The sequence below is a fragment of the Rathayibacter sp. AY1F9 genome (assembly GCF_002932155.1).
Taxonomy (GTDB): Bacteria; Actinomycetota; Actinomycetes; order Actinomycetales; family Microbacteriaceae; genus Rathayibacter.
In genome coordinates this window covers 1-52,267 of record NZ_PSVA01000002.1, presented here as the reverse complement: position 1 = coordinate 52,267, position 52,267 = coordinate 1, and the positions used below count along the sequence as shown (strand labels likewise).

Here is a 52,267-nt window from a genome sequence, read left to right as displayed (position 1 = left end):
GCGCGCGGCGATGTAGGCCACTCCGAACGCGGAGGGCCACAGCGTTCCCGACTCGTCCTTCAGCAGCAGAAGCGAAACGGGCACTACGACCGCAGCTGCGCCGGCCGCGATCCACGGTCGCCGGACACCGATGGCGATGACCAGAGCGATGAGAAGGATGACGGCGCCTCTCGTCGGTCCGTCCGGCCCTACGAGACGGCCGGCTTCGGCGGACCACCAGAAGCCGACGAACGCGACAGCGACAGCGACGTCGACCGCACGCAGCGAGATCCGGCGGAGAAGACCTGACATGCCACGACGCTAACGGGCCGCCTCGTCGCCGAGCGCGGACCGATGCATCTTTCGTCCGAACGGACGAGAGGACGTGACTGTCCAGCTGAGGACTCAACGCGCAGCCGCGCCTTCACTGGAGACACGACGCACCTGAGACCAACCCGCAGCCGCGTCCTCGTCAACACCGACTTCCGAAAGGTCAGAATCATGAGGCTCCACCGATTCCCCGTGGTCGCGCTGCTCGCGGCCGTTCCCCTCGCCCTGACCGGTTGCTCCCAGAGCGCCAGCAGCGCAGCGCTCACCCCCGATCCGTCCGCCCACGCCTACCTCGACACGGAGTCCGGAGAGATCATCCTGCCGCTGACCGAGTACGACTTCTACGGCCCCGCATCCACGCTCGCTCTCGCAAACCACGCCACCGACATCGCCTTCGCGAAGTGCATGAACGAGAAGGGCTTCGCCTACTCCGCGGCGTCCGTCGAGGACGACACCGCATCGCGGTTCGGCGATCGCAGCTACGGGATCTGGAACGAATCGCGGGCGCGTCTCTACGGATACGGCGCGGCGCCGTCGGCCATCAACGCGGCGTTCGAAGCAGACCGGGCGGCGGGAGGCGATGCATGGGAAGCGGCCTACGAGGAATGCACGATGCAACCGGATCCCGAAATCGCGAGCTTCACCCCCGACAATGCGGAGCTCACCGAGTCGCTCGTTCCTCAGATCCAGACCCTGGCGTACAACGCAGCCTCCGCTGACCCGGCCTGGCAGCAAGCCCGCGAGGCGTGGTGGCAGTGCCTGCGAGAGGAAGGACTGGAGCCCCGTACCGGATCGGGCGAGTGGAGCTCGGTCGAGGCCAACGAGCTCGCGTCGAGAATGGGCGGAACGTTGGCAGACAAAGCGGAGGAGATCCGCATCGCGACCATCGAAGCGCGCTGCAACACCGCGACGGGCCTGACTCAGACGCTGGGCGACCTCGAGGCGTCGTACCAGGCGCCACTGATCGCCGCGAGCCAGGACGCCCTGGACGAACTGAAGGCGAAGAACCAGGACCGTCTCGCCGCGATCCATGCCTACATCGCCCGCAACAGCTGAGCGGCAGAGCAGCCGGGTCGCCCCGGGCGGGTCGACCCGGCTCAGCGCCCGGTGAGTGATCCCCTTGCGGGACGATGACGCACCTAGGGTGCTCGTGTGAGCATCGAGCACGAAGTCGCCCCTCCAAGCGAGTCCGAGCCAGCGATTGAGACAGAGGTCTGGATCGTCCAGCACGACGAGTCGCCACATAACACCGTGCTCGGCGTTTTCGGCTCACCCGCAGACGCGGACCTCTTCGCTGATGAAGTGAAGGACAGCTACCGCAACGGCGTCCTCATTGGGAGGTTCCCGATCGGGTATCGCTCCACCGGCAACGTCTCGAGGTACAGCTCGCTGAAGTGAGCTGCCCTACACACGGTTCACGACGACCACTGAAGGATCCCCCCACGGAACGCGGTTCTACCTTGCGTTGCGCAACCGCAGACGATCACCGGTGACGCCGACCGCGACGGTGACTGCGGCGGCGACCAAGCCCCATCCCAGCCCGAGCGTGAATGTTCCCCTGCTCGGGTCAGCCCAGTTCTCGATCTCCGGGCGTCTGGCGAAAGCAGCAGCGTTGAGCTGGGTTGCCGCGAAGGCGACAACAAGAGTCACCAGCGCAAACACCACCAGCGCAGCCAGAGCCCACACCAGGAGCTGCCGACGTCGACTCCGCGCGCTCCCTCTAAAAGTCATGTGCTGAGCGTACGAACTGAACCGCCGCGGCGCACTAGCCGCAGTGCAAAACTTTAACGATCAACCGGCCATCCTCCGTCTCGCACCGAAGGAGCAAAGCGTCCGGTGGTCGATCCCCATGCGGGACGGTGTTCCCGTCGAACAGAACGCTGGTACGAGAACTACGGGGTCCTCGTGCTGCAGAGGGTCAGAGTCCGAACCCATCGAGCACTTGGTCGGCGTAGAAACCCGACCGGATGACGGCTGCACCTAGATCGTGGAGCAGGTCGTCGAGGGCAGTATCGGAGAGGTCATAGAAGCCGGCGCTCGGACGTCGGGCGATCAGCTTTCGCGGCGCGACGATGACAGACCAGCAGTCGTCGTCACGAGAGATGATCGCGTACTCACCGCTGTAGGGTCCCTTCGTGACCACGGCTGCATGCGGCCGGTCCCGTTCGAGGCGACGAGCGGGAACGTTGATCGAGTACTCGCGAGAGCGCGAGTCGGTCACGGCTCGGGGCGCCGACTCGGTGCTCCAGAAGTTGTAGACGATGCCGATGGCTGCACCCGCCAGGACGAGCAGGGCCCACTGAAAGTTGCCGTTCAGAAGTGCAAGCACGAGCATGACGAGACAGCAGGCGATCGCGAACACGAACTGCACGTTCGAGATCCGCAGACGGCGCTTCGTTGGGGTCACCCTGACGATCATCCTCCCGACAACGCAGGAAGGATGACATCGCCGCCGGCCCAAAAGGCGCCATCGCGACTCGAGCCCAGCGTTCCGGTGAGCGATGGTCGACCGGGCGGCCGGTAGGGGTCGTTCGCACGTGCTCGTCCGCGCGGTCGACTTGAGGAACAGGGTGGTTAATACCGGCGGATGGACACGTTCTCGCCAAGGCTCGTCCAGTCGATGCCAGTGGCGTCGTCTGGACCGGCGCCATCGGTGTGAATCTGGACGGCCCATGCTCCGTTCAGCGACAGCTCATCCCCGCAGCCGCTTCCGTCTTCGTTGTCGCCGTCTCCGTCCACGATGACGCACCGGCCTCCGGTCATGGTCTGCGACCCGATCCAGACGTCCAGCCCTTCAGCTGACCCGACGTAACGGATCGAGGCGGGGTCGTAACCGTCTCCTACGGTGCCGACGTCGGGAAGAGCGTCCCGCTCGTCCTGCGCCCGCTCGAAATCGGTGTACGCCTCGGTGTCGGGGCCGGAACACCCGGCCATGAGCGTCATCGTGAGCGCCGTCACTGCCGCTCCGGCCACCCACCTCAGGCGCGTCGTCGATCCCACCGCATCCCCCCGTGCCTCGTCAGCACACCGTATCGCGCCGCGAAGGAGACGAGCGCTGGCGCTGTAATGATGGGTCTTCTTCGGCGTCCTGTGCCTCTACTGTGGAGAAATGAGGCCCCGTCCGATCCACACAGCAGCTGGTCTTGTTCTTGTGGCGGCTCTCGCCGGCTGCACACCGGTACCCGGTGAAGATCCTCGCATCACGCAGTGGCGCGAAGAGCGCCAAGCGGACGTGGCAACGGATCGCGACGTCGTAGCGGTCCTCTCGCTGAACGTCGAGGCCGACGATGACGGCGGCCGCGTCGAAGTCACCCTCGAGAGGCCGGCGCTGCCGACCGCGATCACCTTCGACTGCCTCGGCGAAGGAGTGATCGACCTCGAAATCGGATCGCTTTCCACGGCTGGGGGACCGGCGACGAGAACGACGACCACCCTCGACGCGATCGACTGCGCCGACGGCCCACACGAGATCGATCCCACGTCGCTTGGCGAGAAGCCGATATCGAGTGTCAACGCCACCGCATCGAACGCGGACAACGACACCGCCTGGTTCCTCACAGTGCGCGGAGACCGCGACCCCTCCTGACATCGGCGGGACTTCTCGACGCGCTCGGTCGGTGTCGTCCTCACGCGTGTGTCGGCACTGCTGTCCCGTATGGAGATCCCTTTACGGGACGGCTTCCCGCAGCGTCGACCTCACCCGCACATAGCCTGAGCAGATGAATGGCGTGGTCGATCTGCTCACACCCCGCCTCCGCCTGCGTCGCCTCACCCGGGACGACGAAGCGTCGGTCATGGCGTACCGGGGCGACGCCCACGCCTCTCGGTTCCTCGGCCACCCGTCGCTCTCGGACGGGCAGTACGCTTCCTGGTTCGAGGAGCGGGACAGCGAGTGGGAGCTGCGCGAACCGGGTCATCGCCGCTTCTACGGAATCGAGGTCCGAGCATCGGCGGCCCTCGTCGGCGATGCCGTCCTGATCCGTTCGGCGGACGGGGAGCAGGGCGAGATCGGCATGTTCCTCCACCCCAACACGGCCGGCTTGGGCTACTCGCTCGAGGCGGGCGCCGCCCTGCTCGACGTCGGGTTCGGATCGCTCGGTCTGCACCGCATCATCGGACGTGCCGCAGCTCACAACCGCGGCTCCGTGCGCGCGATGGAGAAGATGGGCCTGCGGCGAGAGGCCCTGTTCCTGCAAAGTGAGAAACGCGGCGAGACCTGGATCAACTCAGCGGTCTACGCGATCCTCGCGGAGGAGTGGGAGCGGAAGCGGCACCACTCGAAACCGACCGGCTGACCATCCCCTAACGGAACAGTCAACTGCTCCGGGCGAGCCTCGATGACCACGAGCAGCCGACCGTGCGTCCGTTCGAGCTGAAGGGCGGTCAACTTTCCTCCGTCGTCTCAGCTCATCAGACGAGCCGAACCTGGTCGGCATGGAGGACACTTCGAGCATGTGGTTAGAGGGCGCGGCGCTTGAACGCCGGTTACGCGAGATGGATGACCCTGCGGCTCCCGAGCGGCCGATCGATTTCGACGGACCACGACTGGCCGCAAAGGTGGACGCGCTTGCAGCGCTCCTCGAGAAGAGCTTTCCCGGCGCGGTGTCGGTAGACGATTCGTGGAGTTGGCAGGACTCCGCAACGTTTACTCAGATGACAGTGAACGGTGCAGCCACACGCACGACGGCAGACCTCGTCGTCGCCATCAGCCAGCACGGGGACCTCTGCTTCATCGCCCTCGAGAGGCCGGGAGCGTACTCGCGAGAGGAGTTCGACGCGCTGGTCGAACCGGAGGACCTGCAACCGATAACCGCAGCTCTCGAAGCCTTAGACTTCGCGGTCGCTGCCGAGGAATCCCTCTGGGGCCAGTACGACGGGCCGATCGTGATGAGCAATCCGAGCTGGCAAGAACGTTACTTCGGATACCCGCTGTGAGCGCATCCAACCTGAAAGCGGGACCGATCCCTAACGGAACGCTCTCGGTCGCGAGTCGGTTGCTCCTCGTGGTGAGAGCCGTGTCATGCCTACTGTTTTCCCGTGGGAAAACTCAAGGGAACGAGCGCGGCAGTCGAGGCCGTTCCTCGTCGCGCTGAGGGGTGGAGGCGCCGTGGTTGAACGTCTGGACAGTTGGGATCCGAGTGGACTCTCGCCGGACCGGCAGACACCACCCCGCCAACGACGGTTGGTGAGCCTGTCGATCGCGCTGGGAGCTCTAGCCGTCGTGGCGGCCGCGGTTCTGTGGGTGGGTGATCTGCTGTTCGGAGTGCATGGCCCTTCCCACTACGTCAGCATCACCAACGACACCGGAGCCTCACTCACCTGGTCCTGCTCCTGGTCCGATCTTCACCTCGCCGCCGGGGAGACAGGCCAGCTGCGAATCCTCGACCAGCCCGACCAGGACTACGGCTGCGTCCCACAAGCAGCAACCCCCTTCGTAGCGGCGGCGCACAACAACGACATCTGCCCGTCACTGACCTCTATGACCAAGGGAAGGCAGTTCACGGCAACCGACTTCGCGAAGACCTACCGCTGCCCGTAGCTGGATACGCGACCGGTGAACGATCCCCATACGGAACGATCGCTGCTGCGGCCACGACAGCTCATCCGGGGGCGAGCAACCATCATGGTCCTGTGACTGGATTCACGAAGCAATCATCACTCAGACGGGCGTACAGGTCGATGATGCAGCGCCCGCTGCCCGAGGTTGACGGTGACCAATGGTCGGAGGTTCGGGAGACGCTGCTTCGAGTCCTGACTGAGGAAGACCTGATGGGTCTCGGGCCTGGGACGGAGGCAGGGGCACCCTCCGATGAATACTTTCCTGAGGCCGTCGATCTCACTCGGATTTTCTTCATCGACCACATCATCACTCCGAAACATCTCGAGGTCTGCTGGTACCACTGGTTCGGCGTCTTACTCAGCTCCGACCTGACAATCCGCCTCGCTCGACGCGCAACCGCGGAGGCTCTCGCGAGAATCCGGTGAGCGGCTCTCGGGTCGCCCTGCTCTCCGCTGACCCATCCCCTACCGACATCCCTTAATCTCCCGGCGGGAGTTCCGGTAGGGAATCCCCTTACGGAACGGTTCAGTGGCGCACGGGTCGCGTGTGCAGGGGACCTTGAACATCTCAATGCTCACGGTCGTCTGCACGAGTGGCGCGGTAGCGCGAAGAGTCGTGCAGGCGACCGCGAGGAACGACAGCGCATCCTGCTTCGCCGAAGTGGCTCGGTGAACGACCCCCATCCGGGGGATGCCGCGGCCGAGCGCGGCAGGTTAAGCGACGGCTCCTCTCAGTCGGCAGACTGTGCTGGTGTCCTCTAGGAAGAAGATCCGAGCACTGCTGACCACAGCGCAACGTGACCAGACGCATGTCACGGTCCGATTCGCATTCGGGAACCGATGGTCGATCGACGGGTTCGTCGTCGGTGTGGGTCGGAAGTGGGCGCTCCTCGCGGAGACGATGACCGGCGGCTTCTTCGACGGGTACGCCGCCGTCCGTCTCGCGGAGATCGAGCGGGCGCGACCGAGTCGGTCCTGGGAAGCACGATTCTCGCGCACCCAACCGGAGTGGCCCCCTCACCCGCCCGCCGATCGCCCCGCGATCGATCTGGCCACCACCTCGGGGCTGCTGGCCACCTTCCTCGACCCGGACACCCTGGTCAGCATCGAACGCCGCAAGAAGTACAGCGCGATGTGGGTGGGCGTCCCCTACGCACTCACTCGCAACTGGCTCTCCCTCTGGGAAGTTGACGCGAAAGCGATCTGGCACGAACGGCCGCTCGGCTACCGACCCCGAACCATCGCCCTCGTCCGGACCGGCGACCACTACCTCAGAGCACTCTCGGCCGTCGTCGGCGATCGACCTCCCCAGGACCTGCCGTACGACTGGGCCGCACGCTCGAAGCACGCACGACGCCAGCAGTGACGACAGGCCGACGATGGCCGGTCAACCATCCGCTTACGGGACGCGCCAACAGGGCAGCGCTTCGCGCCGGAACGACTACGGCGTTCCACGACTCGAGAGGATTCGAGGCGTGAAAATCAGCATCGACGGTGAGCACTACCTACTTTTGCGGAAGGCTTTATGGGCCGAGACTGCGGACGTCATCGGCATCTACGGCTGCGCGGAGCGAGCCCGGGAAGCAGCACAGGGAAAAGCGGGCGCCCTGCCCAGTCCTGATCGGTGGGTTCTCGAGACGTGGAGCGGAGGTCAACGGCGCAGCAGCGTTCAGCTCGACTGAGGCTCGCGTAGCGTGCTCGAGGCGACGCGAGCCAGCCGACAAAAGTCTTCTCTGGCCGCGACGCACGGCGTGACCGAGCGCTACGCCCGCCGGCCCAGTGGCCGCTCATCCATTCCCAGATGGGGCATTCTGGGGTACGTCTCGATCTGCTCCACTGTCTAGACGACGTACGGCGGCGCGGTGCCCGGGGGAACGGGCGCGACCTCTCCTGTTCTCCGGTCGACCAGAGGCGTCCCGACAGGCCACGGCGCACCCCGGATGCGGTAGCCGGCGGACCTCTCCCGGTTCCACCGCGACAATCCGCGAGCGATCAGGATCCAGGAGATCAGGAGGCCCACGAAGAAGCCTGCGAGAAGCAGGATCGCGGGCACGAAGATGATCGGTCTCGTGCGCACCTCCAGAGGTATCCAGCTGGCGATGGCGAAGAAGGCGAGGAAGGATGCGACCCCACTTCCGAAGGCGACGAACCCGTGGATGATGAAGCTGAACGAGTCGCGGCCGGGAAGCAGTTGCACCGAGGTGGGTCTGACATCGGGGATGTCGTCTGCGAAACCCGCCGCCTCGCCGAGCGCGCGAAGCCTGCCTGCGAGGACGTCGATGCTCTCTTGAGGCATCTTCTGTGGACCGACACCGCCCGGGCGCAGAGGTATCTCGGCCGTGAGCGCTCGTTCTCCGATCCTGGCCCTGATACGGAGCCCCCGGTTGTTCGATGCAGGGCTCGGTCCGCTGATCCCGACGATGTCTTCCCATGGGAGCGCTGCTGCCGGACGATCGGCCTTACGGCCGTCCCAGAACTCAAGGCCGACCCTCGTCGCGAGAATAACAGGGAGTTGAGCACGACCGTAGTCGGGGTACGCCGGCACGATGACTCGAGCTTCCGCGGCGGCGTTCCTGTCCACCGGGTAGATCACGATCGCGTCTGCGCTGCTCCGCTCATACTCAGCCGATGCCACGCAGCGAGTGTACGACCCGTCCCCGGTCACCCATTCCTGTCAGGGAGGCCCTTCGCGCTCAGGCACCGCATTAGGGCGGCTGGGCGCATCTCGCCGGACGAGTGACCCCGATCGATCACGCCTCGATGTCCATCCTGAACCTATCCCGCATCCCGCGGGCACAGACCGCCAGTGTGCAGATGGAACACGATGTGTTGGGCCTCCCAGCTCGACATGAGCACGGCGTTGACCACGTTGACAAAATTGTGCGAGTGCGTCGGCGACGACCGGTCAGCCATCCCCTATCGGTACGCAGTTCCCGTGGCTCGGAGTTCGGGATCTCGTCACGCTCTCCAACGAGTAGGTGTGGGAAGGTCTCATTCATGAGCAGTGACGAGGAGCGGCGAAACGACCCAGTACAGATTCGCGTGTTCACCATCGCCGCGTGCGTTTACCTCGCCGCTGCCATCGCGTTCACGGTCCTCGAGTTCACGACGGACCTCAACGGCGCGAGTGGCGCGATTTCCTGCCTGACGTTGTTCGTCGTGAATGCCGGAATCGTTCTCGTGCGACGGCGACAGCGGCGTCGCGACGGCGCATGAGACCGCGCTCCTGATGGAGCGCCGCAGCTCCGGAGTCGGGGTCGTCGCATAGGTGGCCACACCGAGGCGGTGGATCGCTTGGTCACCGATCCCCCTACGGGACAGCGCCTCGCCCGGCTCCCGCTAGAGCGAGCGCGACCTCGTGCGCTCTGGTAAGCAGTGGGTGTGATATTCACCCAGGTCCAACTCATCACCGGAGGTGGTGTCTTCATCACACTCTGCGGCATCGGCGTCGTGACGACGGGCCAGGCGGTCGGCTGGTTGATCGCCGCAGCCGGTGCTGTGATCGCCGCATCGGGTGCCATCCTCTGGCGCCGCGAACGTCGTTTCTGACGTCCGGTCGCACGGATCACAGCGATTCGCTGAGAGATCCCCATGCGGGACGCGCCAATAGCGAGGACCAGCCGACTGCGGTCTGGCTAGGGTGTGGCCATGACCGACTACTTGCCGAAGGTCTGGATCTGCGTCGTCTACGCATGCTGTTGCGCGTTCCTGGCTCTCGCGTTCCTCGCCAGTGCCGTTTTCGGGCGGTGGCTGTCGCTTGCCTGGGCCGCCCTCGCGATTGGAGGAGTCGTATTCTTCGTGCGACGAGCGCAGCGCCTGCACAGGACGAACAGACAGCAGTGAGTACCGCACAACGCACTGGTCCGTTCCTCTTCCTCGGGGAGTTCGCTCAGGCAGGCGGCTGGTTAGTCGCTGTGATCGCCGCTTTGGATGCCGTCGTCTGGCGTCGCGAGCTCCGTGCCTGACGCCCTGTCGGCCGGGACGCAGCAGCTCACTGAGGGAAGCCCCATACGGGTACCTAGCCGCACAACACGGGGAGGCGTGGCTTGTTTCGTAGGCTGAGCGCATGAGGTCAGCACTTCGGAGCGCAGCCGGCGGCGCCGTCATGCTGATGGCCCTCGCCGGAGGTCTGGTATCGCTCGGTTCCGGGTGGATCATTGATGGACGTGAGCCTCCAGCCGTTCAGTGCGAGAGCGGCCCGTACCCGCGAACAGGCGGACCGTTCCACGAAACGACCCGTATCACCGGATCGGTGACGATCTTGCCCCTCGGAGTGGATTGCACCTACGACGTCGACGGAGACGAGGTCGGCCCGCAGACTGTCCGGCACCCGAACATGCCCGCCACTGCAGGTTTCCTGGGCAGTGCGCTCACTTTCGCTGCTGGAGCAGCGCTCCTCATCGTCCGGACCGGTCGGACAGAACCCGTCTCTGCCGACTGATGCGCCCGACCACGGCGACTCGCTCAGCCATCCCCCGCCGGGACGAACTATGAGGCGCCGGTCGGCACGGTCAGTACGGCGCCCATCACAGTGACTGCTGCGAGCAGGGCACCGACCGGGACGGCCCAACGAGGCCGGTAGGCGCCAATGATGAGGGTGCAGAAGGTGAAGAGCGCGCCCACTCCGACGAGTACGAACCAGCAGGCGAGCGGCCATGCCGGTTCGGCGAGGCAGTCGATGGGCGGGTCGTTCACCTCAAGGAACGTGCTGCGGTAGTTGCCCGTGCAGTCGAGGAAGATCAGCCAGTTCGTCACCGTGCCGAGCCCGGCGAGGACGACGGTGACGATGGCGCCGATGACACCGGTGAAGGCGAGGAGCGTCGCGATCGTGTCGGACGCCGTCGTGTTGACCTGGCGGCTCATGTCCGGTCCCCACCGTCGATCGTTCTGGATGAAGGAGGCTCCGGGTGAACGGGTGCACGGACGAGCCATGCAGTGATGGCCGACTGAATGAGGGCTCCTGCCGCGAGGAGGAAGAATCCCCACCCCTCGAGAATCCCGATCGCCATGATCAGCACGCCGACGCCAGTCGACGCGCAAGCGCCGATCACGCCCATGACCACTGAGGTGGTCAACGAACTGCGTCTGGCGTTGAGGACGAGCTGCGCGTCACGGCGCCGGTCAGGATCGCGAAGTCGGATCGCCGGGACCGCGACGACAGCGAGCAGCAACACGAGAGAGAACCAAGGGAACAGCTCCCACGGAAACGCGTCACGAAGCAGCAGAGCGCGCGAAGTCACAAGCAGAGCCTAAGGAAGCAGGGGAACAACGGCCCACGACGGATCGGGCCTTGACGACGAACCAGGACGTCCACCGGGCAACCGGTCCGCGCCTCTCCTACGGGGCCTTTCCTGCGAGGAGAGCTGAACGGCAGGATCAGCGCATGGTCAACACCCTCACTCGAGTCCTCGTCGGCGGTGCAACTGCAGTGGTCGTTCTGGGCGCGGCGGCGGCCATCGTCGCCTTCGTCAGCACCTCGGATGACCCTTACTACCCGCGAGAGGGTCTCAACACGGAGTACGCCGCAACGCTGGTGCAGGACCTCGCCACCACCAACCCGCGGGCCGAGCTCATGGCACACTTCCCCGCGTCGAACCAAGACTCCGTGACCGAGCTGATCTCAGAGTGCGCGCCGGCCGCCCAAGCCGGCGGCCGCCCCACGGTCTACTCGGACGTCGTTCCCGCCAACGCGAGGGTGATCCTCGACGCTCCCGGACTCCCCCGATGCGACATGTACCTCTCCTGGTCCGAGAGCCAAGGCGAAGCGTGGGCGGTCCACCTCACGGACCCCTCACCGCAGGACCCGCTCGCGACACTCAGCACCACGCCGGGAACCTGAGACCGTCCGCTGTGAAGGAGCGATGCGCCGCTGAGACGCGCGCCAGGAAGCTGTTACTTCGTGCCAGACCAATCACAGGGTTCTTCGACCGACGACGATTCGAAGCGTGAGGGTCAACATCGACGGAGAGCACTACCTCCTTCTGCGGAGCTCCTTCTGGGCCGAGACGTCGGACGTCATCGGCATCTACGACTCTGCCGAGCGGGCCCGAAAAGCAGCACGGGACATGGCCGGCGCGCCTCCCAGACCCGATCGGTGGGTTCTCGAGACGTAGAGCGGTGGCGAGCTGCGCAGCAGCGTCCGGCTCGGATGACGTTCGGGCGGTGCGCTGGTGGCTCTACTGTGGCAGTGCGCTCGAGAAGTGGGGACTTCGCTGACACCGCACGCGACAGACCGGCAGGGGGCCGCCGGTGTCGCCCTGCTCTCGGCCGCGATGCACAGCGCGGCCGAGAGCAGCACCCGCCGGCTCAGCAGCCCGCTGAACGATCCTCCTACGGGGCGAGGCGGTCGCGGGGTGGAACACTCTGCGGTAGCTTCACGACCGGGGGTGGTCATGGTGGAAGTGCTCAAGGGCGTGAGCCTGCTCGCGTCGGGTGTCGTGATCGCCTTCCTCTGCTCGGTGTCGGGGTTTCAGGCCGGCGTTCGTGCGGACCTGGATCAGACCGGGGGCCAACTCAGCCCGGTCCTGCTCGTGGGCTTTCTGATCGGACTCGTCGTGTCAGCCGTCGGCGCGATCGTGCTCTACCGGTGCTACGAGCGTGCCCGCGGCGTTCGCTAGCTGCTAGCCGGAATCCGCAACCGCGGCGTCACGCGCTGTGGACACGCGGCCTGTGGCGGGTGTAGTCGAGAAACGGAGACTTCGCTGACGCCTCACGCGACAGACCGACGGGGGCCGCCGGTGCCGCCCTGCTCTGGGCCGCGACGCACAGCGCGGGCGAGAGCAGCACCCGCCCGCTCACCGGCCACTGGATGACCCCTGTACGGAACGACGAACGGGCGGGCGCCCCCTAAAATCAGCGCTCGTGCGGTTTCGCCCGAATATCCAGCTCCGTTTCGGCATACTCTTGCCCGCAGCTCTCATCTGCGTGCCGGCAGCGACAGTATGGAAGCCCGGCCTCGCGCTGGACGAGCAGCTGGTCTTCATCGTCATCTTCGCGGTCGTCATATCGCTCGCTGCGCGGTGGGTTGTTTTCAGCGGCGTCAGCCTGCGAGAGAACGACCTCACCGTCCATGGGGTCTGGTGGTCCCGACGCGTCCCTCGCGACCAGACCATCCAAGTGCGCCAAAAAGCCGGCTTGATGGTCCTGCACTGGCGCGACCGTCACGGCCGCATCCGGCACACACCGATGATCGCCTTCACGTCCGCATCCAACGATCCCCCATGGGCCGCAAGTCACAACACTCACGTAGCTCGAGCGGTCAACGACTGGATTGCCGGCGGAGACGGGCGCGGCGCGGGTCGCAGAGTCAAGGACAACTAGAACCTTGCGTGCCGGTGAACGATCCCCATACGGAACGGCTGCCGAATGATTCAGTCACTGGCGATACTCCGGGACGCAGAGTATGTTTCGGGCATGGAAGAGATACGCGAACCACGGGTGTGGATCATGACGGTGCTAGCCACTGGACGAGCGCACGGCTACGGCATCGTGGCGGCGGTGCGCGAGCTCTCCGACGGCGCGATGACGATGAAAATCCCGACTCTCTACGCCGCGTTGGAGCGTCTCGAGCGTCAAGGGCTCGTCGCCGCGGACGGCGATGAAGAGGTCAACGGGCGTCGGCGCCGTTACTTCCGGCTCACCGACGCCGGCGCCGCCCGCCTCGCAGCGGACGCCGAGCGCCTGGCGCAACTCGAACGCGCCGCATCCAGTGCTACTCGCCACCTCGGCCGGATCGCGCCAGCATGAGCAGGTCTCCGCTCGACAACTACCGGCGGGCTCTGCGCTGGTACCCGGCAGCATGGCGGCGAAGCCGAGGAGACGCCGTGATCGGCGCGTACCTCGATCGCGACGAGGCGACCGGAGCGGACGGCCCATCCCGTAAGGACCGGCTCGACTTGGCGTGCGCGGGAGCTATGGAGACCGTTCTCGGGACACTTCGTCGGTCGAGGCTGGCGACGACAGTCATTGGCGTGATTCTGCTCCTCACCGCAGCCTTCCTGGGATCGGTGACTCTCGGAGTGGGCGGACGGATTATGACCGTCGTCACCGGCGGGTTCGTCGACCTCGTGGGTCGCTCGTATGAGGCACCGGTGTTGATCACCGCTGGGCTCGTCGCCCTCGCTTGGCTGCTCATGGCGATCGTCGCTCTCCACCGCGGCCGTCGGTGGCTTTCGCTTGTCATCGCCGTCGGCGGCGCAGCATCCGCATGGACGACATATGAGCTGGCCTGGTCAGGTCTCGCCGCACCGGTCGACGGGCGAACGCCGGTGATGTTGATCCTCCTTAGTGCCGTCGCTCTGGCGGCACCACTCGCCGCCGCCATCGCCGCTGTGCGCGCCGCAATTCTCGAGCCGGCCGCGCAGTGGACTATCGGCGCCACTGCCGCAGCACCCGTCACCGGCGCCTGGATCCTCGCGTCACTCGGCCTGCCGACGAGCGTCACTCAAGCCCTCGTCCTCATCGGCAGCGCACTCGCATTACCGGTGTCCCTCGCGATCACCGGCGGGAGCATCGCCTTCCTCAGTGTCGGCGTTCAGCGACGCACACAGACCGACGATTCGAACCGGAGGACTCCACTTCTGCCGTCGGCCTGAATGCGTCCGAAGGACCATCCCCATACGGGACGTTCTCGGACGGCTCCGCGACGCGGTGGTCGTCGCTGCTAGCGTCCTCACACGACCGAGAGCAGTGCTGCGGTTGATCAACCGGCGGGAGCTCGAATGCAGTTCAGCGTGATCCTCTTGTTCGTCATCGCCTGCGTCCCGCTGGTGCTCGCGCCGGGACCATCCGTCGCGTTCATCCTCACGACGACCCTCAGCAGCGGACGTCGCGTCGCCATGAGCGCGGTCGGCGGCGTCGAACTCGGGTACGTCGCTCACGTCGTGGCCGCCGCTGCCGGGATCTCCGCGATTCTCGCCGCGAGCGCTGCGGCGTTCACCGCGGTGAAGATCGCGGGTGCCTGCTACCTCGTCTGGCTCGGCATCCACGCCTGGCGATCACGAGACCTGCGTCTGCTCGGAGAGCTCGGCGGGGCCGGCGGAGCGACCCCCGCCTCCTCGGCGTTCCGGCGCGGACTCGTCATCGGCGTCCTCAACCCCAAGACCGCCGTCTTCTTCCTCTCCTTCCTCCCCCAGTTCGTCCGACCGGAGGCCGGCCCGACGTGGATGCAGATGACCGTCCTCGGCCTGCTGTTCATCATCCTCGCCGCCGTGCCCGACACGCTCTGGGCCCTCGGCGGAGGAGCGATCGCCCGACTGCTCCCCCGCACCCGTGTCCGCACCACCGAGCGCATCTCCGGGACCGTGTTCTTCGGTCTCGCCGGCTACTCCCTCACCGCCCGCCACTCCTGACGCCGACCCCGTACCGCCAGCCCATCCCCATACGGGCCGAACGCCACCGGACTGCTACTTCGCGCCGGATCAACTGTGGGGTTCCACGAACGGCGAGGATCCGTGGCGTGAGGATCAGCAGCGACGGTGAGCACTACCTCCTTCTGCGGAGCGCCTTCTGGGCCGAGACGTCGGACGTCATCGGGGCCTAAGACTGCGCGGAGCGGGCCCGGGAAGCGGCACGGGACATGGCGGACGCACCGCCCGGACCTGATCGGTGGGTTCTTGAGACGTGGAGTGGTGGCGAGCTGCGCAGTAGCGTCCAGTTCGACTGACGCTCGGGCAACGTGCCGGGGCTCTACTGTGGCGGTGCGGTCGAGAAGTGGGGACTTCGCTGACGCCGCACGCGACAGACCGGCGGGGGGCCGCCGGTGTCGCCCTGCTCTCGGCCGCGACGCACAGCGCGGCCGAGAGCAGCACCCGCCGGCTCGACGGCCGGCTGCGCGAGAGTCAACCGGACGCTCTCAGCCGTCTAGGCGAGCCAGCTTCCGCGCGTACTTGGTCATCGGAGGGCCACCGAGAGGATGGGGCGTGGGGTCCCCTTGGGATTCGAAGCCGGATGCCGCATAAAGCCCTTCAGCTCGCGCGTTTCCGGCTCGGACGCGCAGCTCCAGGACGAAGTAGCCGAGTTGGGTCGCGGCCAGGATCGCGTCGTCGAGCAGCATCCGACCGAGCCCGTTTCCCGTCTCGCTCGGCGCGACGGCGAGCAGTTCGAGCATTGCACTAGGTCGACCAAGACCATGGCCCGCGTCGACGGTGAGAGCAAACCCGACTGGATCTGAGCCGACGACGGAAAAACGCACGAGAGGCCGGTCGAACTTCTCTCGAGCCCTCTCAGCAACCGCGGAGTCCTGACTGCGCCCGTCCCGTGCTGTGAGTGCCTCTAGCCAGAGATCGATGCAGGGCTCGCGCTCATCAGGCGTACCAGCTCGGATCTTCATGCGCTGAGACTATCGAAGGCAGTCATTGCGACAGCACCAGCATCCCGACAGCCGACGGTCTGCCGATGCTTTCCAGCATTAGCCGTATAACTACTGCGGGACCCCGGCTGCCTCGGCCTCTCCCTTGGACAGCTTCACCCGGCGCACGCTTCTTCCGCGCCTCGTTTCAGTGCTCGTATCGACCCTGATGCCCTCGGTTCGGCCGTCTCGTTGGGGGGTCCTTACTGGGACGCTGCCTGTTCTCTCGCAGCTGCGCGGCGAGCGGCGTCCGCCTGATGGCGATAGAGCGACGCGCGACTCCACCCGACGAGACGAGCAGCATCCTCAGCAGTGCGCCCACGCGCTCGCGCATCCGCGGCAATCGCGAGCTTGTCCGCGACCACCGCAGGATCCGACAGAGGACGGCCGAAGCGCGTTCCGCTCGCGCGTGCGGCGGCGATGCCGGCGTTGACTCGCTCGACGATGAGCTCCCGCTCGTACTCCGCGAGCGTGGCGAGCATGTTCAGCATCAGCCGGCCCGTCGACGTCGACGGGTCGATGCCGTCCGAGATTGACCGCACCTGCACGCCTCGCTCCCGCAACAGGTTCACCGTGTTGAGTACGTCGATCAGTGAGCGGCCGAGGCGGTCTACTCGCCAGACGACGACGGTATCTCCGTCCTCGGCGTACTCGAGCAGCTTCCTCATCCCGCGGCGCTCGATGGCGGTCTTGCTGCCGGATGTCACGTCCGCGAAAACGTCGCGCTTCTGCACGCCAGCCGCGACGAGCGCGTCGAGTTGCAACTGCGCGTCCTGACTCGACGTACTCACACGTGTATATCCGAGAAGCCTCACGAGCACATTCTGACTCGGAAAGCCCCTCTTGGCACCCTCCTGAGACGAACTACTGCGAGACAAGTTACTGAGACGGCGGGACCTCCGCCGTACCGGCCGAAGCCAACCTTGGAACGGCCGCTTACGAACTGTCTCAAAAAGCTACTGATTTTTGAGGCTAAATTTTGCCGGCTCGACGAATCGACTCAGTAAGACCGATTACACCCAACGGCCAGGCTGGTATCCGGCCTCATGCAACAACTACTTCGTAATTGCTTTTCGGCCAGGGGCCCGCATCAGCACAATGCTGATGCGGAACCCTGGCCTCTCCGAGAGAAAATACGAACTACCGCGAAATAGCGTCAGTCTCACTCACGGCGAAAGCCACTTCTTCACTCGAATTGTAGACGACGTTGTGAGATTCCCCGGTCGAGTGATCCGTGATCAAGATTTCTGCTTCTCCGCGGCTAGCCTGTGCGTCGGTGAATACGGCCGAGTACGTCGCCCCGTCTAGTTCTGCGGAGACGGTCACACCTCCCGATGTCGGCTCCTCAGTAGCGGAGACGTTCCAGCCGTCGACGCTCGCCGCGTCCACGGGGTCCGGCGCAGCGACCCTGCTACCTGGCGCGCCGGCGTCGAGTGCGATGCCCTGAGAGGTTCCGGCGCATTCTCCAGCGATCGCGCCCGAGAAGTCAATCTTGAATTGACCTCGGTTGTATGTCCGAGTGCTCGTGTTCTCGACGACCACCGCTGCGGACGTCTGCGTGGTGCTGACGTCTCCGTACCAGACGGTGAGGTCGCTCAAGCCGCCGGTGCTGCCCCCGACCGCCCTGATGCCCGTACGAGACTGGGACAGCGATCCACCGGTCTCCGTACGCAGGACGTTGTGGCATCCCTCTCCGTCGAACCACGTAGCGATGGCAGCCGAAGCCGGTGTGCTTGTCGCAAAGACGATGCCGACTGCCGCAGTCAGTCCGAGGAGCCCTGACAGCTTCTTATTACGAATGATTACGTTCCCCCAAATTGTTGATTGCAACTTCTGAAACCACCGTATCCCCGGGCCTGATAATTGCAACCTGGTGATCTCGGCGTGAGTGCGCTACTCTCGGCCCGATGAGACCTGAGTATCACCTGGCAAAGGTGGAAATCGGGTGCTTGTTCTCCTTATCGTGAAAGCTGGTCTTTTGAGGAAGGGCGGACGCGATGTTCGGATCTTTTATCCCGTGGGGTAGCGGTCGACTAATTGTTTTTGCCGGCGCAGAGGCAAGAGCGCGGCGAGAGCGCGCTGAGGCGGAGCGAGCTGTCGAGGACCACCGGGGGGAAGAGTCGGATGGTTTTGTCGCCGACGCGACCCCGCTGCCGTCGTACAAGCCAACTGGGTCGGCGGGCAGGAAGGCCCGTAAACGGCGCGGATAGGTGGTCTCACGGCTGAGACGCGATCAGGTCCACGTAGCCGAGTCTGGTGCTCGTCCCACCTTCAGAAGAGCCGCGGTGACTGGCGTCACACTGCAGACCGTTCAGGACAGACAGGTCGCTGTCGAGGTCGATGTGTCACGCCTTAATGGGCGACTCAGGTTCATGCGGAAGCGTCCTCTCGCCTGCGCTGCCGCTGGGAGAGAAGCGGCCGGAGGCGGCGCTCTACAAGCGGCACATTCGTCCCTCGACGCCGGGCACCTCGTCCGCCCTCGAAGTTAAAGCGGTGTGAGAACGCCGTCACCGTCACCACTGGCCGGGCCGGGCCCCGGCGACGGCGACGCGGAGGGATCAGAAAGCGCCGCCGTAGAACGAGCAATGTCACACTATTGCGACAAACAGCGCCGCGAGATTCCGGTCTCATGCGCGGCCATCCTGGGCGGCCGGATGACGACCCCTCATCGGACGCCGGACGCATCGACGCACTAGCCCTCCGAGGCTCGCGCCGCACTACCGTCGAATGCGCCCGCCCAAGGCACCCCTAATCCAGTGAGGGGGTGTCCTGCCCGCAGCACGGTGAGGGTGGCAGCCCGTTCGAGCCGGGCCGGGTCAGAGGAGCCTCGCGCTGCGGGCGCGAGGCTCCCGCTCGACGCGGAGAGCGATTCCCTATCGGTACGCATGTGCAAATACTCGCGCATCGAACAGGGGCCGGAGAGGCTCCTCGACGCCGGAGCGGCTGTCCTCATCTACTCCGGAGGTGTCCGTTAGGGGGACTTGGGTTCAGCCGGTCGTTGCAATACCACCGTGAGTCGGAGTGTTGGCGATGGGATCGAAGTTGAAGCAGCGTGCCCGGGGTGGCGCGGTTCTGGGAGCTGCCGAGGGAAGGGTCGAGTCGGTCGGCGGCCCGTGATGCTGTCGGCGTGCCGGTGAAGAGCCGCTCAACGGAGCAATCAGCTGCTTTCCGTCCGTTGGAATGACCGAGCTGATTATCGAGATCCACATCCCCCTCGTCGCAGACCCCTCGATATCGGCTGATGAATACCCCTACCCCTGGATCGACGACGTCCAGAACCACCTCGCCACCCTCGACGGTCCCGGCGAGGAGTATGACGACGGCGAAGAATGGGCCACCCTCGATGGCGACCCGGAGTACCTCTTCTTCCTCGACGGCGCCACCGAACCGGAACTCCTCGCGATCGCACGCGACGTCGCCCAACTACCCGGCGTACCCACCGGCGTCTACGCCACCGCAAACGACCCCGACGGCGACATGGGCCAAGGACGGCGCATCGACCTCGGTCTTTGACCCCACCCGGCCACCGCACCGAAGTACCGCCCAAAAAGCTCTACCGGTTGCGTCTTAGCCGCCCGGGATCGCGGCGTGTCCGCTTGGCCAAACGGCCGTAGCCGGTGCTGTGATCGCCGCACCGGGTGCCATCCTCTGGCGCCGCGAACGTCGTTCCTGACGTCCCGTCGCACGGATCACGGCGACCCGCTGAGCGATCCCCAAACGGCACAGCGGTCGCGCTCGTTCCGGCTTGCTCCAGCGGATGACAACAAGGGCGCCGGGGTGCCGGCATGGTGAAGACTTCGGCTGTGTGGTTGGAGGGGTTGGCGCTCGAGCGCCGCTTGCGTGAGCTGGACGGGCCTGGTCGTGAGGAGCCAGTCGGTTTCGACGGCCCGCGACTGGCGGCGAAAGTGAACGCGCTCGCCGGGCTGCTCGAGGAGAGCTTCCCAAGCGCCGTGTCAGTCGACGATCCACTCTCGGACTGGCAGGACTCCGCGACCTTCACTCACGTGACAGTGGACGGAGCGGCGAACCGCACCTCGGCGAACCTCGTCATCTGCATCAGCCGGTACGGGGACCTCTGCTTCATCGCGCTCGAGACCCCCGGTGAGTACACGCGGGAGGAGTTCGATGCGCTGGTCGACCCGGAGGACCTGAGACCGATGACCGCGGCTCTCGACGCCTTGGACTTCACGGTCACTCCCGAGGAATCGCTGTGGGGGCGGTATGACGGGCCGATCGTGATGGACTATCCGAGCTGGCTCGAACGGTACTTCGGATATCCACTGTGAGCGCGTCCAGCCAGAAGGCGGGAGCATCTATGCCACAAATGATCCTCGGGAGCTGTGCGCTCGGGGCTTTTCTTCCAGTATTGGCGGGATGGGCACCCCCGTTCGTCAGCGCTCTCTATATCGGCGCCGCGACAGTCTCAGGAACACTACTCATGATCAATAATAGCGTAATATGCATGCTTGCAGCCCCCATAAGAAGACATATACGCCGGTCGGCAGGTTCTCTACTTGGACTATCGGCGATTTGGGCGGCAGGGACTGCTTTATCTTTTTGGTTCGCATGGTTTATTGCGGGGGCCCTCTTTCAAGAGCAGAACACTGTGCTTCGGCTGGTCATCATGGTCGCGAACGGAACATTCCTCACGCTTCTAGCGCAACACTCAAGGCGGTGAGGGCGGCAGCACGTCAGAGCTGGTTCATCAGAGGATCCTCGCGCTACGGAGACTCTGCCGTATCATCGCGACCGTCTGCTGGTACCACTGGTTCAGTGTCTTGCTCAGCTCCGACCTGACAACCCGCCTCGCTCGACGCGCAACCGCGGAGGCTCTCGCGAGAATTCGATGAGCGGCTCTCGGGTCGCCCTGCCCTCCGGTGACCCATCCCCTACCGGACACCACATCCTCTCAGGCCGCTGTTCTGGGAGAGTGGACTGAATCGTGAGGGGCACCAATGATTGATGCGCGGCGGACCGTAGAGATGGATCGGCTGCCCGGAGGGTTCCGATGAACGGTCCGCGCGAAGTGCTCGGCCTTCCGCCCTTCGCGCTGTTCTGGAGCGCAACGACCATCCGCTCTTTCGGCAGTGCGATCGCGGGTGTCGCGTTCCAGGTGCTGATCGTCTCGGTACTGAACGCAACGCCTGCGGAGATCAGCATTCTCGCGGCGCTCGGCGTAGTGCCGTACCTGCTGTTCGGTCTGATCGTGGGCGCGCTCATGGATCGGTGGCGGCGCCAGCGGACGTTGGTCGTCACCAGCATCGGGCGTGCGCTGATTCTGGGAATGATCCCCGTCCTTCTCCTTCTCGATGCGCTCACCTTCTGGTCACTCGCCGCGGCAGTCCTGCTGCTCGGTGTCCTGACCTTGTTCGCGGACTCCGCCGCGCAGCCGTTCCTCCCGCAGATCGTTCCCCGGTCGTCCTTGGTGATGGCCAACGCGCGACTGGGCCAGAGCGAGACCCTGGCGGGAACGGCAGGACCCGCGCTCGGCGGAGCACTGCTCAACCTGATCGGCTCACCACTCCTGCTCGCCTGCGACGCTGCCATCAACGCGGTGTCGGCGGTGCTGCAATCACGCATCAAGGTGGAGGAGCGCCGGCCCGATCGCCGCGCACCAGGCCGTCACATCGGTCACGACATCCTCGAGGGAATGCGATTCACCTACCGGCACCGCACCCTCCGGCCGCTCGCGCTCTCCGTCCACGCCTGGTTCCTCGGCAACAGCATCGTGACGACGGTGTTCGCGGTGTTCGTTCTCCGAGAGCTGTCCCTGCCCGCTTGGGCGTTCGGCGTCTCGCTCGCGTTCGGCGGCGTCGGTGGCCTCCTCGGAGCTCTCGTCGCACCTGCTGTCGGGGCGCGGGTCGGAGCGGGTCGTGCGATCCTGCTGGGCCGTGCGCTCGTCATCCTGCCCTGGCTGGCACTCGCCGTTCTTCCCCTCGACGTGGACAGCGGCCTCGGTCTCCTGCTTCCCGTCGTCTGCGCCGTGCAGTTCGTCTACGGGCTGTCGATGGGTATTGAGGATGCCAACGACACGGGATACCGGCAAGCGATCGCACCCGACGAGATCCAGGGCCGCATGAACTCCACCATCCGCACAGCGAATCGCGTCGTGTTTCTCTTCGGTGCGCTGTTGACCGGCGTCCTCGTAACGGCTTGGGGCTACAACCTGACGATCGGAGCGGCGGCGATCGCCTTCACCGCAGCCGCGCTCATCGTCGCACTCTCCCCCCTGCGCAATGCCCGCCACGAAGACGCAGAGATCTCTCCCGAGCAGGCTCCCGACTCGATGGACGAGACAACTCGCTAAGCGAGCCCGCCTGACGCCAAGTTGAGGTGTGCTCCAAACGAGCGCTCTCTGCCGCCATAATGCGATCGCAGAACACCGCCACAGAGCGATCATCTCTACAAGATTCCGGTCTCATGCGCGGCCATCCTGGGCGGCTGGATGACGACCCCCAAACGGGACGCCTGTAGGCCGGTCGATCAGACGGGTCGCACGCATGCTTCGTCTATCGCTTCTTGTTCGTCGTCGGTCAGCATTGCTGCGCTCGTGCTGGGGAACCAGCCCTGGTTCGGCCACTGGTCGATGAAGTCGGTTCGGCTGGGGGCGTCGGGGTTCTCGATGCCGTTCGCTTCGTAGCAGGGCACGAGGTACTCGGTGAGGTAGCTGTAGAGGTAGTCGATCTGCTCGGACGTCATGGGCACCACGGGTGTCGTGGGATAGCTCGACCAGCAGGTGAATGCGGCGACCGACTCGGCTTCTGTCGAGGCGGTCGTTCCGATGCTGACGGGTCCACCGCCGGCGGCGTTCGAGCCGAGGTCGACCGGGAGGCCGGCCGCGGTGAGGCAGCCCAGGAGTGCCGTCGAGTCGTTCGGGTCGCGGTACTCCTGGAACGGGTCGGCGGGCCTCGTCGCGTCGGGGAAGCCGGCCAGGACTCCTTCCCATTGGCGGTCCTGCTCCTGGATGCGCAGCTGCTCCTGCTCGTCGGGCGCGAGAGGTGCAGGGGCGGGAGAGGGACCAAGATCGGGCATCGGGTAGGCGACGACAGAGGAAGCGGTCGGCTCCGGGGCGGGATTAGGTGCGAGAGCCCACGTCGAAACCAGGGAGACCGCGAGGACGACGACGACGCCGGCGGCGACGATCCAGATCGCTCTCGCGCGGCCGGCTGGCTTCGGGTGAGTGCGGCTCTCGCCCAGGGCGGCGGCCGCGATGGATTCCGGTTCGTCGAAGGACCGCACGCGCTCGAGGGCTTCTGCCGGCTCGAGGCCGGCGAGCTCCTCATCGATCCCGTCTCGGATCGCGGAGGCGACGTCGCGAGGGACAGGCCGCAGCGCCCGATCCAGTCGCTTCAAGTAGGTCTGGACCTCGCGGGGTGCGCTGGTCGGGGTCATGTGTCGTCTCCTGCCACGATCGCTTGGACGGAACGGGTGAAGGGCTCCCACTGGCGGCGGAACTCGCCCAGCTCGGCCTGTCCGGAGGGGGTGAGCTTGTAGTACTTCCGGACCGGGCCCGAACCGCTCTCCCCTGGGTAGGAGGTGATCAGACCGCGATCCTTCAACCGCCCGAGCACCGGGTAGAGCGTGCCGATGCTCGCGATCATGCCCAGCGACACCAGCTCCTCCGACAGGCGCCAGCCGTACATCGGCTCCCGCGAAAGGAGCCCGAGGGCGCAGTACTCCACAACGCCCTTCCGGATCTGGGCCCCCACGTCAACTGTCATGCTTCGCATGTTAGCGTGCGATGCATATTAGCGGTGGTGGGCTTTGTCGGTCCGGCTACCGCGCGACAGGGGGACACAGATGCAGCACGATCAGGAGGAACCGTCAGGACAGCTTTCCGTCCTCACGCGTGCGCTGCGCATGCTTGGCCAGATCCTTCTGGTCTTGCTGGTGGTCGCTGCGCTTTTTTTCCAGCTCGTAGCTGCCTGGACACCACTCGGCCGAGTACTCGCGGAGTGCTACAACCTTGGATGGGTGCCGGTCGAGGCGTACTGGTACGGCGCTTCCGTACTCGTCATCGCAGCTGCTGTGAGCATCACCTCCTGGATGCGCCGGGCGGTCGGCAGCTCAGGGGTCCTCGCTGGAACACTTCTCGCAGTCGGCGTCTTAACCGCGCTGCTGTTCGTCCTCGTTGCCTTCGTGAGTCTCGCGTTTTGGGAGCGGTGGCATGACTTCTCCGCCGCTGAATGGTGGAGCCAGTTCGTCGTCTACATCGCCGCCTACGCGACCCCTGCCCTCGCGCTGATCCTCGCTGCGCGCCTGATGTTCGTCCGACGCAAGGGCAAACCCCTTCCGCTGGCCGTACCGCCCGCCGCATTCCTGGCCTTCACGCTGGCGAGCGTGGCGTTCCAGGTCATCCGAAACTGGGTGGTGTGCTGAGCTTGCGGGTGACCCTGAACAGCCGCACCCTGTTCGAAGACACCGTTTCGGAGGCATCTATCGATGCGGGAGCGAACCCACGAGACTAGACCTCCCGGCACGGCTTACTCCGGCTCCCCGCCGGATGCCAGACGACCTCTACCGGACCCCCGGGGGACCATCCCTTTACGGGACGGCTTCCCGCAGCGTCGACCTCACCCGCACATAGCCTGAGCAGATGAATGGCGTGGTCGATCTGCTCACACCCCGCCTCCGCCTGCGTCGCCTCACCCGGGACGACGAAGCGTCGGTCATGGCGTACCGGGGCGACGCCCACGCCTCTCGGTTCCTCGGCCACCCGTCGCTCTCGGACGGGCAGTACGCTCATTGAGACAGCGATCGCGGGACGGGAGCGGAACTCGTGACGTTTCGCCGTTCGCTCGACTGTCCACCGGCAGAAGTAGAAGAGGGACCGCGAAATGACAGCGACGGGGCAGGCGCGGGAGCTACCGACCGCCACGAGTACTGGTCTTAGGGTGGCGATCACGCTCGTCGCGCTGTTCGGGATGATCGTGGCACCGATGGTGCTCGTGGTCCTCTCGATCCAGGCGACGGGCTTCACGTTCATGGGCTCTGAACCTGACCCTGAGCGGATCGCGGCGGGCAAGAATCTACGTGTAGCAGCAGGCACCTCCGCCTTCTTCTGCGCCATCGCCGTCTGGATCCTCACGGGGATCCGCGCTCTTCACTCCTCGCGGAACTACTGGGAGATTTTCCTCTCCGGACTTGCAGTACCCGCGCTACTGATCGCGGTAGGCCTCCTGGCATTCACCGCATGAGCATGCCGAGAACGTCTCGGTGAGCGATCCCCATACGGGACGGCTGCTAGGCCGACCTCGCCCGCGCGAGAGGACTGACTTAGGGTTGCTCCATGCAGCGAACGAAGCGTCAGAACCTCTGGCTCGCACTGATCGTGCTGTACCTGTTGGTATGCCTCGCAACCTTCATCGGCATCATCCTCCTCACGTTCGGCTACGACGAGCCGATCTTTAAGTCGACCTGGTGGGTTCTGCTCCTCGTCTGCCTCGCAGCCAGCCTCGGTCACCAACTCAACGAGATATTTGGGTTCGAGTCTCGCCGGAAGCGACAGGGCCGACCCGCAAAGGGTTTCGAGCATCTGCGTGGATACTTCTTCGGCTACCCGTCCGCTGAAGACGACGCCGCGGAGCAGGTGCCTGATGCCGACGGATCGACAAGGTCTGGCCGACGTCACTGATAGCGCACCTCTGACCGATCCTCTTTCGGACACCACCCGACGCCCGAACTTGCGACAGATGGAACGCTCGTCTAGGTCGATCAGCGGGCGGGGTGCCGCTGGCTAGGGTGGGCGCATGCGTACGTGGGATTTTTACCTCTCTGGACAGGAGGTGGTATCGAACGCTTGGGGCTCGGAGGTGACTCAGCAGTCCGCGCTCGACGTGAATCTCCTCGAGGGGCTCCTGCGCGGACCGAATCCGGAGCACGGCGATGTGGAGATCTCGGTGCCTCTCGCCCGGGTCGTGCACGAAGAGTACGAGGCCCACGGCACCCATGGCTCACCGCTCAGCAATGACGACTCACGCTTACTCGTCCGCGCGTTGAAGGCGGTCCTCGCGCGCCTTGGCATCGACACCTTCGATCCGCCGTTCCGTGACTTCGAGACGTTCCGCAAGTATTGGCAGGCGAACGATGGGTACGGCAGCTGGCAGGCCAGGCGCAGCATGCTCAATGAGCAGTTCGGCGCACTCCACGAGATGCTCGACGAGCGTGAGACCGACTCGCTCGCCGGCGCACTGGCCGATCCCATTTCGCCGCGAAAGGCCACCGGATGGCAGCGCGTCGATGAGGAATTGAACGAGATGCGGCGACACTTCCGGGCGGCTCGGACGGAGCAGGACTACTCGAACGTCGGGAACGACGCGGTGGCCGCCCTCGAAGCGCTTTCCGCGGCCTCCTACGAGCACGCACGGCACGGTGAGCCTGGCGTCGATGAGCCGCCGATCCCCAGCACGAAGACCCGCCTTGGTCGAGTGGTCGAAGTCGAACTACCTGGGTCCGAGAACGCCGAGCTGCGCAAAGTCGTTCGTGCGGCCATCGAGCTCGCGCAGGCCACGAAGCACCGTCGGAACGGCGATCGGCGCTCGGCAGGCATGGCCGCAGACGCGGTGTTACTCGTCGTGAATCTGGTCCGACGACTTCGGTGACCTGCGACCCGGCCCTCGTCGCGATGACGGATTCCCGTGCGGAACGCGCTAAGCCCACCGCCGATCGGCCCAGGGAGCAGGCTTCACGCCTGCCGGCACGGCGAGGCTGAGACCTCGCAGGGTGAGGAAACAACTGCACAATTTGGAGTTAGCTTTTTTTTACTATTCCGAGTTGAGGAGAAATTATTGATAGGGCACAAATGACGAAGGATGATAAGTTGTTTTCGAGAAGAATTCCGAAGTCGGGCAATGGGGCTCGAGTGATTGCATGGATCGTTAACCCGGTTATATGCGCCGCTTTTCTCGGAATAGTCGGGCCGAATTGGAACTGGTCGCTTACAGATGTAATTGTTCTGTGCGCACTTCTAGTCACTATTGTTTTAGCGGTGCGGGCAAGACTGTTCGGAGTCTATGTGAGTCAAAACTCTGTCGTAATACGCTCCTGGTTTCGCTCTCATACTCTGGCCCGAGAATCAATTCTCTTCTTTAGTGAATCGCCCTACGCGGGCTTCATATCTGGCGGGTCAAACTTCCTTCCCGGGGATACTTCACCTTTGCGGATGTTGTTCTGTTCATTCTTCACAAACAGCACGCCGAGACTTGTGCAATATCCGGTAACGCTCTCGACAAGAAGAGGGGCGGACCGCTTAGGAAGCGATATTTTCGATGCAACCCGGATCGATTACATCAGCGACCGCGAGCACTTCAGCGACAAACCGGACCACTAACACTTCCGATTGAAGCTCCTCCGGGGGACCCAGTGCGCCGCCGGCGATCTGGATCCGGCCACGCTCTTCCCCGCGCCGGCGTTCCGCTGAGCGATCCCCATACGGGACGGAAGAATCTGGCTTGTCTACCCCAAGCACCGGTCACGGCGACGTTGGCTAGTTGAGGTTCGTCAGGTGTTGGAGGGTCGCTCGTCCCAGACGCCGGCGTAGGGCGTGATCGTCTGCATGAAGTCTTCACTGCCTCGCGCGGGACTGCCGTGGTTCAGAACTAGTGTCGCCTCGTCTCGCAGCATCGGATCCCCTTCCGGGTACGGGGCGTCATCGGTGCAGCTCGCCGGAGTCGAAACCACGTCAAGCACGTCGCCGACAGCTGCGTCGCCAGCGAAGATTTCCGTGACGGTCGCTCGATGAAGCGCTGCCCGCTCTCCGTGCATCATCACGGTCGTCGGAGTGGATTCGAGCTCGGCCCGTACGACGAGTTGCCCGTTTGCCGCGGCGTCGTCGACAGATTCGAACGGCACCCAGTCCGCGCACGCGGTCTGACTGTTCTCCGCCGCGAAGGTGGGTCCGGCGCCGGGCGCACCAGTGGGTGCGCAGCCCACTAGGGCGCATGCGAGCACAAGTGCCCCTGTGGCATGAAGGACTGGCGCTCTCATCGATCCCCTTTGGACAGTCGGAGCCTGGCAAGAACAGCTGAGAGGCACCCCGACCACCTGGGTCTCGGTGCAACTGTCGACCTCGACACTTGACGGAAGATAGCTATATTCCTATTCTTCGAGCATGCCACGACGCAAGCCGGGAGCCGTGCTCCCCCTCGAGCTCCAGCTCCTCGAGACCCTCATCGAGGCGCGTGAAGCGAGCCACGGTTTCGCGTTGGCGTCCGCGCTTTCTGCGGAGGACCATCGAGCGCTGACCGCCCACGGAACTCTGTACAAGGCGTTGGCGAGGTTGCAGGAACGAGGCCTGGTCACGTCGACATGGGAGGACAAGGCGGAGGCGAACGCGCAGGGTCGCCCACCGAGGCGCCTCTACGAGGTGACGGGCGAGGGACGTGCCGTCGCACATGCGGAACGCTCGCGGGTCGAGGCGCAGTCCACAGGTCTCGCAGCGCTTCTCGCGGGGGGTCCCCAGTGAGCACACCGTCGAGGACCCCGGTGCACCGCTGGAACGTCCTCGTGCTCGCCTGGTGCCGCTGGTACACGCAAGATCTTGCCCCGGAGGTCGCGGCGATGCGCCGCGACGAGATCGCGTCAGACCTGCACGAGCACGCCACCTGGGCCGACGCGCGAGGTCAGCACCCCGCGCGCACCGCACGGCAAATCGGCTCCCGCACGCTGCGCGGTGTCGGATCGGACCTGATGTGGCGCCGGGCACGACTGCGAAACGGGAACCCCGAAAGCCTGTTCACGGCGAGGCTCCGCTCAGCGTCGGCCGCGCTGTGGGCGCTCGTGCTCGCGATCGTGCTCACGTCGACCGCTGTCGGCGGGTGGGCGAGCGTCCGGGTTGCAGGCGGCAGTCTGATCCCTACGTCGACGTCGGCGCCGCTGTATGCGGCAACGGTTCTCGCTGCGGCCGCATCTCTGCTGCTCTTGCATCAGCGCACGCGGACAGCCGGGGCGCTGCTCGGCGCAGTTGCTGTCGCGGTGCTGCCCACAGTGGTGATCAACGCTCTCTGGTTCGTCAGCGCGTCCGTGACCGTGCTCCGCACGATGCCGTATCTCGACCTGGGCCTCCTCGCCCTGGGTAACACGCTGGGCCTGGTTCTGCTCGCGGCGGTCCTCTGCTGGTCGATCAGACGACCGCGCACTGTCGGAGCGAGCTCGTGACCGGCACGAGGCTCCGCGGTCGCACACGATTCCGCTTAGCTGTGGGGCTCGGGGCAACGGGCCTGTTGCTCGCTGTCGGCGTCGGAAGCGCACTCGCGGTCGGCGCGACGACGACGCTGCACCAGTACGACGCCGACTTCGGATCAGCGCTGGCCGCGAGCACCGCGATCGCGGAGGCACCTGCACCGTCCGCCGCAGCAACGCCGACACCCACACTCTCGGCGACGCCGGCAGAGAGCGCCGATCCGCCACGAGCCGACGGGACAACGACTGAGCGCACCATGCCCACCCTCGCGCCCGATGGTCACCGCTACGACCAGTGGGGCGTGCGCCTGTACGACAAGAACGACACTGTCAAGGACGTCACCTATCCGGCGAGCATCGTCGGAGACGAGCTCACCAACGCCCGGACCTGGGTCGACACGCAGCTCCTCACCGCCTCCTGCATGGCCGACGCCGGCCACGACTTCTACTTCAAGCTCTGGTGGGAACTCTCCCCCAAGGATCCAGGAGCCGCATCGATCACTCCCGAGGACACCGAAGCGTGGACAGCTCTCTACGGCCCCGACGCAAAATCGGCCGGTCCCTACGACTGGACCGAAGCCGGCTGCGGCGGCTGGGCCGTTCACACTATGGGCAATGACCACGCGAACTGACGCCAGCGGGGCGTCTAAGAGCAAGAGAGAAGCACGTGGCGCCGCCACCGACCGGGCTCACGCAACTCCGCGGATCGCTCCCGAGGGGGCAATTCGGTGACGTGGGAGCAGTGGACGCTCTCGCTGGGCGCGATACCGCTGTCCCTCGCCGCCATCAGGATCATGCTCTGGAACCTCGGACGCAGAGAAAGAGTGAGCAGGGCCCTGCACGCTTTCGGCCTCGGCGCCTCCGCCCTCTGCGTAGTCCTCGCGATCATCTGGCAGATCCACGCGAACAACCCCGACTGGCGACCACCACGCAACGACGAGGACGATGTCGGAGGTCTCATCCTCTGGACGCTCTACTGGAACGCCTTCTCGGGCGTCGTCACTGCCGCATCGATCCGCGCGATCGACAAACTGATCATCAAGGGCGTTCTCACAGGGGGTTAGCGGCTGCCTGCAACGGCACGAGCTGCTGGCGTCCCGTAGCGGGATCCCTTATCGGGACGGTGTCTCATCATCGCCTCGAAGTGGGGTGGGCGACGGCGACAACGCCCGCGGATACTCTGCACTCGTGATCGAAGCCAAACGCGGAGCCAATCCCCGCGACGTGCCTGCAGCTACCCTCTGACGATGGCGCTGCTCAGGTCGGTACAAGGTCGATGACCGCTCGGGTGCGGGTAACCCTGGTCGTGTGGCTCCTCCTCCTCACGGGTCTGTTCGCCCTCCCTGTTGCTGGTGCGCTCTACGAGGCGAGACAGGCGGAGAGCTCCTGCCTAGTCGACGGGCCGCAGCCACCATCGAACGGCGTCGACTTCGAGTGGAACGTCCGCGCTCGAATCTCGCCATTCCCGCTGGGCCTGGAATGCACCTACATCCGCTCCACCGGCGAGGAGACAGTGATCGGTCCTGGCTGGCTGGTGACCGCATTTGCCGGTGCTGCTGGGGTCTTCGGACTGGGGACGATCACCGCACTCGCATGGCCGGCACCTCGACGGCTCGCGAACACATGACGCGGACGCGGACGCGGACGCGACCGCTCCACGATCCCCATACGGAACGGTGAACGACCGCCCCCTGGTGGTTACCGCTTCGTCGACCACGCCTTCTCTATGGCGGCGAGCACGTCCGCTAGCTCGACGTCATCTCGCCGCACGTCCCGAACGAATGCTTCTGCAGCTGCGGTGACGTCGATGGCGATGATTCGCCCGGGTCTGACTGTGGTGCCCTGGGAGCGTCGTGTTTCGACGTGGCCCGCTTCTTCCAGTTCCCGATAGGCGCGCGCTGCCGTGCCGACCGCCACTCTGAGGTCACCCGCAATCTGTCGAACGGTCGGGAGGCGCTGGCCTGCCTGCAACCGGCCAGACGTGATTTCTGCCGCCAACGCTGCGCGGATCTGCTCGTAGGGCGGTCGAGGATCGTCAGCGTCGACCTCGATGCTCATCACGCCATCACCGTCGACACGTCAGCGGCACCCCGAGGAAGGCGCGCCAGAGACGTGGCGGCCAGTACCGCCATCACCATGCCGACGAGGAACACGACGCCGGCCACACCCAAGAGCACCAGTCCAACGATCCCCGCGAGCTGTGCCGAATCGGGCGTCATGCCCGTCTCGAGAACAGGTGCGTTCATCAGCGGAAGCGCCGCCGAGCCCAGGAAGACCGTGCTCGTGAGTAGGAGTGAGGCGTTGGCAACACGAAGAACGAGCCGCACCGCGCCGCGCCGCAACGCGGTATCTGTTTCGCTGAGCTCGGGCCAAGCGGTAGCGGGAGAGGTGACGACGCGGCGCAGAGCGTGCCGAACGGCAACGACGAGCAGACCGATCAGGGGAAGAGCCGGCGCTGCGAAGAGCCATCCCGGGAACAGGAACGGCCCTCCAGCGAGGCAGGGGTCCGAGAACATCACCGGACAGATCCAGCGACCATCGTCCGCCGGCTTCGACAGCAGACCACTCAGGAGTGCGATGAGCGCAGTCATCGAGGCGATCGTGGCGAAGGTCGCGCGTTGTCGAACCGTGGAGTAATCCGAAAGTCGTCTCGGCATCACGCTCGCCGTGCGTCGCCTCATCGCTCCATCGATGGAGGGCACGGGCATCACACTGAACACGCCGAGCCCTACAGCCGCTGCGAGCAGCAGCCCGAGCAGGAACGGCACCGACTCCAAGCGCGGATTCGCTATGTGAATCAGCACCGCGACCGCGAAAGCGACGAGCGCGGCGGCGACCGAGGTGACCATCCGCACGACGCCGACGCGATGAGCGCGCACTACGGCAGGCGGCTGTCGACGTTGAGTCAGCAGCGACACTCCTCCCGCGACGACGCTCGCCACGACGAGCACACCGATCACGACCAACGTGATCTCCGCGAAGCCCCAGTTACCCATGACCGTCCCCTTTGTGTTGAGTAGACGATACAAAGGGGCGAGGGTTTGTGTCAAGCGTGCGAAACAAGGGCAGATCACCGAAGGGGTCGACCAGAACAGGTATCCAATCCCAGAGAATCCTTCAACCAACCCGCCCGGTAGACAATCCCCATGCGGGACGGTCAGATCACCGGGGTTGATCCGCCCCTCCGAGCCGCGGAAGCACGCCCTCTACGCGCGTGTCCCGTCAAGCAGTCGCATGTGCTCCTCCTCGCTGGCCCTCCGCCAGCCGTAGGGCGCGACAACCACGTACGTCACGCCGCCCTCCTCAACTCGGAGGCGTCCGCTGGAAAGCCCACCGGTCCCCACCTCTTCATCGATCCACACGAGCAGCTGCGAAGTCCAGTCCGCTGCATCTCGCGGAGTGGCATAGATCCAGGGCTGATCACTTCCCGACGACGGCAACGCGATCCTGATCCGAGCCGTGTGACCGCCGACCTGCACAAGCCGAAAGTCGAGCAGACCAACGACCAGCCGCACGTCATCGATCCGGTAGTCGTACTCCGAAACCGGATGACGCCGCCGCACCCCGACAGCCTCGAGCGCTGCGGCAAGCTCGGCGTCCGGCAACATGCGCTGATCCTCCCAGACGCCCGGCCAGCGATCCCCTCACGGGACGGGTTCTCGATTATTTTCATCGTCGCGTCGTCAGTTCGGGGTCCTGCCGGACATGTACAGAGTGAAGGCCACTCGAGCGCACAGGAGCAGATCATGACCACCGAACCTCACGACGCAGACAGCGATCGAGCGATGAACGCGCTCCTGGACGAATCGGCGCCGCCAACCCCACTGGCAGAAGCCGTCTCCGACTCCTCTCTTCGAGAGATGGTTCGCGGAGCGGAGTGGAACGCGCGACGCGGCCGGCGACAGGCGACGCCTCGCGCGCTCGTGATCGGGACCGTCGTCGCTCTCGCTCTGGGCGGTACGGGAGCGGCAGCAGCAGCGACGCTCTCCGGGTGGCAGCCGTATGTGGCGAATCCGGATTCCGTTGTTCACTTCACGCTGCCCAGCGGAAGAGAATGCGAGTTGCGCAGCGTCGTCAGGGGAGGCGATCCGGAGGACATCAAGGAGGCGCAGGACGTATTTCGCACCACCGACGTGCTCGCCCTCGCTGACATCGACGGCGAGCTAGCCCGGATCAGTGCTCAGGACACGATCGACCGCGATAACGGCGACACCGTGGTGCCCGCGACCGAGGTGTACTCCGAAGATGAGCTGTACCGCCAGGCCGCGGTGAACGCGATCACCGACGTCGTCTGGGACGAGCTCGAGGACCGAGGGGTGGTCGATCCCGTCACCGGCTCAGACCTCTCCACCGGAAGCCAAGACGACTGCGCACAGTTCACCCAGGCAGACCTGACCCAGTGAGCCGCCGCGACACGCGAGCCGATCGCGTCGTAGCCATCCTCGACGCCACAGCCCGTGACCTTCTGAACTACCTCGAACGCCGAGTCGGCACCGACGACGCTCCCGACGCACTCTCCGAAACGATGACGATCGCGTGGCGCCGATCATCATCCATGCCAATGCCGGACGAGGACGCCCGCCTGTGGCTGTTCGGTGTCGCAAGGAACGTCATCCTCAACACCAGCAGGACGCGCCGGCGCCAAGACCTCCTGGCCGAAAAGCTCCGCGGCACCGTCGAACCCATCGAAGCGACCGGAGAACCCTCCGACGTCGCCCTCGACGTTCAAGCAGCGCTGAGCAAGCTCTCTCCGGAGCTGGCAGAACTGGTACGGCTCGTGCACTGGGACGGCTTCTCTCTCAGCGAGGCGGCTCAGATCGTGTCCGTCCCGCCGTCAACTGCGCGCAGCCGTTACCAGAAGGCGAAGCGCGAGCTCGGTGACCTGCTGTCCTTAACGCCCTCGGAACGAGCACTCGGGTCTGCAGAGAAACGCCGGGTCTGACGCGCTAGCCCATCCCTAACGGGACGCTGCCGGATCAGCGGTGCTGCACCCAGATGTTCGGCTCCACGTAGATCCCCTCCTCCGCGTCGCGGTCGACGCGCAGCGTCGAGAGGCCGCCTGGGATCACGTACTCCCCCGACGAGGGCAGGGTCGTCCCGGTCCACTCCTCCCACTGGGCGATGGAGCCGGTCATCACCTGCGACCGCGGGGCGACGTCGAGGACGTACGCGCCCATCCGCACGTGCGTGCGCAGCCCCGGGTTCAGCGGCAGCCCATCCTCCCGGGAGCATCATCTCCATCCCTGGGTGTGCACCCGAGGGCGTTTGGAGGGCCTGCCGACACGCCGGGGCGCGTTGTGCTCAAGGAACGGACCGCGTCTGTCCACAGCTGTGGATTACTCCGCCAGATCCGCGTCTTTCCGCGGATTCGGGGGCTCCAGCCTGTGGATGGCCGGTGGAGGAACCGGTGGATAACTACACGGTTGTAACTACTACATATAGTGCCCTGACGCGGCGACACGCCCTAGATGTAGAATTTTTCACGTATCGAGCGGGCTCGCCCGACCGGTGCAACGAACCCCGCCGTCAATCGTCGGCGGGGCCAACGAGTACGGCGGGGCTGAAGCGTCAACTTTGCAGGGCGACGCATCGACTCTAGTTCCGATCGGGACTGCTGTCTCTGGAGGTCATCTCCAGAGAACGGGGCCGTGCTCCTCACCTCACGTCCAACGACGCGAGGATTAAGGAACCTGAGATGCGTATTCCCACGCTCACCTGCCCCTACTGCCGGACTGTCTTCGTCGGGCGGGTCGTCCGCCACGGTCTGATCAACTGCGGCCACTGCCGCCGTCCGTTCCGGATCTAGGCGCATCGACGAGGGGGTGAGGTCGATTCCCGCATCCCCCTCGTCGACCGGGCCCCGATCGCCTTGCCGCGCAACGAAGGACCGATGCATTGGGGGCAGTCTCAGTCGGTGATGTCACAGTGACGCCATGACCACTCCTCGCACTCCCCTGGCTCGAGCTGCGTTGATCAGTAACGGCATGGTCTGGTTCGGGCTGTCGCTGATGTTCGCGAGCATCGCCGGCGAGCAGACGTACGCGGCGTTCACCGGTGAGTGGTTCAACGTGCTCGGCTGGTTCCTGCTCGTCGCGGTGGCGATCGGTCTGGCCATCGTCGGAGTGATCGAGAATCGGAACATCCGGGCGGGGAAGAAGTACAAGCCGCGACCCCGCCGCTGATCGCTACTCGGCTGCAGCCTCGGCGGACACGACGGCGCGGGCGCGCTCGATGTAGGTGAGGCCGGCGGCGCGCAGCGCGTCGACCGTCATCTTGCGCTCCTCGCTGGGGGCTCCGATGACGGGCAGGGGCGTGGTGAGCAGGGCGACGTCGCGCAGGTCGTGCGCGAGGTCTTCGTCGTAGATTCCGGTGTCGCGGTCAGCGAAGGCGACGACCTTGATGCCGGTCGTGAGACCCCGGGTGGTGAGGGTGTCGCGGACGACGGTGAGGTAGGCGTCCTGGTACGCGGCGACGTCGCGGTCCCAGACCTCGGTGATGGCGCGGGAGAGCCGTTCCGTCTCGCGGTACAGGTCGTACCGGGGGTCGCCTGCGTCCTTGGCGCGGTTGAGGACCGCGTGGTGGATCTCTCCGAGCTGCTCGTACTGCTCGGTGCTCAGGGAGCCGGCGGTGGACATTTCGGCGGCGAACGCTGCGATCCGGGCTGTCTCTTCGGCGGTGGTGTGTTCCTGCGTCATCGCCGCCGTATCGACGTCGGTGCTGGCGAAGAGGTCGATCTGGTCTTGGTCGGCGAGGGCGAGGAGGCCGAAGTCCTCAAGGTCGGATTCTGCTGAGACGACGACGCTCACGGGAGTGGTGCGCCATTTAAGGGTCCGGTGGCCGCGAGCGTCTTCCTGGGCGAAGTGCTGCTCGAGCATCGCGGGGAAGCAGCCGCAGTCCTCGTGCTCGTCGTGGTGGTGGCCGATGCAGCGGTCGTCGGCGCAGCCGCACTCGTCGCCGGCCCACTCTGCGATGGAGGGCGAGCCGTGCTCGCGCGCCCATTCGTCAGGGTCGATTTCCTGGGCGCGGAGGGTGCTGATCACGTCGGGGTAGAGCTTCATCGTTGGTGTCCTGTCTGATGAGGCGCGACGGCCGGCGGTCGCGACGGGTGCGAGCGCGTCCATCGTCGCATCCGGCCATGACACTGGCTGTGCTGCTGTGGTGCGAGGCCCTGGGGTCGAGGGGATTCTCCCTCCCCTGTGGGCCGGCCCGGTCGGGGTCGGGGCGTTACGCGTCAGATCTGGCCGGAGCGGTGTGGGAGCGGATGGCATAGACGAGGCCGCCGATGGTCAGCCCCAACGACACGATCAGCAGCGCTGTGAGGAACCAGCTCGGGTTGATTACGGCGAGTGCGTCACCGGAGCCCAATTGCTCATAAGTGCACCTGAGGCCGAGCGGCCACAGTGAAGCGCCTGCCAGGGTCTCCGTTTCCACGCCGGGAAAGAGAACGCCATACCAGGCGTAACAGGTCTCGGTGCCGTTTCTGACCTGGCCGTAGAGCTCGAAGATCAAGACCAGGAGCCCAGCGACTCCGGCTCCGATCGACACTTTCGGTCCGGTCGTCACGAAGGGTGCCCCTCTGCCATCACTGCGGTTTTCGCGTCCGTAGCCTAGCCACCGGTGAAAGCACAGGCACGACGCGGGCTCTCGACGGGGGGTCGAGGGGGTTCTCCCCCTCGTGCGGGTCGGCCCGTTTCGGGTCGGCCCGCGGCGCGCGCTCAGAGCGTGAGCGTGTGGAGGATCAGGGTCGTGGAGCCGATGGGCTTTCCGGAGTCGGTGTAGTCGAGGGTCGCGCGGCGGTTGCTGATGAGGTCGAGGGCGATCAGTTCCTCCTCGGACTCATCCGTCATGTCGCCCGGCTCCTCGTCCCATTCGCGCAGGACCTGGCGGTCAGCGTCGAGGACTTTCCACAGTCCCCAGACGTGGGCGATGGGGCCGGTCGTCTCGTATGTGAAGACGAGGGCGGTCGCGGTGGGCCAGCCGTAGGCGGCCGCGGCGACGATCAGCGCTCGCGCTGCGGCGGCGGTCGCGTCGGCGTCGCCGGACGCGGCCGCGGCGTCGACGGCGACCTCGGCGGCGCGCAGCGTCGGGTCTTCCTGGTACGGGTCGAAGCGGTGGGCGGGGCGGGGTGCGGTGGTCGTGGTGGTCATGGTCGGGCCTTCCTGTGCAGCAGTGGGAGAAGAGGAGGAGGGGCGGGGACCGGCGCGAGCCGGTCCCCGCCGGGAGGGGCTAGCTGAGCCCTGCGGCGTCGGCGGGGGTGCTGTCGCCGGTGACGACCTGCTCGACCGGGGAGAGCGCGTAACCCCAGGCCGCGAGCTGGCGGAAGTGCTCGGCCGTGCGCTCGTCGCCGCGGCGCCAGGACTCCTTGCTCGTGTGCGCCTCCTGGCCTCCGAGGACGACGGCCAGCGCGACCAGGCGGGCCTTCGCGGGATTCGCCTCGATCAGCGCTGCGAGGGCGTCCGCGCGGTAGCCGGAGGGGCGCTCGATGCGCAGCAGCGCGTGCGCGAGGTCGCTGCCGCCCGTCATCCCGGAGGACACCGCGAACCGGTGGGTGGTGAGGCCGAGAGCGATGATGCGATCCGCGTCCTTGGGGAGGGTTTTGCGGGCGAGGAACGTCGCGATCCACTCGCGGCGCACCTTCTCGGCCGCGTTCCACGCCTTGTTGTTGGCGATGAGGACCTTGCGCTCTGCGGACTTCTCGGCGCGCTCCTCCTCGGCCTCCTCCTCGGTCTGCGGCTGCTCGGGGGCTCCGTAGGCGTAGGTGAATCCGGCGGCGGTGGGGTCCTGGACGAGGAGGGTGACCTCGACCTCGCCGCGCCAGCTGGTGTCGATGAGCACTCCGCGTCCGGGAGCGGCGGCGACCTGCTCGGGCGTGACACTCTTCCCGTCCTCGCCGCGCAGCTGCCGCACCGGCGTCCACGTCGCTGCGTCGCCGTAGGCGTCGGAGCGGGTGAGGATCTGGAAGCCGTTGCCGGTGTACTCGGCGGCGGTCGCTGCGAGGAGCGCCTGGTGCGCGGCCTCGTCGCGGAGGGTCTGCGCGGCGTGCTCGAACTGGGCCGGGTCGTGCGTGGCGACCTCGATCAGGGTCGCGCGGGCGTCGGCGTCGTCCTCGAACTCCAACAGCACCGCCGCCTGGTCCAGGGTCAGCTCGTGCTCGTGCAGAACGGACGTGACGGTCGCGGACTCCGCGACCGCAAGCCCCTTCTTCACCGCGTCGGTCTTGGTGCCGGTGCGCTTGGCGATCGCTGCGGCGGACACGCCCTCGAACGCGAGCTGCGACCACGCGGCGGTGCGGTCCGCGACGCTCAGCTCGGCGCGCTGGTCGTTCTCGATGATCTGCTGAACGATCCGGTCCGCGGTCGTCTCGTCGCCCTCCACGACGTAGACGGGGATGGTGGGCACTCCGGCCTCGCGGGCGGCGAGGGTGCGGCGCTGTCCGGCGCGGACGATGACGTTGCCGTGCTCGTCGCGGCGGGCGAGGACCGGGGTGATGACGCCGTTCTCGCGGATCGACGCGATGAAGTCCTTCGTCAGCGGGGCGCTGGTGCGGACGTTCGCCTCGATCACGAGGGTGGTCGGGTCGATGTGCTGAACGGTCCCGGTTCCGGTGGTGATAGTCACGATGGTTTCTCCTTGATCGGTGTGCGACCATGAAGGCGACGAGTCCCGTGGTTCTAGTCCAACTACGGGGCTTTTGTCGTCTTCCTGATCGTTTTTCTTTGCCTCTCCGGCGAGTGAAAACCAATTGAGTGGAGTCGGCGGAGTGACGGCTCTCTTGGGCGAAATAAGGGAGCGTGCGACCGCGTCCGAGAGAGACGGCACGTAGCCGACGGAGCGAGATAGGTTGAAACCGCGGAGAGGTGAAGAAAACGGGTAATCCGGCCGCGTAGCGGCTCCCGCCGGCGGTGCTCCGTCACCGCTGCGCGTGCGAAGCTCGCGCCCCACCGGAGAAACAACGTCGGTAGGCTTCGGCTAGGTGACGCTTGATCACCCCGGACGGGAGAACGACATGAACGCCGTGATCTACCGCATTCGATCCATCGCCGCATTGCTCCGCGCGAAGTTCACCACAGCGCCGGCGGCGCTTCCGACGGATCCGTTCGGGGAGCCGCCTCGCGAGGCTCACGACCCGCGCTCGTACCAGGAGGAGTCGTGGAAGGCACCTGCGCCTTCCACGCTCAACTTCCACTGAAGCCGTGCTCCCTAGGGGAGCATGAGGGGTTCGCCCCTCACAGGCTGGCCCGCACCGTTCACCGACCTGAGCGGTTGCTCGATGCTTTCGGCGCGGAACTCAGATCGACTGCGGTCGGATCTGTACGCGATTGACGGCGTAGGCGGCGCCACCTGCGATGATCCCGGCGACGAGGAAGGCCGGGAGCGGAACGAACCCGAACGCGGGGACGTACGTAGGTTCGGTGAGGCCCGCGGGAAGCAGCGGGACGCTGACCGCGATAGAGCTACCGAGTGCGGCCCCGATCGACTCGCGCGTGACGGTCAGCCGGCGGCAGGCGCGGCGGACGACCGCTCGGCTTGCGAGTGCACCGACTGCGCTGTAGGTGCCCACGATCGCCCCCAGGATGACTGTCACGATGAAGAAACCGACAAAACCGACGACGCCAATGGTGATTTGGTTCCCATCGCTGAAGTCGTTGTACTGGAACAGCAAGGAGACGAAAGGGGCGCTGTAGAGGATCGCGACGATGGCTCCGAGGAACGCGCCCACACAGACGGGGTGTCTTTTCATCCACAGGGGCACGTGTACTCCTTCGTTCTGAGGCTCACAGTAGCCCTGTCACAGCGGCCCTGCGCCTCCTAATCGGCCACTACACCCGCGGCGCTCGGTGCTCGAGCGATCGAACGGTCACGCGACGGGCCTTCACCTGAAAACTCACAAGCCCGCCTGACGACGTGGAAGGCGCCCGCGGCCTCCACGACGATCCGATTCCAGGAAGATCGCGCTCCCGATGAGGTGAAGAATCTCAATCAGGTTGTCAACAGCGCCGCAGGCTCCATCAGCCGGCTCCGTCCGGCCGGGTTTGCCCGGCCCACGGCCTGAGGCGGTGACCTCGTGCGCCCGCTGGCACGCTGCGTACGAACCAAAAGCTGGTCGCCCTCGAAGAAGCCACGGCGTGCTTGACTGAGCTGCGGATCCGCGGGATCCGGACGGGGGACCCAGGGGAATGAAGCGAATCAGAGACATCCTGAGCAAGTTGCTGAGGCGCAGGCAGGATCCGCTGCCGATGGATCCGTTCGGAGAGCCCGGTGGGCCAGTGGCGACGAGGCAAACTGCCGACTCGGTTGCTCTCAACCAACTGCCGATCAATCAGGCGCGAGCAAACCTCTAACTGGTTCTGCATGCGGGTCTGCCCGCTGCTGGTGGAACCGCTGGACGGAGCAAATATGGGGCACATGAGCGTTGCATTTGAGGGTCTGCTCGGGCTGGACTACCACCAGATACTTTTGAACAGTCAGCTCTACGACGACGTGATTTACGACGAAGCGTTCGAAGGTAGCTCGAACGAACTCGTAGGGGCGTCCGCGCCAGGATCGTTGTGCTTGATGACCGGCTCTGCCACGGGCTATCTCCGCGTTCGCGTCGTCGTCTCGGACAGAGAGCCGGAACTTGGAACGTGGGAAGACATCATCGAGGTGCCGTTCGAGCCAAAGACCTCGACACTGAGCTTGATGAGCCTGTTCCCGGATGTCACCTACCCGTCTCCGCTCGTCCACACCATGGTGAGGTTCGAACTTGCCGGAGGTAGCTACCGCGCTCGCTGGTCAATCAGAGGTTTCCAAGCAGCATGGGACCTCGTCAGCGACGGCCCAACGCCGGACGAGTATCAGCTTGATCTCTGGCCTGCTCCCCCCGTTTCCGAGTCGGTCCGTCGTCGGAGTGGCACCATCGGCTGAACCCGGGGAACCGAGGATCGTGCCGCTAGCCGGCGAGTGCGGCGCCCGACGACGCGTGTAGCGGCACCGTGGACGACATAGTCAGCGACACTTTCTTCCCCGGAGGCGCGGGAGGCGAATAGGGGCGATCGTCTCGGAACATCGCCCAAATGACGTCGATGCGGCGCCGCGCAAGAGCGAGAATGGCCTGCTTGTGCGACTTCCCCTCGGCACGTTTGCGGTCGTAGAAGACTCGTGACTCGGTTTTCTGCTGCACGCTGACCATCGCTGCGAGGTAGCAGGCGCGCAGCAGCCGTCTGTCGTACCGGCGTGGCCGGTGGTGATTGCTGCTGATCTTGCCCGAGTCACGGGGCGCCGGGGCGAGGCCGGCAACGCCGGCGAGCCGGTCGGCGCTGACGTAGATGCTGAGGTCAGCGCCGGTCGATGCGAGGAACTCGGCCGCGAGCAGCGGCCCGAAGCCCGGCATCGAGCGCAGGAGTTCGGCGGCACGGCTGGTATCGACCCGGGCGGCGATGAGCTGGTCAATCTCCGCGATGCGACTTTCGAGGGCGATGACATCGAGTGCGAGTCTGCGGGCGAGTTCCGCTGCGATCGCCTGGCCCGGGAGCACGCTCTGCTGGCTCTTCGCGGCCGCGACTGCGCTGGTGGCAGTCGCGACCGCGGTCCGACAGCCTTGCGCGCGAAGCCACCGGGCCAGGCGCGACTCCCCCATCTTCCGGATCGCGTCCGGCGTGGCATAACCAGTGAGCAAGAGGAGCGAGGCGCGGCTGGCGGAGTAGTTGAAGGCTCGCTCGAGCGCGGGGAAGTACTCGAGCAGGTGCCCGCGAAGCCTGTTGATGGCCCGGGTCCGGTCGCAGACAAGGTCCTTCCGGTGCGCGGTCAGCGCGCGCAGCTCGATCCGGGTCTCATCCGCGACGCTCAGCAGTTGCAGGTCCCGGCGCATCCGCGCCTGGTCGGCGATGATCGCCGCGTCCTTCGCGTCGGTCTTCCCATCACCCCGGTACGCCTTCGCCGCGTGATGCACGGCATGGCCGGGGATGTAGACGACTGGCAGGTTGTGAGCGGCGAGAAGGCCGAGGATCAGTGCCGCTCCCCCACTACTGAGATCGATCGCCCACAGGCATTCCGCGCCGGCTGCGAGGTCCGTGACGGCAGCGATCAGCTCGAGTAGCGCCGCCTCGTCGTTGGCGACACGGGCGGAGTAGAGCTTGACGCCGTCGGCGTCGATAACGACGCAGTGATGGTGTCCCTTCCCCGCGTCGATTCCAGCCCAGATTTGCGGCATGGCCGCTCCCTTCGCAACGTCAGGTGGTGGTGATGGTCGCGCCGACTTTTCCTTACGCAGCGATCTGGTCGCTTCTCTCAATTAGCGGTCGAACCATCGGGTGGACGGCGGGCGGCCATTCTTCACGAGCCGTCACAGCGGCGAAAACCACAGAGCCATACCCGCCGTCCTCGGACGATCGACACACTACGACTGCACCGAAACCGCCCGAGCAACAAGGTGAGGAAAACCTAGAATCGCGCCGCGTAGCGGCTCTCGCCGGCGGTGCTCTGGCGCCGCTGCTCGAGCGGAGCTCGCGCCCCCGAACGGGGAGACGGGTGAGGCTTTGACCGTCTGCGCGACCGCAGTTCCGTCCGGCGCGAGAAAGCGGCCTGTGGCACTGTGTGCAGATGATGATGTGGCGTGAGACGGCGTCAGCCGAAGCGCAAGAGGATCTCGACGGCCTGCTCGATCTGACGATGACCCGCGCCGTTGAGGCTCTCGGAAAGCGCGGTGAGCTCGGCCCGTTCTCCGCCTCGATCGACACCGACGGGCGCAGCGTTCTGAGCATGGTGGAGCCGGAGCCGGGTCGCGGGAACAACTCGTCCCAGGCGGACCTCGACGAGCTCCGGCGTGCGAGCAGAGAGAATCGGCAGTCGTTACGGGCGGTCGCGTACGTCAGCGTGGTCACGATCAGCGGGAGCGGTGATGCCATCCGAGTCGAGTCGGAACATCGGGAGGGCATCGCGCTGGTGGTCCTGGTTCCCTACACCCGGCTTCGTCTTCGCAAGCAACTGAAGCTCGGCGAGATGCGCCTGCAGGCCGGCGTAGTCGACATCTGGGCGCCGGAGGTCTGACTTCCTCGCGACCGATGACCACGCATGACCGCGTGTCCCACGAGGAACGCGATGCCGAGCGTGAGCCAGGCCAGTAACCAGGCGAGCAAAGGACCTGCCGCGTAGCGGCTCCCGCCGGCGGTGCTCCGTCACCGCTGCGCGTGCGGAGCTCGCGTCCCGCCTCCGGCGGGACACGGGGGAGCGCGAGGGGGTCCCCCCTCGTGGCCGGCCCGAAGGCCGGCCCCTCCCCCGCGCTACTCGGCGGGCGTCAGGAACGCGATCAACGCGGCGGCCTCGGCGGTGCCGTCGTCGTAGACGGGCATCCCGCCGGGTCCGCACTCCCCCGGCAGTCCGAGCGTGTTGCGGGTGTGCGTGAGGATCTCCGCGTCGGTCGCGGTGGCGTTCTCCGGGTCCTCGTCGCGACTGGTCGCGAGGATGAGGGCGAGCTGGTCGGCGCTCGCGCGGCCGGGGTCGGTGCGGGTCATGGTGTGGTCCTCTCAGCGGCTCAGGAACGGGGCGACGCGGCGGGTCGCTGCGCGGCGGGCGTGAGTGATGCAGTGGCGGAACGAACCGCTGGTGATGCCGTGCAGCTGGTCGGAGTGCCACGCTTCCCAGACCCCGCACTTACGGCGGGTGACGTGCACCGAGGGCGTCGTCTTGGGGTCGGTGCCCACGACGCGGACGTCGACCGCGCGGGTGCCTCCGAGCGTGAGGTAGGTCTTCGTGGTGGTCTGCAAGTCGGTGGTGGTCTGCATGGTGTGGGTGCTCCCTCTGGCTGATCGTTTTTCTTTGCCTCTCCGGCGGGGAAAACCGTTTGAGTGGAGGCGGCGCAGTGACGCCGATAGCGGGTGAAATAAGCCCGCAGGGCGCGTCCGCTCTCGGTGGCACGGAGCCGGTGGAGCGAAATAGGTTGAAACCGCGGAGAGGTGAAGAAAACGGATGGAACGGGCCGCATCGCGGCCTCCCATTGGCGGTGCTCCGTCGCCGCTGCGCGAGTGCAGCTCGCGCCCCGGAACGGGACACCGGGGAGCGTGAGGGGGCCGCCCCTCACGGGCGGGCGGCGCCGGCCCGCCCGCTTGGTTCCTTGGCTGGTATGCGGCGCTGGCGGATACGGTGGGCGGATGAACCGCCTGACGGTAGCTGCGATCGCGATCGCGGTGCTTACTCTGGCCAGCGGTTGCTCCGCGACTGCGCCTGAACCTGCGTCGAAAGCGCCGAACGGCGATCCGATCGTCGCCGCTCGCAACCTTCCTGATGCTGGTGGCGTCGTCGCCGTTAGCGACGCCAGTTCAAGCTGCGGCGAATACGTTCTTGAGCAAGGCGGTGACTTGCCTAGCGAGGCTCGAGCCTGCCTCGCGACGGCCGCCCTCGCAGGAGAGGATGCGGAACTGGCGTGGAGCACACCGACCACCGAAGGTGACCCGATCGTCTCGTTCGCGTTCGTCGGTGGCTCGATCGACGGCGTCGACGTGTACACGACGACGGCGTTCGATCGCCACAACGGTCTTGAAGAGCCCACGGGCGTGGGTGCCAGCTGGTCACTCCTGCACTGTGCCGATCCGGCAGATGTGCACGGTTCCGGCGACTGCGCACGCTACGTCGAGGGATGAACCCCGAGCCGGAGGCGTCGGAGACTGGGCCGCATCACGGCTTTCGACGTGCGGTGCTCCGTCACCGCCGCGCGCGCGCAGCTCGCGCCCCGCAACGGGGCACTCGGGGAGTGTGAAGGGTCGCCCCTCACGGGCCGGCGGTGCCGGCGAGGAGGGCAGCAGTGGCTGCGGAGAAGAGAACAACGGCCGCGAGGAGTGCGCCGCGGGCCCGGGCGCGCTTGTCGACCGCGACCTCGGACACTTGCGCGGAGTGGATCTCGGAGTCGCGATAAAGCGGCACGATACCGGCGACGACGAGCGCGGCACCTGTCACGGCCAGCAGCAGAGCGATCCAGTCCCACATGCCGACCAACTTACTCAGCCGCGGGGGCGGCGCTGCGGCGGGGTGCGCGCTGGGTGGTCGTGGTGACGACGGCGGTCGCGCGGATGAGGTTGGGGCCGATGGCGTCGGCTTCGAGGACGCGGCCGGTGCGGCGGTTCTCGCCGTCGCCCCAAGCCACGGTGCGCTCGTAGCCGACGATGATTACCGCGTCTCCCTTGTGGAGGGAGGCGAGCACGTGCTCGCCCAGTTCGAACTTCGCTTCCACGTAGTGCGTGGTCGGGGCGTCGTGCGGGGTCCACTCCCCCGCGCGGTATTCGCCGGTGTTCTCGATGACGCGCAGCTTCACGATCTGGACGCGGCCCGCCTGCACGGCCTCGGGGTCGGCGGCGAGGTTGCCGGTGATGGTCCTGGTGCTCATCTGTCGTCTCCTGCTCGTGCGGTTGGTGGGTCCCGTCGACGTCGACGGGTTCTCGGTCGCGGCCGCGGCCGCCGGGGTGTCGGTGGGGGGTGTCTCGATGCCCCAGGACGCCAGAGCGTCGCGGCGGGTGACTTCCACGGGCGGCTCGGACAGCGCTCTGCGCTGTTCGAGCTCGGCGCGCGTGACGGTGAGGTCCGGGACGCGGCGCTCGTCGCCGTAGGCGAGGCGGTAGAGCCGGTCGGCCTCGTTCTCCAGCCAGTCGACTTCGCCTTGCCGGTCGGCCTGTCCGGCGAGGTACCCGGCCCGGTAGTCGTCGCCAGTGACGTTCGGGCCGGTCATGCGGCGTGCTTCTCGATGAGGTCGGGGCGAAAGCCCGACCAGTGGTCCTGGTCGCTCGCGACGACCACGGGGGCGGCGGAGTAGCCCAGCTCCTCCGTGACGTACGCGAGCGCTGCGGGGTTGGTGGTGATGTCGACGGTGGTGTACTTGATGCCCTTCTTCTCGAGCACCCGGTAGGTCATGGTGCACTGCACGCATGACGGCTTCGAGTAGACGGTGAGCATCAGTCGTCCCAGCGGTCGCCGCGGTGCGGGTCGTGCTCGTCGTTGACCGGGGACCAGGCGTGCAGCTCGGCCCACTTCTCGGCGGCGTCGGTGTGTCCGGCCTGGGTGAGGAGGTCGATGATGCCCGTCGCGCGCCAGCACGGCAGCGTCGGGGCGATCGCTTCCGTGACGGCCGGGTCGGAGAGCGTGGCCGCGAAGGCCGCGACGGCCGTCTGGTAGGTCGCCGCCGGGTCGGGCGTGGTCTGCTGCTGCTCGCTCATCGGTGGGTTCCTTCCGGGGTGTGGGCGTCGCCCTCGTCGTCGTCGCTCGCATGCTCCGCGATCCACAGGTCCGCGGCCTCATCTCGTCCGAATGCTCGCAGGAGTCCGGCCAGCGCGTCGACCTCGGCGCAGCTGAGTCGCACGGCCAGCTCGTCGGCGGTGTCCCCGTGGGAGAACACGGACGCGAACTCGGCCACCGCGTCAAGGAGGGTCGGCTCCTCGGCCGCGGGGCTGGTGGTGATGGTGTCGGACATGGCGTTTGCTCCTCGGTGGTGGTGCGGGTCAGGATTCGGTGCGGGTGAGGGTGTCCACGAACATGACGCCCTCGGGGCCGGGGATCGTGGCGGTGTGTGCCAGCGCCCACCCGCCCCGTGCCAGACCTGAGAGGTCGACGTCGCGCTCGGCGATCCGGCGCAACTGGCTCTGCATCCCGTCCTCGTTCGCGGCCGGGACGAAGGTGCTGACGGTGGTGATCTGCTGCATGTTCTTCCTCTTCCTCATCGTTTTTTGCCGTGATTCTCAATCAGATTTGTCAAGCCAGCGGGGGCTGTCTGGCTCGGTCGTTCTTCCTTCTCTCCCAGCGTTTTTTTGCCTGGAAGGCACGTAGTGCCGAGCAGGGTCGGAGGTGGGAGCGCAACCCGGAGGGCGGCGGAGGAGAGGTTGTCGGCGCGATGTGAGGGAGCGCAGCGACCGCGTGCCGAGAACGTCGGAGGAGCCGGCCGCGCAGCGGCTTGCGTGGACGCCGCAGGCCCGTACGCTGCCGAAGGCTTCCAGGCAAAAATGCGCACAGCGCACAACACCGCGCCGACTGCAGGTCGGCGTCCGCTCGTTCGCAGTGCCGCCCGCGCAGGGGTTCCATCGGCCGGAGGACGATCCCGTGCGGGACGGCCCAGGCCAACGTTCAAGCACCTCGAAACAATGACCGGACGTCCTCGAGCGTGAACCTTGTCACGACGGCAAGCTCGTTCTCATTCGCGCCAGGAAGGCAAGCCCTGCTCCCGTGTACGGTTCGCCTACAACGTCGCGTGAGACCTTCAGCACCGCGGCGGAAACTCTTATGGGGAATGTGGACGAAGGAGAGCCTCAGTGCAGATCAGGCATGTCGCAGCGGCTCTCTTGAGCCTGCTCCTCCTCACCTCATGCGCGGCCACGCCACGGGCAGTCGAAGGACCAGCAACCACCGGCGAAACCGACTCCGACAGAGTGGCCGGCGAATGGGTGGAGTTGCCAGAGTCGCCGCTATCTGCCCGCCAGGGCGTCAGCGCCCAGGTAGTCGGCACACGCTTCGTTCTGATCGGTGGATCCACCGACCTGGCATGTCCTCCGACTGCGAGCTGCGTGCCGTCCCTTACCGGCTACCGGAGCGATGGGGCTGTCTACGATCCGGACACGAGAACCTGGCAGCGGATCGCGGAGGCGCCGGTTCCGGTGAGCTTCTTCAGCACCGCGGCAATCGATGACAGCCTCTACCTCCTTGGCGCAGCGGATCTCACAACGGGCGACGACGTGTTCCTCCGCTACGATCTCGGCGCAGAGGAGTGGCAGCCCTTGCCGGACCCACCGACCACCGGCAGCAGCATCATCGCCACCGATACGCAGATCCTCGCGATCGCCGGGACGAACGAGTTCGGTCCTACCGAGGATGCCTTCTTCTCACCCACGACCGGAGCGTGGACCCCGTTACCGCCGGATCCGCTCGGCGACAGCTTCAATCGGAGCGCGGTCTGGCTCGGCGATCGCCTCCTGCTCTCTGGTCAGCAACTCATCGACAACCCGGGCGCGGAAGCTCCCTCGCTGACGCGGATGGCCGAGCTCAACGCAGACTTGACGACATGGACGCTGCTGTCGGACAGTCCGATCATCGGCGGCAGCCCACTCGCTGTCGGGGACGACGTCATCTTCCCCGAGCGGGGAAGCGCGGACGGTGGTGAGGTGGGGAACTGGGGCCGCTTCTACGACCTCGGCGGAATCTGGAATGCCTCGACTGGAGAATGGAAGACGCCACCGGCGGGCAGGCCGGACCCTGCTCAGCACGGTCTGTGGACGTCTGCACGCGGAGCAGTCAGCAGCAACCTGGCACTCCTCGATGACTCGCTCCTCAATCTGTCGGAGCGCACCTGGAGCCGGATTCCAGAACCGCCACGTGGCACCCGCCTCGGTCAGACGGTAGTCGTCGGAGAGGGCGCGGTCCTCGTCTGGGGAGGCACCGATGGTGCACAAAACGTTGCCGACGGCGCAATCCTGTACCTCTGACCCGGGGTACACGTCAGCTTCACGCACCAGCTAGCTTCCCGCGCCGCCTCCAAGAACAGAGACGCCACTTTGGCCAATGGACCACGCGCAGTGTGGCCAGCGCATTCATCGGCCGTGTACGGGCGGCCGTCCTGAACCTGGCAACCTACCCACGCACGGGTCTGATCGACTCCGCGTTTCAAGCACCGGCATCGAAAGTATGGACCGCTGACACATCCACAACGGCTCCGGACGCGAATCCGGCAGGGTCTATCGATGTGATTGAGTACCTGGTCTGGTCCCGGAAGATCGCCCAGATCACGTTGATGCGGCGTCGAGCGAGAGCGATCAGCGCCTGCTTATGCGACTTGCCTTCACGTCGCTTCCGTTCGTAGAACGAGCGCGAGACGGGGCAAGTTCTGGAAGCGATGAAGGCCGCCTGGAAGCAGGCGTTCAGCAGGCGCCGGTCGTAGCGCCTGGGCCGGTGGTGGTTGCCGGAGATCTTCCCTGAGTCGCGAGGTACCGGCGCGAGGCCGGCGAAGCTGGCCAGCCGATCGGGACTCTCGAACGCGGCGAGATCAGCACCGGTCGCGGCAAGGAAGTCCGCGGCGAGCCTGCGCCCGAATCCCGGGATCGACACCAGCAATTCCGCCGAAGTGCTTCCCTCGAGCGCTGCTTCAATCTCTGCCTCCAACTCGGCGAGCTCGTCCCGGATGCGGAGAAGGTCATGCGCGGACCGGCTGATCAGCCGAGCTGCGGCAGCTTCCCCCACGACAACGGAGGTCTGTTCACGAGCGGCCTCGATCGCTGTTTTCGCGACGACCGCAGACTTCCAGCACCCCTGCCCCCTCAGCCACGACGCGAGACGGCTCTCTCCCATTCGCCGGATCGCTGCGGGCGTCGCGTACCGAGTGAGCAGCACCAGTGGCCCCCTGGTCGTTGCGAAGTTGAACGCTGACTCCAGCGACGGAAAGTAGTGGACCAGGATCGCGCGCAGCCGGTTCACGGCGCGGGTGCGATCGTGCACCAGGTCCTCCCGCCGGGCCGACAGCAGGCGCAGCTCCGCCGTGACCTGGTCGGCCTGGCGCATGAGCGTCACGTCTCGCCGGGTCCGCGGCTGGTCGGCGATGATGACCGCGTCCTTCGCGTCGGTCTTCGCCTCACCCCTGTAGGCGCCCGACGCGTGGTGGATCACGCGTCCCGAAATGTAGAACAGGGGCTGAGCATGGGAGCTGAGGAGCGACTGCAGCAGCCCTGTCCCGCCGTGGTTCAGATCCGTCGCCCACGCGACGTCCGTCCCACCCGGCAGAGACGCGACGTCACCCATCAAGGTCAGGATCGCCGATTCTCGGTTCTTAAACCGCTGCGACAGCAGCTTCGTTCCGTTGCCATCAATGACGACACAGTGATGTTCGGTCTTGCCGGCGTCGATACCGGCCCAGAGTTGGGGCACGCAGGGTCCTTCCGTTGAGGGGTGCGGTGCGCCATGAACGACCTTGCCGGCATGTCCTTACGGGGCGATCTGGTCGCGTTTCTCAATGAGCGGTCCTGCCGTTGCGGGATCCCGGGCGGCTAATCACGGCGTGCCATCAGTCGGCTGAAGGCGGTCAGCCATACCCGGGATCCCTGGCGCGTTCCGGAGCCTACAACTGCCCCGGATCCACGGAAATAACGGTAAGGAAGGCGGTTCTCCGCCTGAGCAACCGGAGGGCGCAGTGCAACCCGCAGGGCGGCGGTGGAGAGAGTTTCGGCGCGATGTGAGGGAGCGCAGCGACCGCGTGCCGAAAGTCTCGGAGAAGCCGGTGGCGCAGCCACTTGAACGGAGCCCGTAGGTAGCTACGACCGCAGCGAAGCGGAGGGAGCCGCCGAAGGCTTCACGGCAAAAAAGGGTGTGAGCCCGTAGGGCGACCAACGGCGCCCGGCGCAGCCGGGCGACCTCCTGGCGGCGCTCCGTCGCCGCTGCGCGAGCGCGGATACGATGCGTCGATGGAGAGGGACCTGTTGTGAAGACCTTCGATGCAAGCGGCCTTGAGCCGCTCTCCGACGCTGAGTTCTGGCCCGTCATCGACGTTCTCGGCGGCAAGCTGTGGCAGAAGACGATCGCCAGCGCCGAGCGAGAGCTCGCGCGGCGAGAGGATCAGCAGATTCTCCGGTGGGCGGAGACGGTAGGGCTGAAGGCGCTACAACTGAACAGTGTCATCGACTTCGGCGGTGATGCCCTGTGGTGCCTCGGAGCGACGATCGGGAAAGGGCAGGCGGTCTTCGAGGCGGTACAGACTGATGCTGACACCTTCGACCCCAGGTGGTGGAACGACAGCTCCCTGAGCGTCCTGTTCATCAGTTCCGGTGCTCTGGAACGCCGGCACGGTCCGCTGATAGTCACTACGTCATTCACACCTACGCACAAGCACCTCATGCACCGCGCCTACCCGGACTCCTTCTGACTGTGGAGTGATTGGCCTCCTCACGGATTCGAGTGACCTGCTTCATTCGCAGCAACTCGCTTGACCAGGGATGCACCCGCAGGGGGGGGCAGGGAGTTCCGACGCGATGTGAGGGAGCACAGCGACCGCGTGCTGAAAGTCTCGGAGGAGCCGGTGGCGCAGCCACTGTAGCTACGACCGCAGCGAAGCCAGGGAGCCGCCGAACGCTACGGAAAAAAGTTGTGAGCTCGTAGGGCGACCAACGGCGGCCGGCGCAGCCCGGCGACCTCCTGGCGGCGCTCCGTCGCCGCTGCACGAGCGCAGCTCGCGCCCGCTTTGTCATAGTCGGCCCGCCCGCGGCCGCCGATGTCACGATGTGTCCATGAGGGAACGCACGGTGATAGCGGTCGTCACCTCGAGCGTGACGGGAGAACCGGACATCACCCTCGACGGACGTCCCATCGGGGATTTCGTGACCGACGACGATCCGGAGGGTACGGGTGACGTCTTCACGGCACCCTGGGGCGAGTGGCGTCCGTTCCTCCTCTCGCTTCTCGGAGAAGGACCATCGGTCGTCACGGCCATGCTTCCTGACCGGATCGCGCTGGCCAGCTGCGCGTCCTGCGGCGACTCCAGCTGCGGCATCCTCTTCAGCGCAGAACTCGTGCGCAGCGACGAGATCGTCCAGTGGAAGGACTCCCGGTGGGAGTCGGAGACTCTTCGACCTCTTCCACCTCCATCAACGCTTCTCGGCCGGCTCAGCCGGCGGCTTGGCTTCGGCGTGACCGATGAGTTCGCCGGATGGTGTCCGAACGGAGAGCTTGTTCGTACCCTCACCTTCGAGAGGGAGCAGTACGACGGCGCAATACGTGAGGCACTGCGTCTGACGTGACCCGCAGTGACACGAGCGCAGTTCGCGCCTCCGGAACGGGAATCCTGGGGACCCTTCTATGGCTTCTGGTCAAGTCGCGGCGCAGGACGCTCGCAGCGTCTGTCGTCGTCGGGGGCGATGACGCGCGGAGAACGTTCTCGAGGCT

Annotated in this window: 73 protein-coding genes (1 of these 73 cut by a window edge); 41 read left to right on the top strand and 32 right to left on the bottom strand. The window is 66.0% G+C overall.

Annotated features, from left to right (window positions below):
* On the bottom strand, positions 1-291 hold the 5' portion of the coding sequence (locus C5C37_RS01995) for a sensor histidine kinase (RefSeq protein WP_104338364.1). 864 nt of this gene lie to the left of the window's left edge; 291 of the gene's 1,155 nt are visible here — the first part of the coding sequence; it begins with the start codon at positions 289-291; the stop codon falls past the left edge of the window.
* Positions 292-501: 210 nt separating this feature from the next.
* On the opposite strand from C5C37_RS01995, the gene C5C37_RS01990 reads away from it, so the two are divergent.
* Together C5C37_RS01990 and C5C37_RS01985 are read left to right on the top strand one after the other, a co-directional pair.
* On the top strand, positions 502-1,365 hold the full coding sequence (locus C5C37_RS01990) for a hypothetical protein (RefSeq protein WP_146085163.1): 864 nt from the start codon (positions 502-504) through the stop codon (positions 1,363-1,365).
* A gap of 96 nt (positions 1,366-1,461) precedes the next feature.
* Positions 1,462-1,707 (top strand): hypothetical protein, encoded by a 246-nt coding sequence (locus C5C37_RS01985; RefSeq protein WP_258074001.1) that lies wholly within the window; start codon positions 1,462-1,464, stop codon positions 1,705-1,707.
* A gap of 57 nt (positions 1,708-1,764) precedes the next feature.
* Here the strand turns inward: C5C37_RS01985 and C5C37_RS17075 are convergent, their stop codons facing one another.
* The 3 genes from C5C37_RS17075 to C5C37_RS01975 form a co-directional block, all read right to left on the bottom strand.
* Positions 1,765-2,040, bottom strand: coding sequence for a hypothetical protein (locus C5C37_RS17075; protein WP_146085162.1), 276 nt, complete (start codon positions 2,038-2,040; stop codon positions 1,765-1,767).
* A gap of 187 nt (positions 2,041-2,227) precedes the next feature.
* Positions 2,228-2,716 (bottom strand): hypothetical protein, encoded by a 489-nt coding sequence (locus C5C37_RS01980; RefSeq protein ID WP_181127353.1) that lies wholly within the window; start codon positions 2,714-2,716, stop codon positions 2,228-2,230.
* Positions 2,717-2,883: 167 nt separating this feature from the next.
* The gene (locus tag C5C37_RS01975; protein WP_104338361.1) at positions 2,884-3,267 is read right to left on the bottom strand and encodes a hypothetical protein; all 384 of its coding nucleotides are present in this window, start codon (positions 3,265-3,267) and stop codon (positions 2,884-2,886) included.
* Between the two features lie 151 nt (positions 3,268-3,418).
* Here C5C37_RS01975 and C5C37_RS01970 point away from each other — a divergent pair, with 151 nt between their 5' ends.
* The 7 genes from C5C37_RS01970 to C5C37_RS17070 all read left to right on the top strand — a co-directional run bounded on the left by C5C37_RS01970 (position 3,419) and on the right by C5C37_RS17070 (position 7,550).
* Entirely contained in the window at positions 3,419-3,895 is a 477-nt protein-coding gene (locus C5C37_RS01970; protein WP_146085160.1) for a hypothetical protein, read from the top strand.
* Positions 3,896-4,028: 133 nt separating this feature from the next.
* Positions 4,029-4,604 (top strand): GNAT family N-acetyltransferase, encoded by a 576-nt coding sequence (locus C5C37_RS01965; RefSeq protein ID WP_104257703.1) that lies wholly within the window; start codon positions 4,029-4,031, stop codon positions 4,602-4,604.
* Between the two features lie 139 nt (positions 4,605-4,743).
* Entirely contained in the window at positions 4,744-5,244 is a 501-nt protein-coding gene (locus C5C37_RS01960) for a hypothetical protein (RefSeq protein WP_104338359.1), read from the top strand.
* A gap of 328 nt (positions 5,245-5,572) precedes the next feature.
* Complete coding sequence (locus tag C5C37_RS01955; RefSeq protein ID WP_146085159.1) at positions 5,573-5,848, top strand: hypothetical protein; 276 nt, start codon at positions 5,573-5,575, stop codon at positions 5,846-5,848.
* Between the two features lie 92 nt (positions 5,849-5,940).
* On the top strand, positions 5,941-6,294 hold the full coding sequence (locus C5C37_RS01950) for a hypothetical protein (protein WP_146085158.1): 354 nt from the start codon (positions 5,941-5,943) through the stop codon (positions 6,292-6,294).
* 475 nt (positions 6,295-6,769) lie between these two features.
* A complete protein-coding gene (locus tag C5C37_RS01945) occupies positions 6,770-7,234 on the top strand; it encodes a hypothetical protein (protein WP_146085157.1) in 465 nt (154 codons plus the stop codon).
* A 109-nt stretch (positions 7,235-7,343) separates the two neighbouring features.
* On the top strand, positions 7,344-7,550 hold the full coding sequence (locus tag C5C37_RS17070) for a hypothetical protein (protein ID WP_146085156.1): 207 nt from the start codon (positions 7,344-7,346) through the stop codon (positions 7,548-7,550).
* A 158-nt stretch (positions 7,551-7,708) separates the two neighbouring features.
* Here the strand turns inward: C5C37_RS17070 and C5C37_RS01940 are convergent, their stop codons facing one another.
* On the bottom strand, positions 7,709-8,503 hold the full coding sequence (locus C5C37_RS01940) for a hypothetical protein (protein WP_146085155.1): 795 nt from the start codon (positions 8,501-8,503) through the stop codon (positions 7,709-7,711).
* A 362-nt stretch (positions 8,504-8,865) separates the two neighbouring features.
* Between C5C37_RS01940 and C5C37_RS01935 the strand changes: the two genes are divergently transcribed.
* From C5C37_RS01935 to C5C37_RS01930, 3 genes are all read left to right on the top strand, one after another.
* Positions 8,866-9,084, top strand: a complete 219-nt coding sequence (locus C5C37_RS01935; protein WP_104338354.1) for a hypothetical protein — start codon at positions 8,866-8,868, stop codon at positions 9,082-9,084.
* Positions 9,085-9,249: 165 nt separating this feature from the next.
* Positions 9,250-9,417 carry a hypothetical protein gene (locus C5C37_RS17330; protein WP_181127352.1) on the top strand — a complete coding sequence of 56 codons (168 nt, stop codon included), beginning with the start codon at positions 9,250-9,252 and terminating at the stop codon, positions 9,415-9,417.
* Positions 9,418-9,516: 99 nt separating this feature from the next.
* Positions 9,517-9,711, top strand: a complete 195-nt coding sequence (locus C5C37_RS01930) for a hypothetical protein (protein WP_146085154.1) — start codon at positions 9,517-9,519, stop codon at positions 9,709-9,711.
* A gap of 645 nt (positions 9,712-10,356) precedes the next feature.
* Here the strand turns inward: C5C37_RS01930 and C5C37_RS01925 are convergent.
* The gene (locus C5C37_RS01925; RefSeq protein WP_104338352.1) at positions 10,357-10,731 is read right to left on the bottom strand and encodes a hypothetical protein; all 375 of its coding nucleotides are present in this window, start codon (positions 10,729-10,731) and stop codon (positions 10,357-10,359) included.
* A complete protein-coding gene (locus C5C37_RS01920; RefSeq protein WP_104338351.1) occupies positions 10,728-11,108 on the bottom strand; it encodes a hypothetical protein in 381 nt (126 codons plus the stop codon). Before C5C37_RS01920 ends, C5C37_RS01925 begins: the two co-directional genes overlap by 4 nt.
* A gap of 143 nt (positions 11,109-11,251) precedes the next feature.
* Here C5C37_RS01920 and C5C37_RS01915 point away from each other — a divergent pair, with 143 nt between their 5' ends.
* The 6 genes from C5C37_RS01915 (at position 11,252) to C5C37_RS01890 (ending at position 15,218) form a co-directional block, all read left to right on the top strand.
* Entirely contained in the window at positions 11,252-11,707 is a 456-nt protein-coding gene (locus tag C5C37_RS01915) for a hypothetical protein (protein ID WP_104338350.1), read from the top strand.
* Between the two features lie 553 nt (positions 11,708-12,260).
* Positions 12,261-12,485, top strand: a complete 225-nt coding sequence (locus tag C5C37_RS01910) for a hypothetical protein (protein ID WP_146079300.1) — start codon at positions 12,261-12,263, stop codon at positions 12,483-12,485.
* Between the two features lie 244 nt (positions 12,486-12,729).
* The gene (locus C5C37_RS01905; protein ID WP_104338349.1) at positions 12,730-13,188 is read left to right on the top strand and encodes a hypothetical protein; all 459 of its coding nucleotides are present in this window, start codon (positions 12,730-12,732) and stop codon (positions 13,186-13,188) included.
* Between the two features lie 93 nt (positions 13,189-13,281).
* Complete coding sequence (locus C5C37_RS01900) at positions 13,282-13,614, top strand: PadR family transcriptional regulator (protein WP_104338453.1); 333 nt, start codon at positions 13,282-13,284, stop codon at positions 13,612-13,614.
* 77 nt (positions 13,615-13,691) lie between these two features.
* The gene (locus C5C37_RS01895; RefSeq protein WP_104338348.1) at positions 13,692-14,462 is read left to right on the top strand and encodes a hypothetical protein; all 771 of its coding nucleotides are present in this window, start codon (positions 13,692-13,694) and stop codon (positions 14,460-14,462) included.
* Positions 14,463-14,588: 126 nt separating this feature from the next.
* Positions 14,589-15,218, top strand: a complete 630-nt coding sequence (locus tag C5C37_RS01890; RefSeq protein ID WP_104338347.1) for a LysE family translocator — start codon at positions 14,589-14,591, stop codon at positions 15,216-15,218.
* Positions 15,219-15,721: 503 nt separating this feature from the next.
* On the opposite strand, the gene C5C37_RS01885 is transcribed toward C5C37_RS01890, so the two are convergent.
* From C5C37_RS01885 to C5C37_RS17065, 3 genes are all read right to left on the bottom strand, one after another.
* Positions 15,722-16,198: a GNAT family N-acetyltransferase gene (locus C5C37_RS01885; RefSeq protein ID WP_104338346.1), complete on the bottom strand. Its 477-nt coding sequence runs from the start codon at positions 16,196-16,198 to the stop codon at positions 15,722-15,724.
* Between the two features lie 221 nt (positions 16,199-16,419).
* On the bottom strand, positions 16,420-17,031 hold the full coding sequence (locus tag C5C37_RS01880) for a recombinase family protein (protein ID WP_104338452.1): 612 nt from the start codon (positions 17,029-17,031) through the stop codon (positions 16,420-16,422).
* 325 nt (positions 17,032-17,356) lie between these two features.
* Complete coding sequence (locus C5C37_RS17065) at positions 17,357-17,815, bottom strand: hypothetical protein (RefSeq protein ID WP_146085153.1); 459 nt, start codon at positions 17,813-17,815, stop codon at positions 17,357-17,359.
* Between the two features lie 1,581 nt (positions 17,816-19,396).
* Here C5C37_RS17065 and C5C37_RS01875 point away from each other — a divergent pair.
* The 3 genes from C5C37_RS01875 (at position 19,397) to C5C37_RS01865 (ending at position 22,523) form a co-directional block, all read left to right on the top strand.
* Complete coding sequence (locus C5C37_RS01875; RefSeq protein WP_104273606.1) at positions 19,397-19,729, top strand: hypothetical protein; 333 nt, start codon at positions 19,397-19,399, stop codon at positions 19,727-19,729.
* 272 nt (positions 19,730-20,001) lie between these two features.
* A complete protein-coding gene (locus C5C37_RS01870) occupies positions 20,002-20,502 on the top strand; it encodes a hypothetical protein (protein WP_104338345.1) in 501 nt (166 codons plus the stop codon).
* A gap of 722 nt (positions 20,503-21,224) precedes the next feature.
* Positions 21,225-22,523 (top strand): MFS transporter, encoded by a 1,299-nt coding sequence (locus tag C5C37_RS01865; protein WP_104338344.1) that lies wholly within the window; start codon positions 21,225-21,227, stop codon positions 22,521-22,523.
* 176 nt (positions 22,524-22,699) lie between these two features.
* On the opposite strand, the gene C5C37_RS01860 is transcribed toward C5C37_RS01865, so the two are convergent.
* A complete protein-coding gene (locus C5C37_RS01860) occupies positions 22,700-23,608 on the bottom strand; it encodes a hypothetical protein (RefSeq protein ID WP_104338343.1) in 909 nt (302 codons plus the stop codon).
* On the bottom strand, positions 23,605-23,937 hold the full coding sequence (locus tag C5C37_RS01855; RefSeq protein WP_104334186.1) for a PadR family transcriptional regulator: 333 nt from the start codon (positions 23,935-23,937) through the stop codon (positions 23,605-23,607). The genes C5C37_RS01860 and C5C37_RS01855 overlap by 4 nt, the downstream gene beginning before the upstream one ends.
* 79 nt (positions 23,938-24,016) lie before the next feature.
* Between C5C37_RS01855 and C5C37_RS01850 the strand changes: the two genes are divergently transcribed.
* The 5 genes from C5C37_RS01850 (at position 24,017) to C5C37_RS01835 (ending at position 26,817) form a co-directional block, all read left to right on the top strand.
* A complete protein-coding gene (locus C5C37_RS01850; RefSeq protein WP_104338342.1) occupies positions 24,017-24,595 on the top strand; it encodes a hypothetical protein in 579 nt (192 codons plus the stop codon).
* Between the two features lie 217 nt (positions 24,596-24,812).
* Positions 24,813-24,965, top strand: coding sequence for a hypothetical protein (locus C5C37_RS17325; RefSeq protein WP_181127351.1), 153 nt, complete (start codon positions 24,813-24,815; stop codon positions 24,963-24,965).
* 145 nt (positions 24,966-25,110) lie between these two features.
* A complete protein-coding gene (locus C5C37_RS01845; RefSeq protein ID WP_146082455.1) occupies positions 25,111-25,413 on the top strand; it encodes a hypothetical protein in 303 nt (100 codons plus the stop codon).
* 92 nt (positions 25,414-25,505) lie between these two features.
* Positions 25,506-25,850, top strand: coding sequence for a hypothetical protein (locus C5C37_RS01840; protein WP_104297786.1), 345 nt, complete (start codon positions 25,506-25,508; stop codon positions 25,848-25,850).
* A gap of 115 nt (positions 25,851-25,965) precedes the next feature.
* A complete protein-coding gene (locus C5C37_RS01835; RefSeq protein WP_146082443.1) occupies positions 25,966-26,817 on the top strand; it encodes a hypothetical protein in 852 nt (283 codons plus the stop codon).
* 898 nt (positions 26,818-27,715) lie between these two features.
* Here C5C37_RS01835 and C5C37_RS01830 read toward each other — a convergent pair.
* Complete coding sequence (locus C5C37_RS01830; RefSeq protein ID WP_104338341.1) at positions 27,716-28,066, bottom strand: hypothetical protein; 351 nt, start codon at positions 28,064-28,066, stop codon at positions 27,716-27,718.
* Positions 28,067-28,325: 259 nt separating this feature from the next.
* Between C5C37_RS01830 and C5C37_RS18040 the strand changes: the two genes are divergently transcribed.
* The 5 genes from C5C37_RS18040 to C5C37_RS17055 all read left to right on the top strand — a co-directional run bounded on the left by C5C37_RS18040 (position 28,326) and on the right by C5C37_RS17055 (position 31,022).
* Positions 28,326-28,679 carry a PadR family transcriptional regulator gene (locus C5C37_RS18040; RefSeq protein ID WP_104338340.1) on the top strand — a complete coding sequence of 118 codons (354 nt, stop codon included), beginning with the start codon at positions 28,326-28,328 and terminating at the stop codon, positions 28,677-28,679.
* 20 nt (positions 28,680-28,699) lie between these two features.
* Positions 28,700-29,371, top strand: a complete 672-nt coding sequence (locus C5C37_RS01820) for a hypothetical protein (protein ID WP_104338339.1) — start codon at positions 28,700-28,702, stop codon at positions 29,369-29,371.
* Positions 29,368-30,027, top strand: a complete 660-nt coding sequence (locus C5C37_RS17060; RefSeq protein WP_146085152.1) for a hypothetical protein — start codon at positions 29,368-29,370, stop codon at positions 30,025-30,027. Before C5C37_RS01820 ends, C5C37_RS17060 begins: the two co-directional genes overlap by 4 nt.
* 96 nt (positions 30,028-30,123) lie before the next feature.
* Positions 30,124-30,459 (top strand): hypothetical protein, encoded by a 336-nt coding sequence (locus C5C37_RS01810; protein WP_104338337.1) that lies wholly within the window; start codon positions 30,124-30,126, stop codon positions 30,457-30,459.
* Between the two features lie 212 nt (positions 30,460-30,671).
* Positions 30,672-31,022, top strand: coding sequence for a hypothetical protein (locus C5C37_RS17055; RefSeq protein WP_146085151.1), 351 nt, complete (start codon positions 30,672-30,674; stop codon positions 31,020-31,022).
* Positions 31,023-31,093: 71 nt separating this feature from the next.
* Here the strand turns inward: C5C37_RS17055 and C5C37_RS01805 are convergent, their stop codons facing one another.
* From C5C37_RS01805 to C5C37_RS01795, 3 genes are all read right to left on the bottom strand, one after another.
* Complete coding sequence (locus tag C5C37_RS01805) at positions 31,094-31,453, bottom strand: GntR family transcriptional regulator (protein WP_104263145.1); 360 nt, start codon at positions 31,451-31,453, stop codon at positions 31,094-31,096.
* Entirely contained in the window at positions 31,453-32,391 is a 939-nt protein-coding gene (locus C5C37_RS01800; protein WP_104263144.1) for a hypothetical protein, read from the bottom strand. Before C5C37_RS01800 ends, C5C37_RS01805 begins: the two co-directional genes overlap by 1 nt.
* Positions 32,392-32,601: 210 nt before the next feature.
* Entirely contained in the window at positions 32,602-33,003 is a 402-nt protein-coding gene (locus C5C37_RS01795) for a hypothetical protein (protein ID WP_104263608.1), read from the bottom strand.
* Between the two features lie 138 nt (positions 33,004-33,141).
* Between C5C37_RS01795 and C5C37_RS17050 the strand changes: the two genes are divergently transcribed.
* On the top strand, positions 33,142-33,798 hold the full coding sequence (locus C5C37_RS17050; RefSeq protein ID WP_146085150.1) for a hypothetical protein: 657 nt from the start codon (positions 33,142-33,144) through the stop codon (positions 33,796-33,798).
* Entirely contained in the window at positions 33,795-34,337 is a 543-nt protein-coding gene (locus C5C37_RS01785) for an RNA polymerase sigma factor (RefSeq protein ID WP_104338335.1), read from the top strand. The genes C5C37_RS17050 and C5C37_RS01785 overlap by 4 nt, the downstream gene beginning before the upstream one ends.
* A gap of 34 nt (positions 34,338-34,371) precedes the next feature.
* Here C5C37_RS01785 and C5C37_RS01780 read toward each other — a convergent pair whose 3' ends face one another.
* Complete coding sequence (locus C5C37_RS01780; RefSeq protein WP_146085149.1) at positions 34,372-34,572, bottom strand: hypothetical protein; 201 nt, start codon at positions 34,570-34,572, stop codon at positions 34,372-34,374.
* 756 nt (positions 34,573-35,328) lie between these two features.
* Between C5C37_RS01780 and C5C37_RS01775 the strand changes: the two genes are divergently transcribed.
* Positions 35,329-35,577, top strand: coding sequence for a hypothetical protein (locus tag C5C37_RS01775; RefSeq protein WP_146085148.1), 249 nt, complete (start codon positions 35,329-35,331; stop codon positions 35,575-35,577).
* Between the two features lie 3 nt (positions 35,578-35,580).
* Here the strand turns inward: C5C37_RS01775 and C5C37_RS01770 are convergent, their stop codons facing one another.
* From C5C37_RS01770 to C5C37_RS01755, 4 genes are all read right to left on the bottom strand, one after another.
* Positions 35,581-36,453, bottom strand: coding sequence for a hypothetical protein (locus C5C37_RS01770; protein ID WP_104338332.1), 873 nt, complete (start codon positions 36,451-36,453; stop codon positions 35,581-35,583).
* A 166-nt stretch (positions 36,454-36,619) separates the two neighbouring features.
* The gene (locus C5C37_RS01765; RefSeq protein WP_181127350.1) at positions 36,620-36,904 is read right to left on the bottom strand and encodes a hypothetical protein; all 285 of its coding nucleotides are present in this window, start codon (positions 36,902-36,904) and stop codon (positions 36,620-36,622) included.
* A 206-nt stretch (positions 36,905-37,110) separates the two neighbouring features.
* Positions 37,111-37,542 (bottom strand): hypothetical protein, encoded by a 432-nt coding sequence (locus C5C37_RS01760; protein WP_104338330.1) that lies wholly within the window; start codon positions 37,540-37,542, stop codon positions 37,111-37,113.
* A gap of 79 nt (positions 37,543-37,621) precedes the next feature.
* Positions 37,622-39,013 (bottom strand): ParB/RepB/Spo0J family partition protein, encoded by a 1,392-nt coding sequence (locus C5C37_RS01755; protein WP_181127349.1) that lies wholly within the window; start codon positions 39,011-39,013, stop codon positions 37,622-37,624.
* 388 nt (positions 39,014-39,401) lie between these two features.
* Here C5C37_RS01755 and C5C37_RS01750 point away from each other — a divergent pair, with 388 nt between their 5' ends.
* Positions 39,402-39,584 carry a hypothetical protein gene (locus tag C5C37_RS01750; protein ID WP_104335274.1) on the top strand — a complete coding sequence of 61 codons (183 nt, stop codon included), beginning with the start codon at positions 39,402-39,404 and terminating at the stop codon, positions 39,582-39,584.
* Positions 39,585-39,683: 99 nt separating this feature from the next.
* On the opposite strand, the gene C5C37_RS01745 is transcribed toward C5C37_RS01750, so the two are convergent.
* On the bottom strand, positions 39,684-40,148 hold the full coding sequence (locus tag C5C37_RS01745; RefSeq protein WP_104338328.1) for a hypothetical protein: 465 nt from the start codon (positions 40,146-40,148) through the stop codon (positions 39,684-39,686).
* Positions 40,149-40,801: 653 nt separating this feature from the next.
* Here C5C37_RS01745 and C5C37_RS01740 point away from each other — a divergent pair.
* Positions 40,802-41,302, top strand: coding sequence for a hypothetical protein (locus C5C37_RS01740; protein WP_146085146.1), 501 nt, complete (start codon positions 40,802-40,804; stop codon positions 41,300-41,302).
* 25 nt (positions 41,303-41,327) lie between these two features.
* On the opposite strand, the gene C5C37_RS01735 is transcribed toward C5C37_RS01740, so the two are convergent.
* Positions 41,328-42,587: an IS110 family transposase gene (locus C5C37_RS01735; protein ID WP_104338327.1), complete on the bottom strand. Its 1,260-nt coding sequence runs from the start codon at positions 42,585-42,587 to the stop codon at positions 41,328-41,330.
* Positions 42,588-42,976: 389 nt separating this feature from the next.
* Between C5C37_RS01735 and C5C37_RS01730 the strand changes: the two genes are divergently transcribed.
* Entirely contained in the window at positions 42,977-43,423 is a 447-nt protein-coding gene (locus C5C37_RS01730; RefSeq protein ID WP_104335276.1) for a hypothetical protein, read from the top strand.
* 233 nt (positions 43,424-43,656) lie between these two features.
* On the opposite strand, the gene C5C37_RS01725 is transcribed toward C5C37_RS01730, so the two are convergent.
* Together C5C37_RS01725 and C5C37_RS01720 are read right to left on the bottom strand one after the other, a co-directional pair.
* A complete protein-coding gene (locus C5C37_RS01725; RefSeq protein ID WP_104338325.1) occupies positions 43,657-43,887 on the bottom strand; it encodes a hypothetical protein in 231 nt (76 codons plus the stop codon).
* Between the two features lie 12 nt (positions 43,888-43,899).
* Entirely contained in the window at positions 43,900-44,157 is a 258-nt protein-coding gene (locus C5C37_RS01720; protein ID WP_104338324.1) for a hypothetical protein, read from the bottom strand.
* Between the two features lie 366 nt (positions 44,158-44,523).
* Here C5C37_RS01720 and C5C37_RS17045 point away from each other — a divergent pair, with 366 nt between their 5' ends.
* Positions 44,524-45,012, top strand: a complete 489-nt coding sequence (locus C5C37_RS17045) for a hypothetical protein (protein WP_146085145.1) — start codon at positions 44,524-44,526, stop codon at positions 45,010-45,012.
* Between the two features lie 127 nt (positions 45,013-45,139).
* On the opposite strand, the gene C5C37_RS01715 is transcribed toward C5C37_RS17045, so the two are convergent.
* The 6 genes from C5C37_RS01715 to C5C37_RS01690 are packed head-to-tail and all read right to left on the bottom strand — an operon-like array spanning position 45,140 to position 47,058.
* The gene (locus C5C37_RS01715) at positions 45,140-45,355 is read right to left on the bottom strand and encodes a hypothetical protein (RefSeq protein WP_146085144.1); all 216 of its coding nucleotides are present in this window, start codon (positions 45,353-45,355) and stop codon (positions 45,140-45,142) included.
* A gap of 10 nt (positions 45,356-45,365) precedes the next feature.
* Positions 45,366-46,091, bottom strand: a complete 726-nt coding sequence (locus tag C5C37_RS01710; RefSeq protein WP_104338322.1) for a single-stranded DNA-binding protein — start codon at positions 46,089-46,091, stop codon at positions 45,366-45,368.
* Positions 46,088-46,318, bottom strand: coding sequence for a glutaredoxin-like protein NrdH (gene nrdH / locus C5C37_RS01705; protein ID WP_104338451.1), 231 nt, complete (start codon positions 46,316-46,318; stop codon positions 46,088-46,090). Before nrdH ends, C5C37_RS01710 begins: the two co-directional genes overlap by 4 nt.
* Positions 46,315-46,575 (bottom strand): hypothetical protein, encoded by a 261-nt coding sequence (locus C5C37_RS01700; RefSeq protein ID WP_104338321.1) that lies wholly within the window; start codon positions 46,573-46,575, stop codon positions 46,315-46,317. The genes nrdH and C5C37_RS01700 overlap by 4 nt, the downstream gene beginning before the upstream one ends.
* Positions 46,572-46,829 carry a hypothetical protein gene (locus C5C37_RS01695; protein WP_219812386.1) on the bottom strand — a complete coding sequence of 86 codons (258 nt, stop codon included), beginning with the start codon at positions 46,827-46,829 and terminating at the stop codon, positions 46,572-46,574. Before C5C37_RS01695 ends, C5C37_RS01700 begins: the two co-directional genes overlap by 4 nt.
* A gap of 28 nt (positions 46,830-46,857) precedes the next feature.
* Positions 46,858-47,058, bottom strand: coding sequence for a hypothetical protein (locus C5C37_RS01690; protein WP_056045781.1), 201 nt, complete (start codon positions 47,056-47,058; stop codon positions 46,858-46,860).
* 603 nt (positions 47,059-47,661) lie between these two features.
* On the opposite strand from C5C37_RS01690, the gene C5C37_RS01685 reads away from it, so the two are divergent.
* Entirely contained in the window at positions 47,662-48,828 is a 1,167-nt protein-coding gene (locus C5C37_RS01685) for a hypothetical protein (protein ID WP_146085143.1), read from the top strand.
* A 178-nt stretch (positions 48,829-49,006) separates the two neighbouring features.
* Here the strand turns inward: C5C37_RS01685 and C5C37_RS01680 are convergent, their stop codons facing one another.
* Positions 49,007-50,260 carry an IS110 family transposase gene (locus C5C37_RS01680; RefSeq protein ID WP_258073997.1) on the bottom strand — a complete coding sequence of 418 codons (1,254 nt, stop codon included), beginning with the start codon at positions 50,258-50,260 and terminating at the stop codon, positions 49,007-49,009.
* A 550-nt stretch (positions 50,261-50,810) separates the two neighbouring features.
* On the opposite strand from C5C37_RS01680, the gene C5C37_RS01675 reads away from it, so the two are divergent.
* On the top strand, positions 50,811-51,251 hold the full coding sequence (locus C5C37_RS01675; RefSeq protein WP_104338319.1) for a hypothetical protein: 441 nt from the start codon (positions 50,811-50,813) through the stop codon (positions 51,249-51,251).
* 361 nt (positions 51,252-51,612) lie between these two features.
* Positions 51,613-52,122 (top strand): hypothetical protein, encoded by a 510-nt coding sequence (locus C5C37_RS01670; RefSeq protein ID WP_104338318.1) that lies wholly within the window; start codon positions 51,613-51,615, stop codon positions 52,120-52,122.
* The last annotated feature ends 145 nt before the right edge of the window (positions 52,123-52,267 follow it).

Excerpts from the sequence above, each read along its gene's own strand:
- C5C37_RS17075 (WP_146085162.1), bottom strand. The coding sequence starts at position 2,040 with ATGACTTTTAGAGGGAGCGCGCGGAGTCGACGTCGGCAGCTCCTGGTG.
- C5C37_RS01970 (WP_146085160.1), top strand. The coding sequence starts at position 3,419 with ATGAGGCCCCGTCCGATCCACACAGCAGCTGGTCTTGTTCTTGTGGCG.
- C5C37_RS01965 (WP_104257703.1), top strand. The coding sequence starts at position 4,029 with ATGAATGGCGTGGTCGATCTGCTCACACCCCGCCTCCGCCTGCGTCGC.
- C5C37_RS01960 (WP_104338359.1), top strand. The coding sequence starts at position 4,744 with ATGGAGGACACTTCGAGCATGTGGTTAGAGGGCGCGGCGCTTGAACGC.
- C5C37_RS01945 (WP_146085157.1), top strand. The coding sequence starts at position 6,770 with ATGACCGGCGGCTTCTTCGACGGGTACGCCGCCGTCCGTCTCGCGGAG.
- C5C37_RS01935 (WP_104338354.1), top strand. The coding sequence starts at position 8,866 with ATGAGCAGTGACGAGGAGCGGCGAAACGACCCAGTACAGATTCGCGTG.
- C5C37_RS01930 (WP_146085154.1), top strand. The coding sequence starts at position 9,517 with ATGACCGACTACTTGCCGAAGGTCTGGATCTGCGTCGTCTACGCATGC.
- C5C37_RS01925 (WP_104338352.1), bottom strand. The coding sequence starts at position 10,731 with ATGAGCCGCCAGGTCAACACGACGGCGTCCGACACGATCGCGACGCTC.
- C5C37_RS01915 (WP_104338350.1), top strand. The coding sequence starts at position 11,252 with ATGGTCAACACCCTCACTCGAGTCCTCGTCGGCGGTGCAACTGCAGTG.
- C5C37_RS01910 (WP_146079300.1), top strand. The coding sequence starts at position 12,261 with ATGGTGGAAGTGCTCAAGGGCGTGAGCCTGCTCGCGTCGGGTGTCGTG.
- C5C37_RS01900 (WP_104338453.1), top strand. The coding sequence starts at position 13,282 with ATGGAAGAGATACGCGAACCACGGGTGTGGATCATGACGGTGCTAGCC.
- C5C37_RS01890 (WP_104338347.1), top strand. The coding sequence starts at position 14,589 with ATGCAGTTCAGCGTGATCCTCTTGTTCGTCATCGCCTGCGTCCCGCTG.
- C5C37_RS01885 (WP_104338346.1), bottom strand. The coding sequence starts at position 16,198 with ATGAAGATCCGAGCTGGTACGCCTGATGAGCGCGAGCCCTGCATCGAT.
- C5C37_RS01875 (WP_104273606.1), top strand. The coding sequence starts at position 19,397 with ATGACCGAGCTGATTATCGAGATCCACATCCCCCTCGTCGCAGACCCC.
- C5C37_RS01870 (WP_104338345.1), top strand. The coding sequence starts at position 20,002 with ATGGTGAAGACTTCGGCTGTGTGGTTGGAGGGGTTGGCGCTCGAGCGC.
- C5C37_RS01865 (WP_104338344.1), top strand. The coding sequence starts at position 21,225 with ATGAACGGTCCGCGCGAAGTGCTCGGCCTTCCGCCCTTCGCGCTGTTC.
- C5C37_RS01860 (WP_104338343.1), bottom strand. The coding sequence starts at position 23,608 with ATGACCCCGACCAGCGCACCCCGCGAGGTCCAGACCTACTTGAAGCGA.
- C5C37_RS01855 (WP_104334186.1), bottom strand. The coding sequence starts at position 23,937 with ATGACAGTTGACGTGGGGGCCCAGATCCGGAAGGGCGTTGTGGAGTAC.
- C5C37_RS01850 (WP_104338342.1), top strand. The coding sequence starts at position 24,017 with ATGCAGCACGATCAGGAGGAACCGTCAGGACAGCTTTCCGTCCTCACG.
- C5C37_RS17325 (WP_181127351.1), top strand. The coding sequence starts at position 24,813 with ATGAATGGCGTGGTCGATCTGCTCACACCCCGCCTCCGCCTGCGTCGC.
- C5C37_RS01840 (WP_104297786.1), top strand. The coding sequence starts at position 25,506 with ATGCAGCGAACGAAGCGTCAGAACCTCTGGCTCGCACTGATCGTGCTG.
- C5C37_RS01835 (WP_146082443.1), top strand. The coding sequence starts at position 25,966 with ATGCGTACGTGGGATTTTTACCTCTCTGGACAGGAGGTGGTATCGAAC.
- C5C37_RS18040 (WP_104338340.1), top strand. The coding sequence starts at position 28,326 with ATGCCACGACGCAAGCCGGGAGCCGTGCTCCCCCTCGAGCTCCAGCTC.
- C5C37_RS17055 (WP_146085151.1), top strand. The coding sequence starts at position 30,672 with ATGACCGCTCGGGTGCGGGTAACCCTGGTCGTGTGGCTCCTCCTCCTC.
- C5C37_RS01805 (WP_104263145.1), bottom strand. The coding sequence starts at position 31,453 with ATGAGCATCGAGGTCGACGCTGACGATCCTCGACCGCCCTACGAGCAG.
- C5C37_RS01800 (WP_104263144.1), bottom strand. The coding sequence starts at position 32,391 with ATGGGTAACTGGGGCTTCGCGGAGATCACGTTGGTCGTGATCGGTGTG.
- C5C37_RS01795 (WP_104263608.1), bottom strand. The coding sequence starts at position 33,003 with ATGTTGCCGGACGCCGAGCTTGCCGCAGCGCTCGAGGCTGTCGGGGTG.
- C5C37_RS17050 (WP_146085150.1), top strand. The coding sequence starts at position 33,142 with ATGACCACCGAACCTCACGACGCAGACAGCGATCGAGCGATGAACGCG.
- C5C37_RS01780 (WP_146085149.1), bottom strand. The coding sequence starts at position 34,572 with ATGGGCGCGTACGTCCTCGACGTCGCCCCGCGGTCGCAGGTGATGACC.
- C5C37_RS01775 (WP_146085148.1), top strand. The coding sequence starts at position 35,329 with ATGACCACTCCTCGCACTCCCCTGGCTCGAGCTGCGTTGATCAGTAAC.
- C5C37_RS01770 (WP_104338332.1), bottom strand. The coding sequence starts at position 36,453 with ATGAAGCTCTACCCCGACGTGATCAGCACCCTCCGCGCCCAGGAAATC.
- C5C37_RS01760 (WP_104338330.1), bottom strand. The coding sequence starts at position 37,542 with ATGACCACCACGACCACCGCACCCCGCCCCGCCCACCGCTTCGACCCG.
- C5C37_RS01750 (WP_104335274.1), top strand. The coding sequence starts at position 39,402 with ATGAACGCCGTGATCTACCGCATTCGATCCATCGCCGCATTGCTCCGC.
- C5C37_RS01740 (WP_146085146.1), top strand. The coding sequence starts at position 40,802 with ATGAGCGTTGCATTTGAGGGTCTGCTCGGGCTGGACTACCACCAGATA.
- C5C37_RS01735 (WP_104338327.1), bottom strand. The coding sequence starts at position 42,587 with ATGCCGCAAATCTGGGCTGGAATCGACGCGGGGAAGGGACACCATCAC.
- C5C37_RS01730 (WP_104335276.1), top strand. The coding sequence starts at position 42,977 with ATGATGATGTGGCGTGAGACGGCGTCAGCCGAAGCGCAAGAGGATCTC.
- C5C37_RS01725 (WP_104338325.1), bottom strand. The coding sequence starts at position 43,887 with ATGACCCGCACCGACCCCGGCCGCGCGAGCGCCGACCAGCTCGCCCTC.
- C5C37_RS01720 (WP_104338324.1), bottom strand. The coding sequence starts at position 44,157 with ATGCAGACCACCACCGACTTGCAGACCACCACGAAGACCTACCTCACG.
- C5C37_RS17045 (WP_146085145.1), top strand. The coding sequence starts at position 44,524 with ATGAACCGCCTGACGGTAGCTGCGATCGCGATCGCGGTGCTTACTCTG.
- C5C37_RS01715 (WP_146085144.1), bottom strand. The coding sequence starts at position 45,355 with ATGTGGGACTGGATCGCTCTGCTGCTGGCCGTGACAGGTGCCGCGCTC.
- C5C37_RS01710 (WP_104338322.1), bottom strand. The coding sequence starts at position 46,091 with ATGACCGGCCCGAACGTCACTGGCGACGACTACCGGGCCGGGTACCTC.
- C5C37_RS01700 (WP_104338321.1), bottom strand. The coding sequence starts at position 46,575 with ATGAGCGAGCAGCAGCAGACCACGCCCGACCCGGCGGCGACCTACCAG.
- C5C37_RS01695 (WP_219812386.1), bottom strand. The coding sequence starts at position 46,829 with ATGTCCGACACCATCACCACCAGCCCCGCGGCCGAGGAGCCGACCCTC.
- C5C37_RS01690 (WP_056045781.1), bottom strand. The coding sequence starts at position 47,058 with ATGCAGCAGATCACCACCGTCAGCACCTTCGTCCCGGCCGCGAACGAG.
- C5C37_RS01670 (WP_104338318.1), top strand. The coding sequence starts at position 51,613 with ATGAGGGAACGCACGGTGATAGCGGTCGTCACCTCGAGCGTGACGGGA.